General features: G+C 68.3%; 48 protein-coding genes. 39 read left to right on the forward strand and 9 right to left on the reverse strand.

The window, feature by feature from the left end; genetic code table 11:
- The 4 genes from AC1D2E_RS18445 to AC1D2E_RS18460 all read right to left on the reverse strand — a co-directional run.
- The coding region (locus tag AC1D2E_RS18445) for a zinc-binding dehydrogenase (protein WP_478198729.1) at window positions 1-683 on the reverse strand (683 nt) is incomplete at its 3' end.
- Entirely contained in the window at window positions 680-1,567 is an 888-nt protein-coding gene (locus AC1D2E_RS18450; protein WP_478198730.1) for a beta-keto acid cleavage family enzyme, read from the reverse strand. The genes AC1D2E_RS18445 and AC1D2E_RS18450, both read right to left, overlap by 4 nt.
- A gap of 79 nt (window positions 1,568-1,646) precedes the next feature.
- Window positions 1,647-2,411 carry an SDR family NAD(P)-dependent oxidoreductase gene (locus AC1D2E_RS18455; protein ID WP_478198731.1) on the reverse strand — a complete coding sequence of 255 codons (765 nt, stop codon included), beginning with the start codon at window positions 2,409-2,411 and terminating at the stop codon, window positions 1,647-1,649.
- A 37-nt stretch (window positions 2,412-2,448) separates the two neighbouring features.
- On the reverse strand, window positions 2,449-3,315 hold the full coding sequence (locus AC1D2E_RS18460; RefSeq protein ID WP_478198732.1) for a dioxygenase family protein: 867 nt from the start codon (window positions 3,313-3,315) through the stop codon (window positions 2,449-2,451).
- A 135-nt stretch (window positions 3,316-3,450) separates the two neighbouring features.
- Here AC1D2E_RS18460 and AC1D2E_RS18465 point away from each other — a divergent pair, with 135 nt between their 5' ends.
- The 19 genes from AC1D2E_RS18465 (at window position 3,451) to AC1D2E_RS18555 (ending at window position 23,882) form a co-directional block, all read left to right on the forward strand.
- Window positions 3,451-4,482 (forward strand): LacI family DNA-binding transcriptional regulator, encoded by a 1,032-nt coding sequence (locus AC1D2E_RS18465; RefSeq protein WP_478198733.1) that lies wholly within the window; start codon window positions 3,451-3,453, stop codon window positions 4,480-4,482.
- A 120-nt stretch (window positions 4,483-4,602) separates the two neighbouring features.
- A complete protein-coding gene (locus tag AC1D2E_RS18470; RefSeq protein ID WP_478198772.1) occupies window positions 4,603-5,385 on the forward strand; it encodes a GntR family transcriptional regulator in 783 nt (260 codons plus the stop codon).
- Window positions 5,386-5,401: 16 nt separating this feature from the next.
- The gene (locus AC1D2E_RS18475) at window positions 5,402-6,622 is read left to right on the forward strand and encodes an ABC transporter substrate-binding protein (protein WP_478198734.1); all 1,221 of its coding nucleotides are present in this window, start codon (window positions 5,402-5,404) and stop codon (window positions 6,620-6,622) included.
- A 64-nt stretch (window positions 6,623-6,686) separates the two neighbouring features.
- Window positions 6,687-7,559 (forward strand): branched-chain amino acid ABC transporter permease, encoded by an 873-nt coding sequence (locus tag AC1D2E_RS18480; RefSeq protein ID WP_478198735.1) that lies wholly within the window; start codon window positions 6,687-6,689, stop codon window positions 7,557-7,559.
- A complete protein-coding gene (locus AC1D2E_RS18485) occupies window positions 7,556-8,536 on the forward strand; it encodes a branched-chain amino acid ABC transporter permease (protein WP_478198736.1) in 981 nt (326 codons plus the stop codon). The genes AC1D2E_RS18480 and AC1D2E_RS18485 overlap by 4 nt, the downstream gene beginning before the upstream one ends.
- The gene (locus tag AC1D2E_RS18490) at window positions 8,529-9,296 is read left to right on the forward strand and encodes an ABC transporter ATP-binding protein (RefSeq protein WP_478171055.1); all 768 of its coding nucleotides are present in this window, start codon (window positions 8,529-8,531) and stop codon (window positions 9,294-9,296) included. Before AC1D2E_RS18485 ends, AC1D2E_RS18490 begins: the two co-directional genes overlap by 8 nt.
- Before the next feature lie 29 nt (window positions 9,297-9,325).
- The gene (locus AC1D2E_RS18495) at window positions 9,326-10,036 is read left to right on the forward strand and encodes an ABC transporter ATP-binding protein (protein WP_478198737.1); all 711 of its coding nucleotides are present in this window, start codon (window positions 9,326-9,328) and stop codon (window positions 10,034-10,036) included.
- Between the two features lie 40 nt (window positions 10,037-10,076).
- Window positions 10,077-11,030, forward strand: coding sequence for a tripartite tricarboxylate transporter substrate binding protein (locus AC1D2E_RS18500; RefSeq protein ID WP_478198738.1), 954 nt, complete (start codon window positions 10,077-10,079; stop codon window positions 11,028-11,030).
- Window positions 11,027-12,319, forward strand: coding sequence for a 3-isopropylmalate dehydratase large subunit (locus AC1D2E_RS18505; protein WP_478198739.1), 1,293 nt, complete (start codon window positions 11,027-11,029; stop codon window positions 12,317-12,319). The genes AC1D2E_RS18500 and AC1D2E_RS18505 overlap by 4 nt, the downstream gene beginning before the upstream one ends.
- Window positions 12,316-12,825, forward strand: a complete 510-nt coding sequence (locus tag AC1D2E_RS18510; RefSeq protein ID WP_478198740.1) for a LeuD/DmdB family oxidoreductase small subunit — start codon at window positions 12,316-12,318, stop codon at window positions 12,823-12,825. Before AC1D2E_RS18505 ends, AC1D2E_RS18510 begins: the two co-directional genes overlap by 4 nt.
- A gap of 16 nt (window positions 12,826-12,841) precedes the next feature.
- Entirely contained in the window at window positions 12,842-14,206 is a 1,365-nt protein-coding gene (locus AC1D2E_RS18515; protein WP_478198741.1) for an MmgE/PrpD family protein, read from the forward strand.
- Window positions 14,203-15,171, forward strand: coding sequence for a Bug family tripartite tricarboxylate transporter substrate binding protein (locus AC1D2E_RS18520; RefSeq protein WP_478198742.1), 969 nt, complete (start codon window positions 14,203-14,205; stop codon window positions 15,169-15,171). The genes AC1D2E_RS18515 and AC1D2E_RS18520 overlap by 4 nt, the downstream gene beginning before the upstream one ends.
- Before the next feature lie 2 nt (window positions 15,172-15,173).
- On the forward strand, window positions 15,174-16,868 hold the full coding sequence (locus tag AC1D2E_RS18525) for a hydantoinase B/oxoprolinase family protein (RefSeq protein ID WP_478198743.1): 1,695 nt from the start codon (window positions 15,174-15,176) through the stop codon (window positions 16,866-16,868).
- Window positions 16,865-18,931: a hydantoinase/oxoprolinase family protein gene (locus AC1D2E_RS18530; RefSeq protein ID WP_478198744.1), complete on the forward strand. Its 2,067-nt coding sequence runs from the start codon at window positions 16,865-16,867 to the stop codon at window positions 18,929-18,931. Before AC1D2E_RS18525 ends, AC1D2E_RS18530 begins: the two co-directional genes overlap by 4 nt.
- Before the next feature lie 83 nt (window positions 18,932-19,014).
- The gene (locus AC1D2E_RS18535) at window positions 19,015-19,629 is read left to right on the forward strand and encodes a cysteine hydrolase family protein (protein WP_478198745.1); all 615 of its coding nucleotides are present in this window, start codon (window positions 19,015-19,017) and stop codon (window positions 19,627-19,629) included.
- On the forward strand, window positions 19,626-21,056 hold the full coding sequence (locus AC1D2E_RS18540) for an FAD-dependent oxidoreductase (protein ID WP_478198746.1): 1,431 nt from the start codon (window positions 19,626-19,628) through the stop codon (window positions 21,054-21,056). Before AC1D2E_RS18535 ends, AC1D2E_RS18540 begins: the two co-directional genes overlap by 4 nt.
- Window positions 21,046-21,909, forward strand: a complete 864-nt coding sequence (locus AC1D2E_RS18545; RefSeq protein ID WP_478198747.1) for an isocitrate lyase/PEP mutase family protein — start codon at window positions 21,046-21,048, stop codon at window positions 21,907-21,909. Before AC1D2E_RS18540 ends, AC1D2E_RS18545 begins: the two co-directional genes overlap by 11 nt.
- Before the next feature lie 68 nt (window positions 21,910-21,977).
- On the forward strand, window positions 21,978-22,961 hold the full coding sequence (locus AC1D2E_RS18550) for a Bug family tripartite tricarboxylate transporter substrate binding protein (protein WP_478198748.1): 984 nt from the start codon (window positions 21,978-21,980) through the stop codon (window positions 22,959-22,961).
- A gap of 21 nt (window positions 22,962-22,982) precedes the next feature.
- A complete protein-coding gene (locus AC1D2E_RS18555) occupies window positions 22,983-23,882 on the forward strand; it encodes a DUF1932 domain-containing protein (RefSeq protein ID WP_478198749.1) in 900 nt (299 codons plus the stop codon).
- Window positions 23,883-23,969: 87 nt separating this feature from the next.
- Here AC1D2E_RS18555 and AC1D2E_RS18560 read toward each other — a convergent pair whose 3' ends face one another.
- Complete coding sequence (locus tag AC1D2E_RS18560) at window positions 23,970-24,878, reverse strand: LysR substrate-binding domain-containing protein (RefSeq protein ID WP_478198750.1); 909 nt, start codon at window positions 24,876-24,878, stop codon at window positions 23,970-23,972.
- A gap of 143 nt (window positions 24,879-25,021) precedes the next feature.
- Here AC1D2E_RS18560 and AC1D2E_RS18565 point away from each other — a divergent pair, with 143 nt between their 5' ends.
- Genes AC1D2E_RS18565 through AC1D2E_RS18610 form a run of 10 tightly spaced genes read left to right on the forward strand, consistent with a single transcriptional unit; the run spans window position 25,022 to window position 33,531 of the window.
- Window positions 25,022-25,714, forward strand: a complete 693-nt coding sequence (locus AC1D2E_RS18565; RefSeq protein WP_478198751.1) for a substrate-binding domain-containing protein — start codon at window positions 25,022-25,024, stop codon at window positions 25,712-25,714.
- A gap of 28 nt (window positions 25,715-25,742) precedes the next feature.
- Window positions 25,743-26,771: an amidohydrolase family protein gene (locus AC1D2E_RS18570; protein WP_478198752.1), complete on the forward strand. Its 1,029-nt coding sequence runs from the start codon at window positions 25,743-25,745 to the stop codon at window positions 26,769-26,771.
- Between the two features lie 21 nt (window positions 26,772-26,792).
- The gene (gene ligK / locus AC1D2E_RS18575) at window positions 26,793-27,476 is read left to right on the forward strand and encodes a 4-carboxy-4-hydroxy-2-oxoadipate aldolase/oxaloacetate decarboxylase (RefSeq protein ID WP_478198753.1); all 684 of its coding nucleotides are present in this window, start codon (window positions 26,793-26,795) and stop codon (window positions 27,474-27,476) included.
- A gap of 25 nt (window positions 27,477-27,501) precedes the next feature.
- A complete protein-coding gene (locus AC1D2E_RS18580) occupies window positions 27,502-28,500 on the forward strand; it encodes a Bug family tripartite tricarboxylate transporter substrate binding protein (RefSeq protein WP_478198754.1) in 999 nt (332 codons plus the stop codon).
- Window positions 28,501-28,504: 4 nt separating this feature from the next.
- Window positions 28,505-29,422 (forward strand): amidohydrolase family protein, encoded by a 918-nt coding sequence (locus AC1D2E_RS18585; RefSeq protein WP_478198755.1) that lies wholly within the window; start codon window positions 28,505-28,507, stop codon window positions 29,420-29,422.
- Window positions 29,422-29,862: a protocatechuate 4,5-dioxygenase subunit alpha gene (gene ligA / locus AC1D2E_RS18590; protein ID WP_478198756.1), complete on the forward strand. Its 441-nt coding sequence runs from the start codon at window positions 29,422-29,424 to the stop codon at window positions 29,860-29,862. The genes AC1D2E_RS18585 and ligA overlap by 1 nt, the downstream gene beginning before the upstream one ends.
- A 1-nt stretch (window position 29,863) precedes the next feature.
- A complete protein-coding gene (locus AC1D2E_RS18595) occupies window positions 29,864-30,730 on the forward strand; it encodes a class III extradiol dioxygenase subunit beta (RefSeq protein ID WP_478198757.1) in 867 nt (288 codons plus the stop codon).
- Window positions 30,727-31,683 carry a Gfo/Idh/MocA family oxidoreductase gene (locus tag AC1D2E_RS18600; protein ID WP_478198758.1) on the forward strand — a complete coding sequence of 319 codons (957 nt, stop codon included), beginning with the start codon at window positions 30,727-30,729 and terminating at the stop codon, window positions 31,681-31,683. The genes AC1D2E_RS18595 and AC1D2E_RS18600 overlap by 4 nt, the downstream gene beginning before the upstream one ends.
- Before the next feature lie 8 nt (window positions 31,684-31,691).
- The gene (locus AC1D2E_RS18605; protein WP_478198759.1) at window positions 31,692-32,699 is read left to right on the forward strand and encodes an aldo/keto reductase; all 1,008 of its coding nucleotides are present in this window, start codon (window positions 31,692-31,694) and stop codon (window positions 32,697-32,699) included.
- Between the two features lie 31 nt (window positions 32,700-32,730).
- On the forward strand, window positions 32,731-33,531 hold the full coding sequence (locus tag AC1D2E_RS18610) for a crotonase/enoyl-CoA hydratase family protein (protein ID WP_478198760.1): 801 nt from the start codon (window positions 32,731-32,733) through the stop codon (window positions 33,529-33,531).
- A 42-nt stretch (window positions 33,532-33,573) separates the two neighbouring features.
- Here AC1D2E_RS18610 and AC1D2E_RS18615 read toward each other — a convergent pair whose 3' ends face one another.
- On the reverse strand, window positions 33,574-34,467 hold the full coding sequence (locus AC1D2E_RS18615) for a hypothetical protein (protein ID WP_478198761.1): 894 nt from the start codon (window positions 34,465-34,467) through the stop codon (window positions 33,574-33,576).
- Between the two features lie 162 nt (window positions 34,468-34,629).
- Between AC1D2E_RS18615 and AC1D2E_RS18620 the strand changes: the two genes are divergently transcribed.
- The 9 genes from AC1D2E_RS18620 to AC1D2E_RS18660 all read left to right on the forward strand — a co-directional run bounded on the left by AC1D2E_RS18620 (window position 34,630) and on the right by AC1D2E_RS18660 (window position 41,070).
- Window positions 34,630-34,956, forward strand: a complete 327-nt coding sequence (locus AC1D2E_RS18620; protein ID WP_478171087.1) for an ArsR/SmtB family transcription factor — start codon at window positions 34,630-34,632, stop codon at window positions 34,954-34,956.
- Between the two features lie 24 nt (window positions 34,957-34,980).
- The gene (locus tag AC1D2E_RS18625) at window positions 34,981-35,457 is read left to right on the forward strand and encodes an ArsI/CadI family heavy metal resistance metalloenzyme (protein WP_478198762.1); all 477 of its coding nucleotides are present in this window, start codon (window positions 34,981-34,983) and stop codon (window positions 35,455-35,457) included.
- An 8-nt stretch (window positions 35,458-35,465) separates the two neighbouring features.
- Window positions 35,466-35,963, forward strand: a complete 498-nt coding sequence (locus AC1D2E_RS18630; protein ID WP_478198773.1) for an arsenate reductase ArsC — start codon at window positions 35,466-35,468, stop codon at window positions 35,961-35,963.
- 3 nt (window positions 35,964-35,966) lie between these two features.
- Window positions 35,967-36,455, forward strand: a complete 489-nt coding sequence (locus AC1D2E_RS18635; protein ID WP_478198763.1) for an arsenate reductase ArsC — start codon at window positions 35,967-35,969, stop codon at window positions 36,453-36,455.
- A 7-nt stretch (window positions 36,456-36,462) separates the two neighbouring features.
- The gene (gene arsB, locus AC1D2E_RS18640; RefSeq protein ID WP_478198764.1) at window positions 36,463-37,539 is read left to right on the forward strand and encodes an ACR3 family arsenite efflux transporter; all 1,077 of its coding nucleotides are present in this window, start codon (window positions 36,463-36,465) and stop codon (window positions 37,537-37,539) included.
- Between the two features lie 11 nt (window positions 37,540-37,550).
- Window positions 37,551-38,288: an arsenical resistance protein ArsH gene (arsH, locus tag AC1D2E_RS18645; RefSeq protein ID WP_478198765.1), complete on the forward strand. Its 738-nt coding sequence runs from the start codon at window positions 37,551-37,553 to the stop codon at window positions 38,286-38,288.
- 361 nt (window positions 38,289-38,649) lie between these two features.
- A complete protein-coding gene (locus tag AC1D2E_RS18650) occupies window positions 38,650-39,006 on the forward strand; it encodes a hypothetical protein (RefSeq protein ID WP_478198766.1) in 357 nt (118 codons plus the stop codon).
- A gap of 222 nt (window positions 39,007-39,228) precedes the next feature.
- Entirely contained in the window at window positions 39,229-39,537 is a 309-nt protein-coding gene (locus tag AC1D2E_RS18655) for a hypothetical protein (protein WP_478198767.1), read from the forward strand.
- Between the two features lie 630 nt (window positions 39,538-40,167).
- The gene (locus AC1D2E_RS18660; RefSeq protein WP_478198768.1) at window positions 40,168-41,070 is read left to right on the forward strand and encodes an MOSC domain-containing protein; all 903 of its coding nucleotides are present in this window, start codon (window positions 40,168-40,170) and stop codon (window positions 41,068-41,070) included.
- Window positions 41,071-41,379: 309 nt separating this feature from the next.
- Here AC1D2E_RS18660 and AC1D2E_RS18665 read toward each other — a convergent pair whose 3' ends face one another.
- The 3 genes from AC1D2E_RS18665 to AC1D2E_RS18675 all read right to left on the reverse strand — a co-directional run bounded on the left by AC1D2E_RS18665 (window position 41,380) and on the right by AC1D2E_RS18675 (window position 43,584).
- A complete protein-coding gene (locus AC1D2E_RS18665; protein ID WP_478198769.1) occupies window positions 41,380-42,138 on the reverse strand; it encodes a sensor histidine kinase in 759 nt (252 codons plus the stop codon).
- A gap of 94 nt (window positions 42,139-42,232) precedes the next feature.
- Window positions 42,233-42,391: a DUF3309 family protein gene (locus AC1D2E_RS18670; RefSeq protein ID WP_478173752.1), complete on the reverse strand. Its 159-nt coding sequence runs from the start codon at window positions 42,389-42,391 to the stop codon at window positions 42,233-42,235.
- A 473-nt stretch (window positions 42,392-42,864) separates the two neighbouring features.
- On the reverse strand, window positions 42,865-43,584 hold the full coding sequence (locus AC1D2E_RS18675) for a Crp/Fnr family transcriptional regulator (RefSeq protein ID WP_478198770.1): 720 nt from the start codon (window positions 43,582-43,584) through the stop codon (window positions 42,865-42,867).
- Between the two features lie 276 nt (window positions 43,585-43,860).
- On the opposite strand from AC1D2E_RS18675, the gene AC1D2E_RS18680 reads away from it, so the two are divergent.
- The coding region (locus AC1D2E_RS18680; RefSeq protein ID WP_478198771.1) for a BON domain-containing protein at window positions 43,861-44,135 on the forward strand (275 nt) is incomplete at its 3' end.

Below are 44,135 nucleotides of genomic sequence, written 5' to 3' on the forward strand. Positions count from 1 at the left end.
ACCGTGTTGTAGGCGATGTCGACGCCGCGCCCGTCCGTCAGCTCGCGCACCCGGGCCGCGATGTCGCCCTGGGTGGCATCGACGGYCTCGACCGGTGCGCTCGCGAAGCCCTCGAAGGGGCCCGGGCGCCGTTGCACCGCGATCACGCGCGCGCCGGCCTGGGCCGCCAGCTGCACCGCCGCCTGGCCGACCTTGCCGTTGGCGCCGAGCACCAGCACGGTCTGTCCGGGCTGCGGCATGCCGCTGCGGCGGAAGCCTTCGTAGGCCGTGACGAAGGGCACGCCGACCGCGCCCGATTCGTCCATCGAGATGCTGCGCGGCCGGTCGCGCAGGGCGGCCACCGGCAGCAGCAGGAAGCGCGCATGCGAGCCGTCGCGCGTGATGCCGATGTCGCCGCCGGAGCCGTAGACCTCGCGGCCGATCCAGTCGTTCGGGCCGTCGACCACCACGCCGGCGAAGTCGCGCCCGGGCGTGCGCGGCCACGCGGCCTGGGGCATCAGGCCCAGGGCGGCCTTGACGTCGCTCGGGTTGACCGCCGCGGCGCCGACCCGGACCACCGCGAAGCCGGGCTTGGCAACGGGTTCGGGCTGCGCCGCGGCTTCGAGCTGCAGTCCGGCAAGGTCCGCGGCCTTTTGGGCGAGTCTCAAGGCGCGGGCGCTCTCGTTGACAGTCACCGCGTTCATGCCCGGCCTCCTTCCAGTCCCAGCATCGCGCGCGCCTCGCGCGCCGAAGCCACCTCGCCGCCGAGGCTCTCGATGATGTCCCGGGCCTTCGCCACCAGCTGCGCATTGCTCTGTGCCAGCACGCCCTTCTCGAGGTAGATGTTGTCTTCCATGCCGACGCGCACGTGGCCGCCCAGCAGCCAGGCCTGGGCGACGATCGGGAACTCCATGCGGCCGATGCCGAAGGCGCTCCAGAAGGCGCCGCGCGGCAGCATGTTGCGGGCATAGAGCAGCGTCTCGGGCGTCGGCGCGAAGCCGTACTTCACGCCGAGGACGAAGGTCCACATCGCCGGCCCCTCGAGCGTGCCGTCGGCGATCAGGTCGAGCGCCAGGTTGACGTCGCCGGAGTCGAAGATCTCGAGCTCGGGCTTGACGCCCGCTTCGCGGATCACCCGGGCCATGCGGCGCACGTTCTTCGGCGTGTTGATGACCACGTCGGGCCCCGAGTTCATCGTGTTGAGGTCCAGCGAGCAGACGTCGGGCCGGATCAGCGCGATGTGCTCGACCCGCTTCTCGGGCGCCAGCAGCGTGCTTCCCGGCGCGGCGATCTTCGGGTCGTCCTCGCTCGGAACGAAGCGGCCGCCGGGGCCGGTGGTCAGGTTGATGACGAGCTCGCGGTTCCGGCGCCGGATGCGGTCGACGACGTCGCGGTAGAGCTCGACCTCCATCGACGGCTTGCCGGTCTCGGGGTCGCGCACATGGATGTGGACCTGGCCGGCGCCGGCCTCGGCCGCGGCCAGGCACTCGTCGGCGATCTGCGCCGGCGTGATCGGCAGGTGCGGCGTTTGCTCGGGCTTCACGAGGTTGCCCGTGACGGCACAGGTGATCAGTGTTTTGATGTTCATAGAGCCCCCACGCTTGCCACTGCGTGTGCTGCGCTGCCCCCCGAGGGGGCCTTCGCGCCTTTGGGCGGCCATGCGGCGCTCACAGGTGCCGCCCCCCATCGACCACGATGCGGGTGCCGGTCACGAAGCGCAGCGTGGTGGCCAGCGCTTCGACCGTGGCGGCGACGTCCTCGGGCAGGCCGATGCGGCCCAGCGGGGTGGTGGCGGCCATCTTGTCGGCGAACTCGGCGCCGCGACCGGGAACGAATCCCGATTCGACGGCGCCGGGCGACACCGAGACCACGCGCACCGCGGGTGCCAGGGCCTTGGCGAGCGCATCGCCGACGACGTCGAGGCCGGCCTTGGCGGCGACGTAGGCCAGGTTGCTGCCGACGCCGGTGAAGCCGGCGATCGACGAGACATTGACCACCAGTCCGTCGCCGCTGGCCTTGAGCATCGGCGCGAAGGCGCGGATGGTGGCGAACACGCCGCGGAAATTGGCGCGCAGCAGTTCGTCGATCAGCTCGTCGGTCAGCGCGTCGAGGTCGGCGGCGGGTACCGGCCGCGTGTGGCCGGCGCTGTTGACCAGGATGTCGCAGCGGCCGTAGGCGGCCTGCACGTCGGAGGCGGCCTGCTGCAGGCTGGGCGTGTCGACGATGTCGGCACGCAGGGCCGCATGGCGCTGGCCGGCGCCGCCGGGCAAGGCCGCGGCACGCGCGTCGGCGTCCTCGGCCTTGCGATGCAGCAGCACGCAGCTCGCGCCGAGCGCGGCGAGCCGGCGCGCAGTTGCGTAGCCGATGGCGCCGAGGCCACCGGTGATGACGGCGACCTTGCCGTCCAGTCGGGGTGTGGGATCAAAACTCATGGGCTTTCCAGGGGTGAGGACTTGTCGAGCGGTGTGTTCAGGGAATCGGTGCGCGCGGGAACTTCATCTCGCCGGGCTCCAGCACGAAGTCGTATTGCAGCGTCGCGCTCTGCCCGCCGTGCTGCGGCTCGAAGCGGCCGATGAGCCGGCGGGTCACGCCGAAGACCGGATCGCTTTCGAGGTTCTCGTCGTCGTCGGCGAAGACCTGCGTGACGAGCACCTTGTGGCCCGGCTTGCTGACCATGAAGTGCAGGTGCGCGGGACGATTGGGATGCCGCAGCTGGGCGCGCAGCAGGTCGCCGCAGGGGCCGTCGGTCGGCACCGGATAGCCGGCCGGACGCACGCTGCGGAAGTGGAAGCGGCCCTCGGCATCGGTCTGGAAGCGGCCGCGCAGGTTCATGTCCTCCTGCGCGGGGTCCTGGTTCTCGTAGAGGCCGACCGGCGAGGCCTGCCAGACGTCGATGGTCGCGTCCGCCACCGGCCGGCCCTTGTCGTCGCGCACCGTGCCGGCGACCTCGAGCGGAACGCCCGGCGTGTCGGAGCGCGCGATGGTCTCGCCGCAGTCGCAGGTCGGCGCATTCGCGCGCCAGAACGGACCCAGCAGCGCGGCCGGCGACTCGCCCTGCGGGTCCTGGTTGTTGAGCAGGGCGACCAGGGTCGACACGCCCAGCAGGTCGGCGGCCAGCACCACCTCGTTCTTCTTCTCGCCGCTGGCCTGGCCGATGGCGACCAGGAACTCGAGCGCGCGCTCGAATTCGTCCTCGGTCAGTTCGACCTCCCGCACGAAGGCGTGCAGGTGGCGAGTCAGGGCGGCCATCACGCTGCGAAGGCGCGGGTCGGGCGTGCGCTCCATCGCCTGGATGGCGATCTGCAGTACGGATTCGGGTGTGGTGACGAGGTTCATGATGGTCATCGGCCTTTATGCAATCGTTTGCAGATTATTCCTCGATTGCGCGGGAAAGTAAAATCAGGGTATCCACGCTCCCATCGTGGAAAATCCCAGATTCGGCAGATTTGAAGTATTCAATCGTTTGCACCAATGAATCCCCAACCCTCGTCCACCGTCACCATCCGCGATGTCGCGCAGGCCGCCGGCGTGCACGTGTCCACGGTTTCGCGCGCGCTCAATCCCGACAAGCGGAGCCTGATCAGCGCCGAGGTGCTCAAGGTGGTCGAGGAGGCGGCGCGCAAGCTCGGCTACCGGCCCAATCGCGCGGCCTCGGCGCTGCGCACCGGACGCACCCACACCATCGGCGTGCTGGTGCCCGACATCACCAACCCGGTTTTCCCGCCGATCCTCCAGGGCATCGAGGCCAGCGCGGCGGCGCGCGGCTACTTCGTCTTCGTCACCAACGTCGTCGACCCGGCGCTGGCGCGCCCGATCGTCGAGCGCATGCTGGCGCAGCGGGTCGACGGGCTGGTGCTCGCGATCGCCACGCGCGACGACCCGCTGGTCGACTACATCGCCAAGGCCGGCATGCAGGCGGTGCTGGTCAACCGCGCCGACGAATCCGGTCGATTGCCCGCCGTGGTCAGCGACGACCGGCTGGCGATGAAGCTCGCGGTCGACCACCTGGTGTCGCTTGGCCACCGCCGCATCGCGCACCTGGCCGGCCCGCAGAACGTGCCCACCGGCGTCGGCCGTCGCCAGGGGGTCGAGCAGGCGCTGCGCGACCGCGGACTCGAACTGGCCTGCGTGGAGGAGTGCGAGGGCTACAGCCGCGAGGCGGGCCGGGTCGCGATGGAGAAGCTGCTCGAAGGCCACGAGCGTCCGCAGGCCGTGGTCTGCTGCAACGACCTCGTGGCCCTCGGCGCCTACGACGTGCTGCGCGCGCGTGGCATCCGGGTGCCGCAGGACATCTCGATCACCGGCCACAACGACATGCCGCTGGTCGACATGGTCAACCCGCCGCTCACCACGATCCGCCTGCCGCACCGCGAGCTCGGTTGGCGCGCGGCCGAGATGCTGTTCGACGGCATCGAGGGCCGGGCGCTGTCGAGCTTCACCGTGGTGCTGCGGCCCGAGCTGGTGGTGCGCGAATCGACGCGGGATGTGGCCGGCGAGCACTGACACGCTCCGACGAACTCGCGGGTGGCGCCGGGCAGCGCCGATGGGACAAGCTTCAACCCGCCTTCAAATGTCCCATTGACAGAACAATGGAAGTGCCCAACCATCGCGGGCATGTCGCAGATGCCCTTGCCGAAATACCACCAGATCTATCTGGTGCTGCGCGAGCAACTCGAAGAAGGGCGCTTCGCCGATGGCGTGCCGGGCGAGCTGGCGCTGATGGCGCAGTTCGGCGTGGCGCGCGTCACCATCCGGCGCGCGCTCGGCCAGCTGTCTGCCGAAGGCCTGATCTCACGCAACCCCGGCCGGCGCACGCGCCCCGTTCCACCGGCACCGAGCGCCGAGCCACGCGCGGGTGACGGCATGGCGCGCGCCAACCTGCGCGGCCTGCTCGAGAACCTGGTGACCATGGGCCTGCACACCTCGGTCAAGGTGATCGAGGTGGCGACGATCTCCGCCTCGCCCCAGGTCGCCGAGGCGCTGCAGCTGAAGCTCGGCGATGCGGTGCAGAAGGCGGTGCGCGTGCGCTCGACCCGCGAAGGGCCGCTGTCGCACATCACGACCTACGTGCCGAATGACATCGCGCGCAAGTTCGGCCGCCGCGAACTCGCGAAGAAGCCGATCCTGGTGCTGCTCGAAGAGTCGGGCGTCAAGGTCGGCCGCGCGCACCAGACCCTCTCGGCGCGCCTGGCCGACAACGTGCTCGCGGAGCACCTCGAAGTCTCGGTCGGCTCGGCCCTGCTGGCCGTGCGCCGCCTCATCTACGACGAAGCCGAACGCCCGGTGCAGTGGCTGCACGGCTTCTACCGGCCCGACCGCTACACCTACGAGATGCAACTGTCGCGCGTCGGCAGCATCGACGCCAAGGTGTGGGTCAGCAAAGACGTGTCAGCCCAGTTCAACTGAAGAAAAGGAAAGCACCATGCCCCATCGCTTCGATCGCCCGGACCGCCGCCGCTTCATGTCGCAATCCGCCGCCGTGGCTTCGGCCATTGCCTTCCCGCTGGTGGCCGGTGCCCAGCCCAAGCCGATCAAGGTCGGCGTGCTGCATCCGGTGACCGGCGCACTGGCCTACTCGGGCCAGCAGTGCCGGCTCGGAGCGCTGATGGCGATCGAGGACATCAACAAGGCCGGCGGCATCCAGTCGCTGGGCGGCGCAAAGATCGAAGCGCTGCTCGGCGATGCGCAGTCGCAGCCGCAGGCCGGCGCCGCCGAAGTCGAGAAGATGAACGAGGCCGGCGTCTCGGCCATCGTCGGTGCCTACGCCTCGGCGATCTGCCTGGCCACCACGCAGGCCGCGGCCAAGTACAACCTGCCGCACGTGGTCGATGTCGGCGTGGCCGACCAGATCGTCGAGCGCGGCCTCAAGAACACCTTCCGCTTCGGTCCCGGCTACAAGAAGTCGACCGAGGTCGCGATGGCCAACCTGCTGGTGCTCAACAAGGCGGCGGGCAACCCGGCCAAGACCGTGATGATCATCCACGAGGATTCGCTGTTCGGCTCCGGCACCGCGGCGCTGCTGTCGCGCGAGCTGCCGGGCTACGGCTTCGAGGTCAAGGAGGTGGTGAAGCACGCCAATCCGACGCGCGACTTCAACAACATCGTGCTGCGCATGAAGTCGATCAACCCCGACATCGTGATCCCGGCCAACTACTACAACGAGTACGCGCTGCTGGTGCGCACCATGCAGCAGCAGAAGGTCAAGCCGAAGGCGATCTTCTCGGTGCTGGGCGGCGCGGCGTCGAGCTACAAGTTCGTCAAGGAGTTTCCGGAAGCGGCGAACGGCATCATCGACTGCAACCATTGGTTCAACCCCAAGGACAAGCGCTCGCAGGAGCTGCGCCGCCGGGTCGAGGCGCAGGGCCAGTTCTTCAGCTACGAGGTCTTCATGACCTACACCGCGATGTGGCTGCTGGCCGATGCGCTGGAGCGCGCCGGGTCGAGCGAGCGCGCCGCCATCATCGATGCGCTGGAGAAGAGCACTTACTCGAATCACATCATGCCGTACGGCCCGACGAAGTTCGTCAACGGCCAGAACGAAGGCGCCCAGCCACTGATGACGCAGGTCGTGAAGAACGACATCAAGGTGATCGTCCCGCGCGAGTTCCGCGAGGTCGAACCGCAGTTTCCTTTGAACGTCTGATCCGCCAGGCAAGACGCCCCGCCGCGCCCCGCGGTGCGGGTGGGTCTCACACCGACACCGCACCATGTTCGACCCCAGCATCCTTTTCTCGTCCGTCCTGAACGGCCTGACGACCGGCGCGGTCTATGCCCTGATCGCACTCGGCCTGACGCTGATCTACGGCGTGCTGCACATCATCAACTTCGCGCACGGCGCCTCGCTGATGCTGGCCTTGTATGCGGTGTACTTCCTCAAGGAGCGCTGGGGCATCGATCCCTACCTGGCGCTGCCGATCGTGATTCCGGCCATGTTCGCGCTCGGCTACGGGCTGCAGCGCATCGTGGTCAACCGCGCAGGCCACGGCAAGGACGAGAACATCCTGCTGGTCACGCTCGGCATCGCGATCGTGATGGAGAACCTGGCGCTGCTGTTCTTCAAGTCGGACACGCGCAACATCGACACCGCCTATTCGCTCAGCACGGTCGCGATCGGTCCCGCCATGATCGCAGTGCCCAAGCTGGTGGCCTTTGCCGGGGCGCTGGTGGTGTCGGCGCTGCTGTTCTGGGTCATGGGCCGCACCGACCTGGGCCGCGCGATCCGCGCCGTGGCAAGAGAGAAGGAGGGCGCCAAGCTCATGGGCATCGATGTCGACCATGTCTACGCGATGAGCTTCGGTATCGGCCTGGCCTGCCTCGGCGCGGCCGCCTGCTTCCTGCTGCCGGCCTACTACGTGAACCCGCAGGTGGGCGGCGGCTTCGTGCTGGTGGCCTTCACGATCGTGGTTCTGGGCGGCATGGGYAGCTTCGTCGGCGCGCTGATCGGCGGCTTCCTGGTCGGCGTCGTCGAGTCGCTCGGCGGCCTGTACCTCGGCGAGTCGCTGGGGCAGATCGGCATCTTCGCGATCTTCATCGGGGTCGTGCTGTTCCGACCGCAAGGCATGTTTGGAGCCAAAGCATGAACGGCGCTCGTCAACTGGGCGGCATCGCGCTGTTCGCATTGCTGGTGGCCTGCGTGCCGCTGGCCACCGCATCCGGCGCGACCCTCAACTTCGTGATGATGGCGCTCTACGCGACCTTGATCGCGCAGGCCTGGAACATCCTCGGCGGCTTCGGCGGCCAGTTCTCCTTCGGCCATGCGCTGTTCTTCGGCACCGGCGCCTACATCCAGGCCATCGCGCAGCTGCAGGGCGGCATCAATGCCTGGGTCGCGCTCGGGCTGGCGGTCGCCGGTGCCGCTTGCGTCGGCCTGTTCATCGGCGCGCTGACCTTCCGCTACGGGCTCAAGGGCTCCTACTTCGCGCTGGTCACGCTGGCTTTCGCCGAGGTCTTCCGCATCGTCGCGCTGTCGGTGCCCTTCACCGGCGGCGGCGTCGGCCTGATGCTGCCCCTGCGCGAGGCGCCATCGAACCTGCAGTTCGCCTCGCGCGCCGGCTACCTGTGGGTGGTGCTGGCCTTCGTCACGGCCGCGCTGCTGGTCAGCTGGTGGCTGCGCAACGGACGCTTCGGCGCCTGGCTGCAGGCGGTGCGCGACAACGAGGACGCGGCGCGCGCGGTGGGCGTGAACCCGTTCCGCGTCAAGCTCGGCGCCATCGGCATCTCGGCCGCCTTCATGGGCGCGGCCGGGGCCTTCTACGTGCAGGTGTTCCAGTACCTCGATCCGGGCATCGCCTACGGATCGGGGACCTCTGTCGAGGCGCTGGTCGCGGCCATCGTCGGCGGCGTCGGCACCCTGTGGGGGCCGGTGCTGGGCGCGGTGGTGCTGCATCTGCTGGCCGACCTGACGCGCAACCTGTTCGGCGAGCTGCCCGGCATCAACATGGTGATCTACGGCACGGTGCTGGTGCTGATCGTGATCTTCCTGCCGCGCGGCATCGCCGGCATGGGGCTCTCGGTGCGGCAGCTCTGGGCGCAGGCGTTGGGAGGTCCCCGTGGCTGAGCCGCTGCTCGTCCTCGATGGCATCTCGCGCTCCTTCGGCGGCCTGAAGGCGGTGCAGGGCGTGAGCCTCTCGGTGGCCGAAGGCAGCCTCACGGCGCTGATCGGCCCGAACGGCGCCGGCAAGACCACGCTGTTCGCGCTGATGTCGGGCTTTCTCAAGCCCGATACCGGCAGGGTTCGTTTCGCCGGCCAGGACATCACGGGCCGCGAGCCGCATCGCAACGCCTCGCTCGGCATGACGCGCACCTTCCAGATCGTCAAGCCCTTCGCGGCCCAGACCGTGCGCGAGAACATCGCGGTCGGCGCGCACCTGCACGAGCGCGGCCGGGGCGCGGCGCTGCGGCAGGCCGACGAGGTGGCGCAGCGCGTCGGCCTCGCGGCGCAGCTCGACAAGCCGGCCTCCGACCTCACGGTCGCCGGCCGCAAGCGGCTCGAGCTGGCCCGCGCGCTCGCCACGCAGCCGCGCCTGCTGCTGCTCGACGAAGTGCTCGCCGGCCTGAACCCGCAGGAAATCGCCGAGATGATGCCGGTGGTGCGCGGCATCGCCGACGGCGGCGTCACGGTGCTGATGATCGAGCACGTGATGCAGGCCGTGATGAACCTGGCCGAGCATGTCTGGGTGCTGGCGCAGGGCCGGCTGATCGCCGAGGGCAGCCCGGCCCAGGTGACGTCGAACGACAAGGTGGTCGAGGCCTACCTGGGCCACGGCACCGCGGCGCGGCTGCGCAAGGCGGCCGCTGCGAAGGGGGCGGACGCATGACCGCAGTGCGAAGCACGGAGGTATTCGAAATGACCGCGTTGCTGGAAATCCAGGGCCTGCGCGGCGGATACGGCCGCGTCGAGGTGCTGCGCGGCGTCGACCTGCAGGTGAATGCCGGCGAGATGGTCGCGCTGCTGGGCAGCAATGGCGCCGGCAAGTCGACCTTGAACAAGATGGTCTGCGGCCTCTGCCCGGCCTGGAGCGGCAGCGTGCGCTTCGATGGCAGGGACCTGAGCGGCGCGCACTACCGGGAGGTCGTCAAGGCCGGCCTGATCCAGGTGCCCGAAGGCCGCAAGGTGTTCCCGAACCTCAGCGTGCTCGAGAACCTCGAACTCGGCTCCTTCACGCGGGCCCGCGAGCGCCGGGCGACGAATCTGGAGAAGGTGTTCGACATCTTTCCGCGCCTGCGCGAGCGCATCCGCCAGAACGCCGGCACCATGAGCGGCGGCGAGCAGCAGATGCTGGCCATCGGCCGCGGCCTGATGGCCGAGCCCGTGCTGCTGATCCTCGACGAGCCTTCGCTGGGCCTGTCGCCGTTGCTGGTCGAGGAGATGTTCACGCTGATCCGGCAACTGCGCGATGGCGGCCTGGCGGTGCTGCTGGTCGAGCAGAACGTCGGCCAGTCGCTGGAGATCGCGGACCGCGCCTACGTGCTGGAGAACGGCAGCGTGCGCTTCTCGGGCGCGCCGGACGAACTGCTCGCGAGCGACGAACTGCGCCGCGCCTACCTCGGCCTGTGAGCCGCGGGACGCCGGCCGGGAACACCCACAGGAGACACCCATGAAACGCAGAGACATCCTGATCGCGTCGGCCGCGGCGCTGGCCGGCGCCGCCCGGGCCCAGGTCGGCAACGCGCCCGTGCGCGTCCTGGTCGGTGCGCCGGCCGGCGGTTCGACCGACACCATCGCCCGCACGCTCGCGGCCGGCATGGGCCCGGTGCTGGGCCGCACGGTGATCGTCGAGAACCGGCCCGGCGCCGGCGGCAACATCGCCGCCGATGCGGTCGCCAAGGCGGCGCCCGACGGCAACACGCTGCTGATGAGCTTCACCAGTCATGCGATCAACGCGACGCTCTACCCCACGCTGCCCTTCGACCCGGTGAAGGACTTCACGGCGCTGACCTGTGTCGCGACCTCGCCGTCGATCCTGGTCGCCCATCCGTCGGTGCCGGCCAGCAACGTGCGCGAGCTGATCGCGCTGGCCAAGGCGCAGCCGGGGCAGCTCAACTTCGCGATCGGCGCGCTGGGCTCGTCGCTGCACATGGCGGGCGAGGCCTTCAAGATGCAATCGGGCGTCTACATCGTCAACATCCCGTACCGCGGCACCGCACCGGCGGTGCAGGACGTGCTCGCGGGCCAGGTGCAGCTGATGTTCGCGGCGGTCGGCAACGTGCAGCAGCACATCTTGGCCGGCAAGCTCAAGGCGCTGGGCGTCACTTCGGCCAAGCGCCTGCCCGAGTTCCCGGACCTGCCGGCCATCGCCGAGACCTTGCCCGGCTACGAGTCGAGCGCCTGGTTCGGGCTGTTCGGGCCGGCGCACATGCCGGCCGAGCTCACGCGCCGCATCGCCGACGCGGCGCGGCAGGCCATCGGCGAGCCGGCGATGCGCAAGCGCTTCGACAGCGAGGGCGTGATTCCGGTCGGCAATACGCCGGAACAGTTCGGCCCCTTCGTCCAGAGCGAGATCAAGCGCTGGGCCCAGGTGGTCAAGTACTCGGGAGCCAAGCCGGAATGAACGCCTCGGCCTCCGCCCTCACCCCTGCGCAGCCGCAAACGCTGGCGCAGAAGCTCATCGCGCGCGCCTGCGGCCGGGAGACCGTCGCGGTGGGCGAGATCGTCACCTGCGCGGTCGACATGGCGATGTTCCACGACTCCTCGGGACCGCGCCGGTTGCAGCCGATGCTCGAAGAACTCGGGGCGCAGATCTGGGACCGCTCGCGCATCGTGCTGGTGATGGACCACTACGTGCCCGAGCGCGACGAGGACTCGCGCCGCATCGTGCGCATCGCGCGCGACTGGGCACGCGACCAGCAGCTGCCGCATGTGTACGACAGCCAGGGCATCTGCCACGTGGTGGTGCCGCAACATGGCCACATCCGCCCGGGCATGCTGTGCGTCGGCGGCGACTCGCATTCGCCCACCGGCGGCGCCTTCGGCGCCTACATGTTCGGCGTCGGCAGCACCGAGATGCTCGGGGTGGTGGTCACCGGCGAGATCTGGCTGCGCGTGCCCGAGACGATCCGGATGAGGTGGGACGGCGCGCTGCCCGCCGGCGTGACCGCCAAGGACATGATGCTGCACATGCTGTCGCGCTTCGGCATGAACGGCGGGCGTTACCAGGCGGTCGAGTTCTGCGGACCGGCGGTCGCGGCGCTGTCGATGCAGGAGCGCATGACGCTGTCGAACATGAGCGCCGAGCTGGGCGCGCAGGTCGGCCTGATCGCGCCGGACGCGACCACCTCCGCGTTCCTCGCCGAGGCCGGTGCGCCACCGGTGGATACCGCGCCCTGGTTCACCGATGCCGACGCGGCGTTCACGCGCCACCGCTTCGACGCTGCCACGCTGGAGCCCTACGTCGCGGCGCCGCACAGCCCGGCCAACGCCCATGGCGTGAGCCGCTATGCGGGCACGCCCATCGACGTCGCCTACATCGGCGCCTGCACCGGCGCCAAGCTCGACGACCTGCGCGCCGCGGCGCGCGTGCTGCGCGGCCACAAGGTCGCCGGCGGCGTGCGGCTCATGGTCGCGCCGGCCAGCCTGCGCGACCAGGAACAGGCGCGCGAGGAGGGCGTGCTGCAGGTGCTGCTCGACGCCGGTGCCGAACTCTTCCCGACCGCCTGCGGCGCCTGCTCCGGCTACGGAGATCCGATGGGAGACGATGTGACGGTCATCTCCACCACCGCGCGCAATTTCAAGGGCCGGATGGGCTCGCCGACGGCGCAGGTGTACCTGGGCTCGCCCTACACCGTCGCGGCGTCGGCGTTGCACGGCCGCATCACGGACCCGCGCGAGGTGCTGGCATGAGTGGCACGACGACCCATCGCGTCTGGCGCCTCGGCGCCGACGTCGACACCGGCGCACTGGCGCCGGGCCATGCGATGAAGCACGGCATCGACATCATCGCCCGGCATTGCCTCGAAGCCGTGCGCCCCGAGTTCGCCCGCGAGGTGCGCGCCGGCGACGTGATCGTGGCCGGGCCGAATTTCGGCATCGGGTCGTCGCGCGAGCAGGCGGCGGCCGTGCTGGTCCAGCTCGGCGTGGCTGCGGTGATCGCGCCCTCTTACAGCGGGCTCTATTTCCGCAATGCATTCAACGTGGGCCTGCTGCTGCTCACCTGCGCCGAGGCCGAGTCGCTGCCCGACGGCGCGCCGGTATCGCTGGACGTGGAACGCCCCGCGATCCTGGACGCTGCAGGCCGGGCGCTCGCGTGCGAGCCCGTGCCTTCGTTCCTGATGGACATGGTGCGCGCGGGCGGATTGCTGAAGCAACTGCGCCTGCGCCAAGCCGCAAAGAACGCCCATGCCGACTGACCACCCACCCGCCGCCGTGGACGCACGTCGCTGGGACGCGCATCTGGCGGTGCTTCACGCCACCGTGGCCCTGCACGCCAGCGGCACATCGTCGCCCGCGGCCTCGCAGCAGGCGCGACGCCTGCTGCTCGACACCATCGGCTGCGCGATCGCCGGCCGCCACGCCGACGAGGTGCAGCGCCTCGAATCCATGCTCGCGGAGATCGAGCCCGGCGACTTCCGCTTCCCCGGCGGCCCGGCGATCGGCCTGCACGGCGCTGCGCAGGTGCTGGCCATGGCCGCGACCTGGGACGAGGCCTGCGAGGGCCACGCGCTCGCGCACGGCCGGCCCGGTGTGGCGCTGATCGCGGCGCTGCTGCCGCTGGCCGTGCAACGCGGCGCGACGCTGGGCGGCTTGGTCGACGCCTTCGTGCTCGGCTACGAAGTGGGGGCCCGCGCGGGCGCGTGGCTGCGCATCCGTCCCGGCATGCACGTCGACGCCAACTGGCCCGCGCTCGGCGTTGCCGCCGGTGTCGCCCGCCTGCTCGGCCTGCCGCCGGCGGGCATCGTGCAGGCGATCGACATCGCGGCCTGCCAGCTCGCGACCAGCCTCTACCTGCCGGTCGCATCCGGCCGCACGGCGCGCAACACCTACCTCGCGCACAGCGCGATGCTCGGGCTCCAATCGGCCTTCGCGAGCGCGGCCGGCATCGATGCGCCTGCCGATGCGCTCGCGCACTACGCGAGCGAGCATGCGGCCGCCGCGCCGCAAGCGCTGCCCGCCGCGGACACCACGCTGCTGCTCGACGCCTACCTGAAGCCCTTCGCGGCCGTGCGCCATGTGCACTACGGCGCCGTCGCGGCGCGGCGCATCCGCGCGCTGCTGACCACCGGCACGCAGTCGGTCCGCGCCATCGTGCTCACGGTCTACGAAGAGGCCACGGTGTACTGTGGCAACCGCGCGCCGCGCACGCCGATCCAGGCGCAGTTCAGCCTGTCCTTCGGCGTCGCGGCGATGCTGCGCTTCGGCGACATCGACCCCTCGGTCTATGAGCCTGCGCGCTTCGACGACCCGGAGCTGCGCCGCCTCGAAGCGCTCGTCGAACTGCACGTCGACACCGACCTGACCGAGCGCCGCCAGCGCGGCGCGACGCTCGAAGTCACGCAGGAAGCCGACGGCGCCACCACCCGCCTGCGCCAGGCGGTCGACACCATCCCCGGCGACGCGTCCCAGCCGCTCGACCGCGCTGCGCTGTGCGCCAAGTTCGGGCACTACGCCGCGCGCAGCATCGCGGCCGATCGTGCGGCTGCGTTCTGCGACACCGTGCTCGACGTCCCCGACATCGCCCTGCGCCTCCTGTGGCAGCAGCTGACCGAATCCTCATCCACCGCACAGCCATGAAACTCCTGCGCCAACTCGCGACCGCCGTCCTCGTCTGCGTGCCGCTCCTCGCCGCCGCACAGGCCGACGACTTCCCCAGCAAGCCGATCCGCATCGTCGTGCCGTTCCCGCCCGGTGGCGCCACCGATGCCGCCGCGCGCCTGGTGGCCACCAAGATGAGCGAGAAATGGGGCCAGCCGGTCGTGGTCGACAACCGCGCGGGCGCGGGCGGCAACGTTGGCTCCGACCTGGTCGCCAAATCCGCGCCCGACGGCTACACGCTCGTGATGGGCGTCACCGGCTCGCACGCGATCAACACCTCGCTCTACAGCAAGATGCCCTACGACCCGGTCGCGGACTTCGTGCCGATCAGCCAGGTCGCCGTGGTGCCCAACGTGCTCGTGGTCCATCCGTCCGTGCCCGCCAGGAACCTGGCCGAGCTGGTGGYGCTCGCCAAGCGTGAACCCGGCAAGCTCAACTACGCGTCGCTCGGCAACGGCACCGCCGCGCACCTGGGCATGGAGATGCTCAAGTCGGCCGCCGGCATCGACATCGCGCACGTGCCCTACAAGGGCAGCGCACCCGCCGTATCCGACCTGCTGGGCGGCCAGGTGCAGATGATGGTCGACGGCCTGCCGTCCGCGCTGCCGCACGTGAAGGCCGGCCAGTTGCGCGCCATCGCGCTGACCAGCCTGCACCGTGCGCCCGCGCTGCCCGACCTGCCGACCATCGCCGAAACCTACCCGGGCTTCTACGCCGATGCCTGGTCCGGCCTGTTCGCGCCCAAGGGCACGCCGCAGCCGATCGTCGACAAGCTCTCCAACGAAGTGCAGCGCATCCTGCGACTGCCCGAGGTGCGAGACAAGCTCGCCGCGCTCGGCGCCGAGCCGGTCGGCTCGACGCAGGCCGAATTCGCCGCGCACCTGAAGCGCGAGATCGACAAGTGGGCCAAGGTGGTGAAGAGCAGCGGCGCGAGGGTGGATTGACCATGAACGAATCACACACGATGGACCCGGTCACGTTGGCCGTGCTGCGCGGCCGCCTCGAGCAGGTGGCCGACGAGATGGACGCGACGCTGTACCGCAGCGCGTTCAATCCGATCATTGCCGAGGCCCACGATGCCTGCCACGGCCTCTACGACGCGACGAGCGGCGACACGCTGGTGCAGGGCAAGTCGGGCCTGCCGGTGTTCGTCGGCGCGATGGCCTTCGCGGTGCGCGCCACCGCGGCCGCCGCGGCGCCGCGCGGCGGTATGCTGGACGGCGACATCTGGATCAGCAACGACCCCTACGACGGCGGCACCCACGCCAACGACTTCAAGCTGGTGCGGCCCTTCTTCCGCGACGGCAAGCTCTATTGCTACATGGCTTCGGCCGCGCACTGGCACGACGTCGGCGGCGCGGTGCCCGGCAACTACAACCCGGCCGCCACCGAGTGCTGGCAGGAGGCGGTGCAGATCCCGCCGGTGCGCATCGTGCGCGACGGCGTGCTCGACGCCGACGTGCTGGCGATCCTGCGCGCCAACACACGGCTGCCCGAAAGCCTCTGGGGCGACCTCAACGGCCAGCTCGCCGCGCTCGAACTCGGCGCGAAGCGGTTGCACGGCCTGCTCGACGAATACGGCGACACGCTGGTGCTGCAGGCGATGGGCGAACTGCGCAGCCGCGCGCTGCGCCTGATGCGCTCGCATATCGCCTCGCTGCCAGACGGCCGCTACAGCTTCGAGGACGTGCTCGACAACGACGGCATCGTCAACGCGCCGCTGACCATCGCGCTCGACATGACGGTGGCGGGCGACCGCCTGCTGCTCGACTTCTCGCGCACCTCGCCGCAATGCGCGGGGCCGGTGAACATCTCGCGCGCCACCGCGATCGCGGCCTGCTACGTGGCGCTCAAGCATGTCTTCCCCGACGTGCCGGCCAATGCCGGCGTGCTCGACGCGGTCGACTTCCTGATCCCCGACAAGCTCGTGATCAGCGCCGAGCGCCCGAGGCCGGTCGGCGGCTACACCGAGACCATCCTGCGTATGATCGACGTGATCTTCAGCGCCACCGCGCAGGCCGATCCGAACCGTGCCGTGGCGCAGGCCTACGGCACCATCAACGCGCTGTCGATCGCGGGCCACCGCAGCGACGGACCCCGCAAGGGCCAGCGCTGGGTGATGTTCAGCTTCTTCGGCGGCGGCCACGGCGGCCATTCGGGCGGCGACGGGCTCTCGCATGCCAACGCGCCGATCTCGACCGCGACCATCCCGCCGCTCGAGATCCTCGAGGCCGCCTATCCGGTGCGCTTCACCGAATGGTCGTTGCGCCCGAACTCGGGCGGCGACGGCCAGTTCCGCGGCGGCCTCGGCGCCATCTACGAGATCGAGCTGCTCGAGAAGGATGCCGAGGTCTATGTCTTCGGCGAGCGCGGCAGCTCGCCGCCCAAGGGCATCGCGGGCGGCGGCCCGGGCGCCGTCAACGTCTTCAGCTACGAGAACGACGGTGCCTGGCACACGCCGCCGATGGTGTCGAAGATGCACGGCATCCGGCTCGCACGCGGCGAACGCGTGCGGCTCGAGACGCCAGGCGGCGGCGGCTGGGGCGCGCCTGACAAGCGCAGCAGCGAGAAGCGTGCACAGGATCGGGCCATGGGCTATGTGGACAACGGCGAAGCAACCGACAAGAAGGCCGCGCAATGACAGCAGAGAACACAAGCAAGGCGGCGGGCCGCCTGGTCGTCGGCGTGGACGTCGGCGGCACCTTCACCGACCTCTTCGTGCTCGACGAGAGCGAGGGAACGGCGCGCATCGTCAAGGTGCCTTCAACGCGCGGCGAAGAAGCGCGCGGCTTCATGAACGGCGTGGCGCGCGTGGCCGATTCCGCAGCGGCCATCGCGACCATCGTGCACGGCACCACGGTCGGCACCAACGCGCTGCTCGAGCGCAAGGTGGCGCGCACCGGCATCATCACGACGCGCGGCTTTCGCGATGTGCTCGAGATGCGCCGGCGCGACCGGCCCGAGACCTGGGGGCTGCGCGGCAGCTTCGTGCCGGTGGTGCCGCGCGACCTGCGGCGCGAGGTCGACGAGCGCGTGCTGGCCGACGGCGCGCTGCACACGCCGGTCGATCTCGAGCAGGTGCGGGCTGAGGCGCGGGCGCTGCTCGAGGCCGGCTGCGAGGCGGTCTGCGTGTTCTTCATCAACACCTATGCCAACCCGGAGAACGAGCGGCTTGCCGTTGAGGCCGTGCGCGCGCTCTGGCCGAATGTCCATGTCACTTCCGCTGCCGAGGTGCTGCCCGAGATCCGCGAGTTCGAGCGCTGCTCGACCGCCACGCTCAACGCGGCGCTGCAGCCGGTGGTCGGCAGCTACCTCGAACGCCTGGAATCGGACCTGCGCGGCCAGGGCTTCGACGGCGAACTGCTGGTGGTGCAGAGCAACGGCGGCGTGATGTCGCGCCAGACCGCGAGCGACCTGCCGGTGCGCACCGCGCTGTCGGGCCCGGCGGCCGGCGTGATCGCCTGCGCCGCCATCGCGCGCGCGGCAGGCTTCCCGAACGCAATCACCGGCGACATGGGCGGCACCTCCTTCGATGTCTCGCTGGTCGCCAACGGCGAGGCGGCGCTGGCGGCGCAGACCGCGATCGAGTTCGGCATGGTGATCCGCTCGCCGATGATCCAGATCGAGACCATCGGCGCCGGCGGCGGCTCGATCGCCTCGGTCGACGCCAGCGGCATGCTGCAGGTCGGCCCCGAATCGGCCGGCAGCATTCCCGGCCCGGCCTGCTATGGCCGCGGCAACATGCGCCCGACCGTGACCGACGCCAACGTGCTGCTCGGCCGCATCGCCGCCGACCGGCCGCTCGGCGGCGGCCTGCTGGCGGCGCTCGATGCCGAGAAGTCCTTCCAGGCCATCGAAGCGCATGTCGCGAAGCCGCTGGGCCTGGACGTGTACCAGGCGGCGGAGGCGATCCTCACGGTGGCCAACGCGCGCATGGCCGGCGCGATCCGGCTGGTGTCGATCGAGCGCGGCCACGACCCGCGGCGCTTCGCCTACATGCCCTTCGGCGGCGGCGGTGCGCTGCATGTGTGCGCGATGATGCGCGAGGTCGGCGTCGCCATCGGCATCGTGCCGCGCTACCCCGGCGTGACCTCGGCGCTGGGCTGCGTGATCGCCGACATGCGGCACGACGCGGTCCAGACCCTCAACCGGCCGCTCGACGAACTCGATGTCGCGCAGCTGCGGCAGCGCATCGCCGAACTCGCCGAGGCCTGCCAGCAGCGGCTCGATTCGTCGGGCGTGCGCTTCGAGGAGGTGCGCGAGGTGATCGCGCTCGACATGCTCTATGCGGGCCAGACCCACACGCTGCCGGTGGTGCTGCCGGCAGCCACGGCGCAGGCCCTGACGCGTGAGGCCATCCGCACCGCCTTCGAAGCCAGCTACAGCGCCGCCTTCGGCCGCGTGCTCGACGGCATCGGCATCCGCGTGATGAACCTGCGCTATGCCCGCATCGGCGTGCGGCCCAAGTTCGATCTGGCTGTGCTGGCACTCGAAGGCGAGGGCAGCGTCGCGCCGCTGGGCACGCAGCGCGTGTTTCACGACGGGCAATGGCGCGAGGCGCTGCGTTATGCGCGGCTCGACCTGCCGGTCGGCTCGCGCGTCGACGGTCCGGCGATCCTCGAGCAGGCCGACACCACCGTGTGGCTCGAGCCCGGCTTCCATGCCGAAGTCGATGCGCATGGCAACCTGCTGGTGAGGCTGTGAGCGCAGCGCCGGGCCGCCCCAAGCAAGCTCGCGCCCCCTCGGGGGGGCAGCGAGGACACGAAGTGCCGAGAGTGGGGGCCGACATGAGCGGCACGGCGCCAATCCGCGGATCGACGACGGCGCTGGTCGTGATCGACCTGCAGAACGACTTCCTCGATCCGAAGGGCGCCTACGCTCGCGGCGGCGACAGCAACCCGCCCGCGCTGCTGCTGCCGGATCGCGTGGCGACCGTCGCGAGAATCGTCAAGGCCGCGGGCGGGCTGGTCGCCGCGAGCCAGTTCACGCTGTGGCCCGATGCGTCCGGCGAGCCGATGGTCTCGCCGCACCTGAAGGCGCTGCGCCCTTACCTCAGGAAGGGCGACTTCGCGCCCGGCAGCTGGGGCCAGGCGAACGTCGAGGCGCTGGCCGGCCTGGTCGACGTCGCGGTCAGCAAGGTCGCCTACTCGGCGTTCTTCAACACCCAGCTCGACTGGGTGCTGCGCCGCGCCGGCATCGACACCGTGGCCGTGTGCGGCATCGTCACCAATGGCGGCGTGGCGAGCACGGTGCGCGACGCCCACATGCGCGACTACCGCACGCTGGTGCTGGCCGACGGCTGCGCGGCTTTCGGCGAGGAGCGGCACCAGACCTCGCTGGCCGACATGCGCAACGTGGCCGAGGTGGTGGACTGTGCGGCCTTCGTGGAGTTGCTGGCATGACGGTTCAGGCCGAAGGCCCGGTGCGCCGCATTCGCCGTGCCGCGCACATCGAGGCCGAGATGCACGTGGCGGTGGTGATCGTCGGCGCCGGCGCCTGCGGCCTCACGGCGGCGCTGATGCTGCACGACGCGGGCATCGAATGCGTGCTGCTCGAGCGCGATGCCGTGCCGAGCGGATCGACCGCGCTGTCCTCCGGCTTCATCCCCGCGGCCGGCACACGCGCGCAGCGCGAGCAAGGAATCCAGGGCGACAGTCCCGCGCGCTTCGCGGCCGACATCCAGGCCAAGGCCCGGGGTCGCGCGGCACCCGCATTGGTGCGGGCGTATGCCGAGGCCGTCGGCCCGGCGCTGGATGCGCTGCAAGCGAGGCACGGCCTCGACTGGATCGTGCTCGACGGATTCCTCTATCCGGGCCACAGCGTTCATCGGATGCACGCCTTGCCGCAAAGAACCGGTGCGGCCTTGATGGCCGGACTGCAGGCCGCCGTGGAAGCCGCAGGCATCCCGGTGCTGACCCAGGCGCTGGTCGACACGCTGTGGCTCGACGACACCGGCCGCGCGCTCGGCATCGGCTACCGCCGTCCCGATGGCCGCGAGGAAACACTGGCCTGCGATGCGCTGCTGCTGGCCTGCAATGGCTTCGGCGGCAATGCGGCGATGGTGCGCACGCTGCTGCCGGAAATGGCCGCTGCAGCCTTTGGTGGACATACAGGTAACGACGGCAGCGCGATCCTCTGGGGCGAGGCGATCGGCGCGCGCCTGCGCGATCTCGGCGGCTATCAAGGACACGGCTCCTGGGTCACGCCGCAGGGCGCGCTGATGTCCTGGGCCGTGATGATGGAAGGCGGCGTGCAGATCAACCGCGAGGGCCGGCGCTTCCATGACGAGACGCAGGGCTACTCCGAGGCCGCGGTGCATGTGCTGGAGCAGCCGGGCGCGATCGCGTGGAATGTGTTCGATGCGCCGCTGCTTGAACTGGCGCGCGGCTTTCCCGATTTCTGCGAAGCGGAGGCCGCGGGCGCGCTCAGGCGCTGCGACACCGTGGCCGATCTCGCGGCCTGTATCGGCTGCGATGCGGCAACTCTGCAGTCGACCCTCGACGGGCTGCAAGCCGGCGCGCCGCAGTCCGATGGCCGCGTCTCCAAGCGCGCACTGGCCGCGCCGTATTTCGCGGTCAAGGTCACGGGCGCGCTGTTCCACACGCAAGGCGGCCTCGACATCGCCGCCGATGCGCGCGTGCTTCGGCAGGACGGCTCGCCGCTGCCCAACCTGCTGGCGGCCGGCGGCGCCGCGGGTGGCGTGTCGGGCGACGAGGTCTGGGGTTATCTCTCGGGCAACGGGCTGCTGAGCGCAGTCGCCGGCGGCTACATCGCGGCGCGCACCGCCGCTGCGCTGGTCAATGAAAGGAAGCCATCCCATGGCCGATGAATCATTCAGGTCGCGCCTCGCGCGAAACGACATCGTGCTGGCCCCGGGCGTCTACGACGCACTCAGCGCCCTGGTGGCCGAGCAGGCCGGCTTCGAGGCGCTCTACCTGTCGGGCGCCTCGATCGCCTACACCCGGCTCGCGCGCTCCGACGTCGGGCTCACCACCTTCACCGAGGTCGAGGACACGCTGGCGCGCATCACCGAGCGCGTCGGCCTGCCGGTGATCGTCGATGCCGACACCGGCTTCGGCAATGCGCTCAACACGCAGCGCACGGTGCGCGGCTTCGAGCGCGGGGGCGCGGCGATGATCCAGATCGAGGACCAGGGCTTTCCCAAGCGCTGCGGCCACCTCGACGGCAAGACCGTGGTGCCCGCGCGCGAGATGGCCGGCAAGCTCAATGCGGCGCTCGATGCACGGGCCTCGGCCGATACGCTGATCCTCGCGCGCACCGATGCGGTCGCGGTCGAAGGGCTGGCTGCCGCACTCGACCGCGCGGAGGCCTACCTGGAGACCGGCGTCGATGCGCTGTTCATCGAGGCGCTGCGCTCGCCCGAGCAAATGGATGCGGCGTGCAAGCGCTTTGGCCGCCGCGTGCCGTTGCTCGCGAACATGGTCGAGGGCGGCAAGACGCCGGTGCAGGACGCGGATGCGCTGCAGGCGCACGGCTTCCGCATCGCGATCTTCCCGGGCGGCACGGCGCGCGCGGTGGTGCACACGCTGCAGGGCTACTACGCGAGCCTGCATGCCCACCGCACGACGCTGCCCTGGCGCGACCGGATGCTGGACTTCGACGGGCTCAACGAGGTGATCGGTACGCCGGAGCTGATGGCGGCGGGGCAGCGCTACGAGTGAGCGAGCGCCCGCGCGGCGACCCTCTTGGGCCTACACTGGGCGCCACTTTTTCAGCCAGTGCGCCTGCCATGAGATCCACCCGCCGTTCGTTCCTGTTGTTTCCCGCCGCACTCGGCGTGGCCGCCGCCTGGCCCTTCGCCGCCGACGCCGACAGCCGCGACACCCAGCCGATCCGCCTCGTCGTGCCCTTCGGCGCCGGCGGTGTCGCCGACCTTACGGCACGCGTGGTCGGCAAGGCCATGGCCAGCCAGCTGAACCAGCCCGTGATCGTCGACAACCGCCCCGGTGCCGGCGGCGTGGTGGCCGGCACGACGGTGGCCAGTGCGGCGCCGGACGGCCTCACGCTGCTGCTGATGAGCAACGGCACGGCGGTCAGCGAGGGCCTTTTTCAGCGCCTGCCTTTCGATACCCGCAAGGACTTCGCGCCGATCTCGCTGCTGGGCTATTTCGACCTCGCGATCTTGGTGCCCGAGGGCTCGGCGCTGCGCAGCCTGGCGGACCTGGTGGCGGCCGCCAAGGCGCGTCCCGGTGCGCTGAACATCGGCACGGTCAACGTCGGCAGCACCCAGAACCTGGCGGCGGAACTGTTCAAGAGCCGGGCCGGCATCGACGCCCAGGTGGTGCCTTTCAACGGCACGCCGGCCGTGGTGACGGCGCTTCGCAGCGGCCAGGTCGACGCCGGCGTCGAGATCCTGTCGCCGGTGATGCCGCAGATCTCAGGCAAGGCGCTGCGTGCGCTCGCCGTGATGGGCGAGGGCCGCAACCCGGCCCTGCCGGCCGTGCCCACCGTGGCCGAGGGGGCTGGACTCAAGGGCTTCGACGTGCGCTCGTGGAACGCCCTGGCCGCGCCCTCGAAGACGCCGCGCGAGCGGATCGACCGGCTCAACCGCGCGGTTCGCGCCGCGCTGGCATCGGCCGAGGTCCAGCAGCAGTTGGCGACGCTGAACGTGCAGCCGCGCGCCGGCAGTCCCGAGGAGCTGGCCGCGCTGCTCGACAGCGAGATCCGGCGCTGGAGCGGCGTGATCGCCGCCGCCGGCATTCCGCGCCAGTAGATCGTTCAGACGGGGACGGACATGCAACTCGAACACATCGGCCTGATCGGCTATGGCGAGGTGGGCAAGACCTTCGCGCTCGGCCTCAAGGACAAGCCCGGCGTCCGGACGGTCGGCGCCTGGGACCTGAAGTTCATCGACCCGGCGCGCCAGGCGAGCGAGCAGGCGCACGCGGCGCAGGCCGGGGTGGCGGCGCACCCGTCCATGGGCGCGCTGTGCCAGGCCAGCACCCTGGTGATCTCCGCTGTCACCGCCTCGAACACGCTGGGGGTGGCGCAGGAGGCGGCGCCGCAGCTGCGCCCGGGCACCGTCTTTCTCGACCTCAACTCGGCCTCGCCCGGCACCAAGCAGCAGTGCGCGGCGCTGGTCGAAGCCGTCGGCGCGCACTACGTCGAAGCCGGTGTGATGACCTCGGTGCCACCTTACGGCATCCGCGTGCCGATGCTGCTGGGCGGCGAGCGCGCGGCCGCGCTGGCCGAGGCGCTGTCCGCCTGGGGCCTGGACACCCAGGCCGTGAGCGAGCGCCTGGGCGTGGCCAGCGCGATCAAGATGAGCCGCAGCGTGATGATCAAGGGCCTCGAGGCGCTGGTGATCGAAAGCTACGCCACCGCGCGCGCCTACGGGGTCGAGGACCATGTGCTGCCGACCCTGCAGGAGACCTTTCCGAGCATCGACTGGAGCCGGCAGGGCGCCTACTTCTTCAGCCGCGTGGTGCAGCACGGCCAGCGCCGGGCCGAGGAAATGCGCGAGGCGGCCAACACCGTGCGCGAGGCCGGCTTCGCGCCGCTCATGGCCTCGGCGATCGCCGACAAGCAGCAGTGGGTGGCCGACCAGGCCAAGGCCGGCGTGTTCGACGGGCTCGACAAGCAGGCGACGTGGCAGGACTACGCCGACCGGCTGCTGGCCGCGCGCAAGGACTGAGCCCCCACGCTCGTCACTTCGTGTACTCGCTGCCCCCCGAGGGGGCGCAGTCCGCCTTGGGGCGGCCCGGCGGCGGACTGAGGCCTTTCAGCCCTGTAGCAGCGTCTCGGCGGTCTTGCGGATCAGGTCCAGCGTCGCCTGCTGCGTCAGCGTGGCCCGCCGCAGCGCGCTGACCGCGGTGAAGACCGGGATCCGCAGCGGCGGCGACTCGATCTCGCGCAGGGTGTAGGCCGAGGGGTTGATCGAGCGGATCACCGCGTTGCGCGACAGGATCGCGAAGCCGGCGCCGTCGGCGACCAGGTCGAGCATCGCCGAGACGCCGTCGATCTCGAGCGCCACCCGCGGCGTGCAGCCGATGCCGGCCATCTCCGATTCCACGTACATCCGGATCGCGTTCGGCCGGCTCGGAATCACCAGCGGCAGCCGGGCCACCTCGGCCAGCGTCAGCGGCGCCGGCGGCGGGTCTTCCTGCAGGCCCGGCGGGCGGCGGCCGACCAGCAGCAGGGACTGGTCCAGCAGCCGCTGCACATCGAGCCCGGGCATCGGCCGGGCGTCGTAGAGCACGGCGATGTCCAGGCCGCCGTGCAGCAGCTGGTCCTGCATGGCGGTCGAGAGGTTCTCGCTGATCGACAGCTGGGCCTGCGGCATCTGCTCGCGGAAGGCGCGGGTCAGCGGCACCGTCAGCACCCGCGCGATGCTGGGCGGCAGGCCGACCGCCACGCGGCCGGCCAGCGAGCCGCGCACCCGGTCGAGCTCCTCGCGGGCGCGCTCCACCTGGTGCAGGATTCCGCGCCCATGGGCCAGCAGCACCTGGCCGGCCTCGGTCGGCGTGGCACCGCGGCCGTTGCGCACCAGCAGGTTCTGCCGCAGTTCCACCTCGAGCAGGCGCACCTGCCGGCTCAGCGCGGGCTGCGCCACCTTCAGCGCCACGGCGGCGCGGGTGAAGCTGCCCAACTCGGCGACGCGAACGAAATACGCCAGCTGTTTCAGGTCCAAGGGGCTTCTCCAGGCTCAGCCGCTGATGATATGCCGTTTTGTTCTAGCTGCTAGTGGCCTATGGCGAATCTGGCAGGGTCATACCGCCGCAAAATTCGCTCCATCGAGCCGGCCGCACCGGCATTGGAGACAAGGCGAAAAGCATGCAGAAGACCGCGATCAAGGGGATTTCGTCGATGGCCACCCGCCAGGTGCTGGCCGATCTGGTAGCTGCTTTCGAGCAGCGCTCGGGGGGCTCGGTCGCGATCGAATCGGTCGGCGGCGTCGATGCCGCCAAGCGTGTGCAGGCCGGCGAGGCCTTCGACGTGGTGGTGCTGGCCTCCGACGCCATCGACAAGCTGATTGCCGCCGGCCGCATCGAGGCCGGCAGCAAGACCGACCTGGTGCGCTCGGGTGTCGCGGTGGCCGTCAAGGCGGGTGCGCCGCATCCCGACATCGGCTCCGAGGAAGCGCTGCGCAATGCGGTACTGGCCGCGCGCAGCCTCAGCTATTCCACCGGCCCGAGCGGCGTCGCCCTGGCGGCCCTGTTCGAGCGCTGGGGCATCGCCGACGAGATCAAGCCGCGCATCGTGCAAGCCCCGCCCGGCGTGCCGGTCGGCACGCTGGTGGCCCGCGGGGAGGTCGAGCTCGGCTTCCAGCAGTTGGCCGAACTGATCCATGTCCAGGGCATCGACCTGCTGGGGCCGCTGCCGTCGGAGATCCAGATCGTCACCACTTTTTCCGCCGGCGTCGGCACCGGTTCGGCCGAGGCCGAGGCCGTGCGCCGGATGCTGGCCTTCATGTCCTCGCCCCAAGCGGAAGCCGCCAAGCGCGCCCAGGGCATGGACCCCGCCTGAGACCAACTGATTAAAAGGAGCACACGACATGATCATCGACGTCCACGGTCACTACACGACCGCCCCCGCCGCGCTCGGCGCCTGGCGCGACCTGCAGATCGCCGGCCTCAAGGACCCCTCCAAGGCGCCCAAGGCCAGCGAGCTGAAGATCAGCGACGACGACATCCGCGAGACCATCGAGAACAACCAGCTCAAGCTGATGAAGGAGCGCGGCTCCGACCTGACCATCTTCAGCCCGCGCGCCAGCTTCATGGCCCACCACATCGGCGACTTCAACACCTCGTCGACCTGGGCCGCGATCTGCAACGAGCTTTGCTATCGCGTCAGCCAGTTGTTCCCCGACCACTTCATTCCGGCCGCGATGCTGCCGCAGTCGCCGGGCGTCGACCCCAAGACCTGCATCCCCGAGCTCGAGCGCTGCGTCAAGGAATACGGCAACGTCGGCATCAACCTGAACCCCGACCCGAGCGGCGGCCACTGGACCAGCCCGCCGCTGAGCGACCGCCAGTGGTATCCGATCTACGAGAAGATGGTCGAGTACGACATCCCCGCGATGATCCACGTCAGCACCAGCTGCAACCCGGCCTTCCACACCACCGGCTCGCACTACCTCAACGCCGACACCACGGCTTTCATGCAGTGCCTGACCTCGGACCTGTTCAAGGACTTCCCGACCCTGCGCTTCCTGATCCCGCACGGCGGCGGCGCGGTGCCGTATCACTGGGGCCGGTTCCGAGGTCTCGCGCAAGAGCTCAAGAAGCCGCTGCTCGACGAGCACCTGCTCAACAACATCTACTTCGACACCTGCGTCTACCACCAGCCGGGCATCGACTTGCTGAACACGGTGATCCCGGTCAAGAACGTGCTGTTCGCCTCGGAAATGATCGGCGCGGTACGCGGCATCGACCCGACCACCGGTCACTACTACGACGACACCAAGCGCTACATCGCGTCGAGCAAGATCCTGAGCGACGCCGACCGCCACCAGATCTACGAAGGCAATGCGCGCCGCGTGTTCCCGCGGCTCGACGCCGCACTCAAGGCCAAAAACCTCTGACCCCCTCAAGGAGATATGAGCATGTATGAACTCGGAGTCGTCTATCGCAACATCGAGCGCGCCGACCGCGCCACGGCCGACGCCCTGGCCAAGCTCGGCTCGGCTACGGTGCACGAGGCCATGGGCCGCGTCGGCCTGCTGAAGCCCTACATGCGCCCGATCTATCCCGGCGTGCAGGTGTCGGGCACCGCGGTCACCGTGCTGCTGCAGCCCGGCGACAACTGGATGATGCACGTGGCGGCGGAGCAGATCCAGCCCGGCGACGTGGTGGTGGCGGCCGTTACCGCCGAATGCACCGACGGCTACTTCGGCGACCTGCTGGCCACCAGCTTCCAGGCCCGCGGCGCCCGTGCGCTGATCATCGATGCCGGCGTGCGCGACGTGAAGACGCTGCAGGAGATGAACTTCCCGGTCTGGAGCCGCGCGATCTCGTCCAAGGGCACCATCAAGGCGACGCTCGGCTCGGTCAACATCCCGGTGGTCTGCGCCGGCATGCTGGTGACGCCCGGCGACGTGATCGTGGCCGACGACGACGGCGTGGTCTGCGTGCCCAAGGCGATGGCGGCCAAGGCGCTCGAAGCCGCCGTGGCGCGCGAAGCCAACGAAGGCGCCAAGCGCGAGAAGCTCGCCTCCGGCGTGCTCGGCCTCGACATGTACAAGATGCGCGAGCCCCTCGAGAAGGCCGGGCTGCGCTACATCGACTGATTTTTCCTTACCCGAGTCTTCTCACATGCAAGTCACACGACGTTTCCTCGCCAACCGCACCCTCGCCCTGGCCGCCGGCGCACTGGCCGCCGCGGCGCTGCCGATGGGCGCCTTCGCGCAGCAGTTCCCGACCAAGCCGGTGCGCATCATCACGCCGTTCCCGGTCGGCGGCGGTCCCGACGGCGTTGCGCGCCTGGTGGCCGACAAGCTGTCGCGCACCTGGGGCCAGCCGGTGGTGGTGGAGAACCGCCCGGGCGGCAACGGCTTCATCGCGATCGACGCCTTCAAGCGCGGCGCCAAGGACGGCCACGACATGATCGTGCTCGACAACGTGCACCTGGCCGCCTACCCGGCCTTGTTCAAGAAGCTGCCCTACGACCCGGTGAAGGACTTCGACACGCTGCTGCCGCTGTTCAAGACCTACTTCTTCTTCACGGTCGCGACCAACAGCAAGTACAAGACCGTCGGCGACATCATTGCGGATGCGAAGGCCAATCCGGGCAAGCTCAACTTCGGCTCGTGGTCGATCGGCAACCCGGTGCACCTGGGTTCCGAGCTGTTCGCCTCCGCCACCGGCATCCAGATGGAGCACGTGCTCTACAAGGAGACCACGCAGCTCTACACCTCGGTGTCGACCGGTGAATTGGCCTTCGCGCTGGGCAGCGCCGCCACCGCCGGCCCGCTGCAGCGCGCCGGCAAGCTGCGCTTCCTGGCAGTGACGGCGCCGCAGCGCAACGCCAGCTTCCCGGACGTGCCCACGGTGGGCGAATCGGGCGGACCCAAGGGCTTCGAGGTCACGGGCTGGAACGCGATCGCGGTGCCGCCGGGCCTGCCGCCGGCAGTCACCGAAAAAATCAAGAAGGACATCGAGGCCGCGCTCGCCAGCCCCGACGTGCTCGAGAAGTTCAAGAGCTTCGGCTACGAGCCCTTCCCGCAGACGCGCGACCAGTTCAACCAGTTCGTCAAGGCCGAGACGCAACGCTTCGGCGACGTGATCCGCAAGGCCAACATCACCCTGGACTGAGACCATGACGCAATTCACCAAGACCCCCGGCTGGCTCGACTGGTACGCCGGCCCCTCGAAGCCGCGCTTCAAGGTGCCGCCCGGCAGCGTCGATGCGCATTGCCACGTGTTCGGCCCGGGCGACCAGTTCCCCTTCGCCCCCGAGCGCAAGTACACGCCCTGCGACGCCTCGAAGGACCAGCTGTTCGCGCTGCGCGACCACCTCGGCTTCGACAAGAACGTGGTCGTGCAGGCCACCTGCCACGGCGCCGACAACCGGGCCATGGTCGATGCGCTGAAGGCGTCGGGCGGACGCGCCAAGGGCATCGCCACGGTCAAGCGCAGCATCAGCGACGCCGAATTGAAGGAACTGCACGAGGCCGGCGTGCGCGGCGTGCGCTTCAACTTCGTCAAGCGGCTGGTCGACTTCACGCCCAAGGACGAGCTGCTCGAAATCGCCAACCGCATCGCGCCGCTCGGCTGGCACGTGGTGATCTACTTCGAGGCGGTCGACCTGCCCGAGCTGTGGGACTTCTTCACCGCCCTGCCGACCACGGTGGTGGTCGACCACATGGGCCGCCCCGACGTCGGCAAGCCCATCGACGGCCCCGAGTTCGAGCTGTTCCTGAAGTTCATGCGCGAGCACACCAACGTGTGGAGCAAGGTGAGCTGCCCCGAGCGTTTGTCGCTGACCGGCCCCAAGGCCCTGAACGGCGAGCAGGCGGCCTATCAGGACGTCGTGCCCTTCGCCCGCAAGGTGGTCGAGAGCTTTCCCGACCGCGTGCTGTGGGGCACCGACTGGCCGCACCCGAACCTCAAGGACCACATGCCCGACGACGGCCTGCTGGTCGATTTCATTCCGCAGATCGCGATCACGGCCGAACTGCAGCGCAAGCTGCTGGTCGACAACCCGACGCGGCTGTACTGGCCGGAGCTGAAGTAATGTCGCTCGAGAAGCCCTACAAGGACGTGCCCGGCACGACCATCTTCGACGCCGAGCAATCGCGCCTCGGCTACCACCTGAACCAGTTCTGCATGTCGCTCATGAAGGCCGCCAACCGCGAGCGCTTCAAGGCCGACGAGCGGGCCTACCTCGACGAGTGGCCGATGACCGAGGCGCAGAAGCAGGCCGTGCTGGCGCGCGACCTCAACCGCTGCATCGCGCTCGGCGGCAACATCTACTTCCTGGCCAAGATCGGCGCCACCGACGGCAAGAGCTTCCAGCAGATGGCCGGCAGCATGACCGGCATGACCGAAGAGGAATACCGCGACATGATGATCAAGGGCGGCCGCTCGGCCGAAGGCAACCGCTACGTCGGCGAAGACGGCGACGCGCAGGCACAGCATCAGCCGCAGGGCGCGGCCGGCCGCAAGGGACACTGACATGGCACGCATCACCGCATCCGTCTACACCTCGCACGTGCCTGCCATCGGCGCGGCGCTCGACCTCGGCAAGTCGAACGAGCCCTATTGGCAGCCGCTGTTCGCGGGCTACGACTTCTCCAAGCAATGGATGAAGGAGCACAAGCCCGACGTCATCTTCCTGGTCTACAACGACCATGCGACGGCCTTCAGCCTGGACATGATCCCGACCTTCGCGATCGGCACCGCCGACTCCTACCAGCCGGCCGACGAAGGCTGGGGCCCGCGCCCCGTGCCCACCGTCATGGGCCACGCGCCGCTCGCGGCGCACATCGCGCAGAGCGTGATCCAGCAGGACTTCGACCTCACCATCGTCAACAAGATGGACGTCGACCACGGCCTCACGGTGCCGCTGTCGCTGATGTGCGGCCAGCCCCCACAGTCCGATTTCCGCTGGCCGTGCCCCGTGATCCCGTTCGCGGTCAACGTGGTGCAGTACCCGGTGCCGAGCGGCCGCCGCTGCTTCATGCTGGGCCAGGCGATCCGCCGCGCGATCGAGTCCTACGACGAGGACCTCAACGTGCACATCTGGGGCACCGGCGGCATGAGCCACCAGCTGCAGGGCCCGCGCGCCGGCCTGATCAACGCCGAATGGGACAACAAGTTCCTCGACCGCCTGATCGCCGACCCCGACGGGCTCTCGAAGGTGCCGCACATCGACTACGTGCGCGAGGCCGGCTCCGAGGGCATCGAGCTCGTGATGTGGCTGATCGCCCGCGGCGCGATGGCCGACGTCGCCGGCGGCAAGCCGCCGAAGGTCGCGCACCGCTTCTTCCACGTCCCCGCGTCCAACACGGCCGTGGGCCACCTCATCCTGGAGAACCAATGACCAAGACCATCAAAGTCGCCCTCGCCGGTGCCGGCGCCTTCGGCATCAAGCACCTCGACGGCATCCGGAACATCGACGGCGTCGAAGTCGTCTCGCTGGTCAGCCGCGAGCTCGACAAGACGCGCGAAGTGGCGGCCAAGTACGGCATCGGCCACGTCACGACCGAGCTCGCCGATTCGCTGGCGCTGAAGGAAGTCGACGCCGTGATCCTCTGCACGCCGACGCAGATGCATGCCTCGCAGAGCATCGCCGCGCTGAAGGCCGGCAAGCACGTGCAGGTCGAGATCCCGCTGGCCGACTCGCTGAAGGACGCCGAAGCAGTCGTCGCCCTGCAGAAGGAGACCGGCCTGGTCGCGATGTGCGGCCACACGCGCCGCTTCAATCCCAGCCACCAGTGGGTGCACAAGAAGATCGTGGCCGGCGAGTTCAACATCCAGCAGATGGATGTGCAGACCTATTTCTTCCGCCGCACCAACATGAACGCGCTGGGCCAGCCGCGCAGCTGGACCGACCACCTGCTGTGGCACCACGCGGCCCACACGGTCGACCTGTTCGCCTACCAGGCCGGCAGCCCGATCGTGAAGGCCCATGCGGTGCAGGGCCCGATCCATCCGACGCTGGGCATCGCGATGGACATGTCGATCCAGCTGCAGGCCGCCAACGGCGCCATCTGCACGCTGTCGCTGTCCTTCAACAACGAAGGGCCGCTGGGCACCTTCTTCCGCTACATCGGCGACACCGGCACCTACATCGCGCGCTACGACGATCTCTTCAACGGCAAGGAAGAGGCGATCGACGTCTCGAAGGTCGACGTGTCGATGAACGGCATCGAGCTGCAGGACCGCGAGTTCTTCGCCGCCATCCGCGAGGGCCGCGAGCCGAATTCGAGCGTGGCGCAGGTGCTGCCCTGCTACCAGGTGCTGCAGAAGCTGGAACAGCAACTGCAGCGCTGAGCGACGCCATGAACGAGCGTCAACTCGGCCCCTTCTCGGTCAGCGCCATCGGCCTCGGCTGCATGAACCTGAGCCACGCCTACGGCCTGCCGCCGTCGGCGGAGCAGGGCGAGCGCCTGCTGCTGGCGGCGCTCGATGCCGGCGTGACCTTGTTCGACACGGCGGCGCTGTACGGCTTCGGCGCCAACGAGGAGCTGGTCGGGCGGGTGCTGAAGCCGCACCGCAGCGCCTTCACCTTGGCCAGCAAGGGCGGCATGGCCGGCGTGCGCGGCGACGACGGCACGGTGCGCCGGGTGATCGACGGCAAGCCCGCCACCTTGCGCCGCAACTGCGAGGACAGCCTGCGCCGGCTGCAGACCGAGGTCATCGATCTCTACTACCTGCACCGCTGGGACAAGTCGGTGCCGATCGAGGAGTCGGTCGGCGAGATGTCGCGGCTGGTCGAAGAAGGCAAGGTGCGGGCGCTGGGCCTGTCGGAGGTCTCGGCCGCCACGCTGCGCCGCGCGCATGCGGTGCACCGAATCGCCGCGGTGCAGAACGAGTATTCGCTCTGGAGCCGCAACACCGAGATCGCCGTGCTGCAGGCCTGCCGCGAGCTGGGCGCGGCGCTGGTGGCCTTCAGCCCGCTGGCGCGCGGCTTCCTGTGCGACGTGCTGCACGACGTGTCGACGCTCGACGCCAAGGACATCCGGCGCGCGATGCCGCGCTTCTCGCCCGAGAACTATGCGCGCAACCTCGAACTGCTGCCGGCCTACACCGCGCTGGCGAAAGAGGCCGGCTGCACGCCGGCGCAGCTGGCGCTGGCCTGGCTGCTGGCGCGCGGCGACGACATCATCCCGATTCCCGGGACGACCCGCCTCGACCACCTGCAGGAAGACCTGCAGGCCGAGCAGGTGCAACTGGCGCCCGAGCTGTTCGCGCGGGTCGATGCGCTGATCAACCAGCGCACCGTGAGCGGGGCGCGCTACGGCGTCCAGAGCAGCGCCGAGGTGGATACCGAAGTCTTCGAGGATTGACGGCGGCGGCCAGGCCGCAAGGAGTCATGCCATGTCGAGTTCATTCGTCAGGACCGAGATCGACGGACCCGTCTGCACGATCGTCCTGGATCGCCCCTCCGTGCGCAACGCGGTCGACGGCCCGATGGCGGCGGCGCTGCGGCGCGCCTTCGAGGACTTCGAGGCCGACGACGCGTTGCAGGCGGCGGTGCTGTGGGGAGCCGGCGGCCACTTCTGCGCCGGTGCCGACCTCCGTGCGCTGGCCGATCCCGCGCGCCGCCACGAACTCGATCCCGAGGGCGGCGGCAGCGGGCCGATGGGCCCGAGCCGCATGGCGCTGTCCAAGCCGCTGATCGCCGCGGTCAGCGGCTATGCCGTGGCGGGCGGGCTCGAACTCGCCCTGCTGGCCGACCTGCGGGTGATGGAGCGCGACGCCGTGTTCGGCGTCTTCTGCCGCCGCTGGGGCGTGCCGCTGATCGACGGCGGCACGGTGCGGCTGCCGCGCATCGTCGGCATGGGCCGCGCGCTCGACATGATCCTCACCGGTCGCCCGGTCGGCGCCGATGAAGCATCGGCGATGGGCCTTGCCAACCGCCTGGTTGAGCCCGGCAGCGCCCGCCAGGCGGCCGAGGCGCTGGCGCGCGAGATCGCGGCCTTCCCGCAGCGATGCATGCTGACCGATCGCGCATCCGCCTACGGCCAGTGGGACCTGCCATTGGCCCAGGCGCTGCGCGCCGAAGGCGCCCAGGGCGTGCCGGTGGCGCTCGCGGAAGCCGTGGCGGGGGCTGCGCGTTTCGTCGGCGGGGAGGGGCGCCATGGCAGCTTCACGAACTTGCCCGACGCGCCCGTTTGACGGTGCCGCGCTGCGCCGGAGTGCGGCGCTGCGCGGGCCGCGCTACCGGGCGGCGGCCGCGCGTGCCGAATAGTCGAACTGCGGGCCCGGCCCCGCCGCCAGGGGCGGACCCGGATCGTTGCCGCTCGGACCGCTCGGACCGAAAGGCGCCCGCACCGGCGCGCGCGAGAAGTTGTACAGCGGCCCGGGCCCCGGCACGACCGGGGGGCCGGAATCGGCGAATCGCCGCAACGACGACGCCTGCCCTCGGTCGTACAGGGGACCGGGACCGGGAGCGATCGGTGGGCCGGGATCCGGCGTGGCGCGGGCGATGGGGCTCTCGGCGGCGGCCGGTGGCAGCGCATCGCGCAGGTTCCTGCGTGACGAGGCGAGCGCCTTCCTGGCGGGGGCGATCGGCCGGGGCGCCGCCGCCAGCGGCGGGATCGGGCGCGCCACCTGCGGCTCGGCCGCCATGGCCGCGCTCTGCACGGTCGGAGTGATCCGAAGCGCGGCGGGCCGGGCCTCCTTCGCCTCGTCGGCCGACGCGCCTGCGGCCGACGCGCCTGCGGTCGACGGCACCGTGGCTGCCGGGAGGGCCCTGGGTTTCAGGGACTCCGGCATCATCAGGGCCAGGATCTGCTCTTTCAGCGGCGGCGCGCCGGGCTTGTGCGTGACATGGAAGCACCACGCCGCGAAGCCCAGGATCATGGCGAGACCGACGCAGCCGGCCTTCAGCCAGAAGGCGGCCGTTTCCACCGGGAGCACTGGAACGGCGGCGCCGGCGCGCGCGCCGACAGCACCGCGTGGCGTCGCGTCGGGGGCCGGGCGGATCGCCATGACGGCATCGAACGCGGCGGGCCCCGAGGGCGTGAAGCCGGGCAGTGGATGCGCGCAGCCCACGCAGTACTTCGCCTTCGGGCGATTGGCGCTTCCGCAGACATTGCAAACGACCGACATGGCCTCTTGCTCCCCTGGACGACAGACACAAGCGGCTACTTTGCACGACTGCGCGGCGCTGTATGTCGGACGAGTCCTACGGGCGGTGCTGCCGCCCCGGTTTGTTCGTTCCGACTAGAAACACCTCTTGACCGAGAAATATAGTTCTACTATTCTCGAATCATGGAATCGAAAGAAGTCGTTCAAGGATTGGCGGCCCTTGCTCACCCGTTGCGCCTCGAAGTGTTTCGGGCGTTGGTAGTGGCCGGGCAAAGCGGTCTCACGCCTGGCGTCATCCAGGAAGCATTGGGTGTCGCTCCCGCCACGCTCTCTTTTCATCTGAAGGAGCTGGCGAACTCAGGGCTGGTGACGCAAGAGCGCGCCAGTCGCCACCTCATCTATCGAGCCGCGTACGACAACATGAACGCGCTGCTCGGCTATCTCACCGAGAACTGCTGCCAAGGTGCCGCCTGCGCGGTAGAGACGGCCGGCGATGCCTGCAAGTGCTGACACCCTCATCCACAGGAGCTCCACATGAAGCGATTTCACGTCCACGCACACGTCACTGACCTGAAGGCGAGCGTTGCCTTCTACTCGAAGCTATTTGCCGCCGAGCCGGCCCGGGTTGAGGCCGACTACGCGAAGTGGATGCTTGAGGACCCTCGCATCAATTTCGCCATCTCCACGCGCGGCAACGGCGTTGGGGTGGACCATCTCGGCTTCCAAACAGACGATGCGGACGAACTCGCCGAGTTGAAGGCACGCGCCAAGGATGCTGACATGGCGCTTCTCGACCAAGGCGAGACAAGCTGCTGCTACGCACGCAGCGAGAAGCACTGGGTCACCGATCCGCAAGGCATTGCCTGGGAACAGTTCCACACGCTCGACGACATCCCGGTGTTTGGTGAAGGCACTCGGGAGTCCGAAACCCAGGCTTCTGCCTGCTGTGCTCCGACCACTCGCGGCGAGCCTGTCGGTGTTGCCGTCAAACCTGCCTCCCGTTGCTGTTGAAGGAAGTCATCTTGGCCGAGAAAACTTACAACGTGCTGTTCATCTGCACGGGAAACTCCGCGCGCTCCATCCTTGCCGAAGGGCTCATGAACGAGCTGGGCAAGGGGCGCTTCCACGCGTACTCCGCAGGCAGCCACCCCGACGGGAAGGTGAACCCGTTTGCCCTCGACACGCTCGAATCGTTCCGCATTCCGACGCAGGGGTTTCGCAGCAAGAACTGGGATGAGTTCGCCAAGCCCGATGCCCCGCAGATGGACTTCATCCTGACCGTCTGCGACAAGGCCGCGGGCGAGGTCTGCCCTGTCTGGCCGGGGCAGCCGATGACCGCGCACTGGGGCGTTGCGGACCCTGCGGCGTTCGAAGGCACGGACGACGCGAAGCGTCAGCAGTTCCGCGACGCAGGCATCACGCTCAAGCGGCGCATCGAACTCATGCTTGCCCTGCCCTTGGACCGCCTGGACGCCCTGGCCATCCACCGGGAAGTCAAGGACATCGGGACACGCTGAGCCATGACCATCAACGTACTCATCCTCTGCACCCACAACTCCGCGCGCAGCGTGCTGTCCGAGGGGATGCTCAACCACTGGGCCAAGCTTCTCGGGAAAGACGTGCGGGCGTTCAGCGCGGGCAGCGCCCCGAGCGGCCGCATCAATCCTCAGGCCCTCGTGGCGCTCCAGACCGCCGGGATAGACGTCCAGGGCTATCGAAGCAAAAGCTGGGACGAGTTCACCGGGGAATCTGCACCGGAAATGCACATCGTCATCACCGTGTGCGACAGCGCGGCGTCCGAGCAGTGCCCCTATTGGCCAGGCAGTCCGGTGAAGGTCCATTGGGGATACCCGGACCCTTCGAACGCGCCCGAAACCGAGAAGGCCACCGCGTTTGAACTCACGCGCCAAGCCATCGGGTACCGCATGTTGCAGCTCCTGGCGCTCCCCCTGGCTGACCTCAGCCACGCCGAACTGCAGGCCGCACTCACCCGCATTTCAAAGAACTAGTTTCCTGATGACCACATCCACCCTCGCCGCGGCGGCGCCCGCCAAGCCCACCATCGGTTTCTTCGAGCGCTACCTGACTGTGTGGGTGGCCCTGTGCATCGTCGTCGGCATTGCCCTGGGCCAGGTACTGCCGGGCTTCTCCAAGGCGGTCGCCAGCCTCGAAGTGGCCAAGGTCAACGTCCCGGTGGGCTTCCTCATCTGGGTGATGATCATTCCCATGCTGCTGAAGATTGACTTCGGTGCCCTCGACCAGGTCGCTTCACACTGGCGCGGCATCGGCGTCACGCTGTTCATCAACTGGGCGGTCAAGCCGTTCTCGATGGCCCTGCTGGGCTGGATCTTCATCCGCCACGTCTTCGCGCCCTACCTTCCTGCGGAACAACTCGACAGCTACGTGGCCGGGCTCATCCTGCTCGCCGCCGCACCATGCACGGCCATGGTTTTCGTGTGGAGCCAGCTCTGCAAGGGGGACCCGTACTTCACGCTGTCGCAGGTCGCCCTGAACGACGCCATCATGGTGGTCGCCTTCGCGCCCATCGTCGCACTGCTGCTCGGTCTTTCCTCCATCACCGTTCCATGGGACACGCTGCTCGTTTCGGTGGGCCTCTACATCGTGGTGCCAGTCATCATCTCGCAGCTTTGGCGCAAAGCGCTTCTGCGCCGCGGCGTAGGCCACTTCCAGGCCGTAGCCGCCAAGTTGGGCCCGCTGTCCATCTCGGCCCTGTTGCTGACCCTGGTCTTGCTGTTCGCATTCCAGGGAGAGGCCATCCTGGACCAGCCATTGGTCATCGCGCTGTTGGCCGTGCCCATCCTCATCCAGGTGGTTTTCAACTCAGGTCTTGCCTACCTGCTCAACCGCGAGCTCGGGGTGAAGCACTGCGTGGCCGGCCCCTCGGCGCTGATCGGCGCGAGCAACTTCTTCGAATTGGCCGTTGCCACGGCCATCAGCCTCTTCGGCTTCCAGTCCGGCGCAGCGCTGGCCACCGTGGTCGGCGTCCTCATCGAGGTGCCCGTGATGCTCGCGGTCGTCGCGGTCGTGAATCGTACCCAGGGCTGGTACGAAGCCGGGCAGCCTGCACCCTGAAACACAAAGATATGTCCGACGTCGGCCCCCTCAGATCTCTTGCTTCCTTCCCGGCACTCGATGCCGAACTGTTTGACCCGCCGACGCCCGAGCGTCTGCATGTGCACGAACCCTCGCGCCACAAGCCGCGCTTCCTGATGCTCTATGGCTCCTTGCGCGAACGCTCTTACAGCCGCCTGGTCAGCTTCGAGGCGGCCCGGCTTCTGGAGGCCATGGGCGGTGAGGTCAGGATTTTCGACCCGGCCGGCTTGCCCCTGTCGGACAGCGAGCCAGACAGTCACCCCAAGGTCCAGGAGCTGCGCGAGCTCGCCCGGTGGGCCGAGGGAATGGTCTGGACGTCGCCGGAGCGGCACGGCGCGATGACCGGCATCATGAAGGCACAGATCGACTGGATTCCATTGGCCCTGGGCGCAGTGCGCCCCACGCAGGGCAAGACGCTGGCCGTGATGCAGGTCTCGGGGGGCTCGCAATCCTTCAACGCGGTGAATCAGATGCGCGTGCTTGGGCGCTGGATGCGCATGGTGACCATCCCCAACCAGTCGTCTGTCGCCAAGGCCTTCCTGGAATTCGACGAGGCTGGCCGGATGAAGCCGTCGAGCTACTACGACCGAATCGTGGACGTGATGGAAGAGCTTTTCAAGTTCACGCTGTTGACTCGCGATGTCAGCGGTTATCTGGTCGATCGCTACAGCGAGCGCAAAGAGAGTGCGGTGGCGCTTTCTTCTCGTGTCAACCAGCGGTCGATCTGAGGCTCAGGGGGAGTCTGCTTGGCGGGCGCGCTGAAGATTCGGGCTATTGATCGGACTTTGCCTGCCCTCGATGGCGTGCGTCCGAGCCAACAGCGCTGGCATACTGCGGGGGTCGCGTCGGCAACGGCGTGATCGGGTTTGGAAGCCCGAAATTCAATCTCTCGGCTGAAGCCGCATTTGCCTCTACGGCATGCGGCTTCTTCGTTCGTGCCTTCATTTTTGGCGGCTCGAACGGGAGGACGAAAGTCCTGCCGGTTTCTTGCGAGAGATTGCCCGGTCTTCCAACCTGTTCGAGCTGCCGCCCTCGTTTGGAAGCGAGTGCGGCAGTTTTAGCAAACTGCAATCTCTAGGGAGACCCAAAATGGCCAAGACCGTTCGCACGGCGGGGACGACATCCGCCAAGTCAAGAACCACCAAGCGCAAGGTTGCTGGTGAAGCACCGGCAACAAAGTCCGAGACCAAGAAGCAAGCCAAGAAGAAGGCCGTCAGCTCGGCGGCGCTGCTCGTCGAGGACGAGTTCAACAACTTGCGCTGGGCGCATCGCGCCTACGACTGCGTACAGAATTTCCTGGCGCCGCTCAACACGCGGAACGTCGAGGAGTTTCTTGTCGAGCCCCGTGGATTGACGGCCCTGATGGAGCTGATCAATGCAGAGATGGGACGGCGCATCCAGACGGTAGAGAAGGCGATTCACGCGGCGCGGAAGGTGATGCACTGACGTGTGGTGAGGGCTTGGGCGCTTGTCGCGGCCGCCTCGGCCGCATCAAGTCGTCCAGCCCGTTCGAGCCGCCGCCTCTGTTTGATCGCGGATGCGGCGGGTGAGGCAAGTTGCATTCACTGGGAGGCCGAAAAAATGGCTAAGTCTGCTCGCGCGCTCGCGCATTCCTCAAGAGTTTCAAAGTCCGTCAAGCCCGCAACAGTCGCTGCGAAGCGGCGTCGCGTGCCAGTCGCCAAGAAGGCGGCGCCAACGGCGCCACAGGCTTCAGATCCGAATCAGTCGGCACTCACGCATTTCTCGGAGGTCGAGGATGCGTTCTTCAATCTGGCTGATTCGCACCGGGCGTACGAATGCCTGCAGAGCTTTCGGTCGCCTCGCTTTCCTCCGTTAGACGGGGTCGAGGAGTTTCACATCGAGCCGGATGAACTGCGGGGGCTGGTGACTGTGCTCAATGCGGATATGCAGCGGCAGTTGCAGGCGTTGAGGGGGATGATCATGGGGATGCGGGAGAGGATGAAGGCGAGTCGATAGATCGGTCGCGAAGTGGGCGGGGCCGCGGGGAGGGCGGCTGCGATTCGCTGGTGAAGACTGCGGTCCTTCAGCCCTACCTGGACGAGTGACGCGTTTGCTTCGGGGCCAGAGGCCCAAGCCGGCGACCGGCTACAGTCGGCCACTTCCGGTCGTTCAAGAATCAACAAGATCGCACGGCCAACGACCGGTCTCAAGGCCACTGCAGTACGTAGCTCGAAGTCCGTGCACAGTGACGAAATCTCGAAAGCGGTCGCACAGGGACTCCCGATGCCTGCTGGCATCAAGAGCTGATCGAATGTCCGCTGCACAAGCGATCGAAGTGACGCTCCCGACCATATGTGGATAGTCCATGTCAGTTGGCGCGATGTGTACGAGTTATCCACGGCGGTGCCCGCTGCACCCAATCAGGCAAGGGCGGGTGCCGCGGCGAGTACAAACCCTAAGCGCGCTTGCGCTACGTCGCACATCACCGGAAACTCATCGCGAGGGTGAGCGTGGCTGCACCTTCTGGAGGCACGGCGTTATCAGCCTGCCGAATTGGCGAAGCCATTCTTGCCACTGCAGGCCTATCATTTCGATGAATGAAGCCCACCCGCGCCGCCCGGCAGTCGGGCTTCTTGGAGAATGAACATGAGCAGCAACACCACCGGCAGCGCGGTCGGCAGCATCACGGGGCTCTGGCGCTTTCCTGTCAAGTCGATGCAGGGCGAGCGATTGGAGGAGGTCGAATTAGCGGCCCACGGCGTGCTCGGCGACCGGGCCTATGCGCTGATCGACATCGATACCGGCAGGGTGGTCAGCRCCAAGAGCGTCAAGCTGTTCCCGGACATCCTGGCCTGCCGGGCAACGTTCGTCTCGCCGCCTCGGGCAGGCGACGCGATGCCGCCGGTCAGCATCACGTTGCCCGACGGTACGACAGTGCGAAGCGATGCGCCCGACGCCGACCGGCAACTCTCTGCCCATTTCAAGCGCAACGTAGAACTGTCGCGTGCGGCGCCCGAGGACTTCACGATCGACCAGTACCACCCGGACGTGGAGGGGGCGGATCCAGGCGGCAATCGCGACAAGGTCGTGCCGCAGCCGCTGGGCTCGGCCCTCTTCGCCGCGATCGGCCAGGCATCCCCGGTGCCGCGGGGTGCCTTTCTGGACGTGTTTCCAATATCGGTGCTGACCACTGGCACTCTGGACCGGCTGAACGAACTGCAACCGCAGAGCCGCTTCGACGAACGACGCTTTCGAATGAACGTGATCATCGAGACAGAGCGGTCCGGCTTCGTCGAGAACGACTGGGTGGGCAGCGAACTGGCCGTGGGCGAGGCTGCGAGGCTGGGCGTGACCTGGCCCGATCCGCGCTGCGTGATGACGACGCTCGCGCAGGAAGATCTGCCCAAGGACACGGACGTGCTGCGGGCGCTGGTGCAGCATAACAAGCAGCAGGTCAGCACCCTGGCCGAATTTCCTTGCGCCGGCGTCTACGCGGTGGTGACCGCGCCCGGTAGGCTGCGTGTCGGCGACCGCGTCGAACTGCGCTGACGCCCATCCGCCGGTCTTCTCAACGGGCACGGCCTACCAGCTCGCCCTCGCGTCGTGGGCAGTGACCGATATTGAGGTCGGTTGGTGGCGTCCCGTCAACGACCTTGTATGTCCGGAATTGGCCGGAAGTCTGAGTCCAGCCGGCAACACCGACCGACCGCTGCATTGCAGACGATCACCCGCCACACGCCCAATGCCCGGAATGGGCCTGGCCCATTCCCGTCACTCGACCTTCCCGATACCGGTAGCTCGAACTTCGACATGAGGCGCGCTATGCCGAAGATCCCGTTCCGCCGCTTGGCGCCCAGCCTATTGCATGACTGCCGGATTCGCTGTGGATTGTCGAGTCGTCGAGGTCGTGTCGAATTCGAAAGCTTTGACTTCGGTTCCAGCGAGTCCCCCGGGCAGCATTGCCTCGACACGAGTTCCCTTCCCTGGGGCCGAAGTCACCGACAATCGGCCGCCGCAGGCCTCAACGCGATGCTGAATCCCCCTCAGTCCGTGGCGAGTGTCAGACACATGCTCGACATCGAACCCCATGCCGTTGTCGCGCACGACGACCATCACGTCCCGTTGGCGGTTCGCCAGAACGATCTGTGCCTTGGTGGCGCCCGCGTACTTGGCGACATTGGTGAGGCACTCTTGAACGAGCCGGTACACGGCGAGTTGGGCCCATTCGTCGAGCATCACCGCTTCGAGATCACTCCTAATCTCGATCCCGGAGGTCAAGCCAAAATCGCGCGCCAGGCTTTCCAGAGAGGCTACCAGTCCCAAGTGAGCGAGCGTCGAAGGACATAGCCCTTCGACGATCCTGTTTTTCAGCGCAATGCCTCCATTGAGGATTTCGACCAGGTGCCCAAGGCGTCGCACGATTTCTGGAGACACAGAGCCCAATTTCACTTTTAGGCAGGCCACATCAAGCTTGGCTGCTATCAGCAGTGCACCGAGTTCATCATGAAGTTCGCGGGCGAGGTGCGCACGTTCCTGCTCCCTAGCCCGCTGCAGATAGGTCGCGAGGTCTTCCAAGCGCGGCTCGCGCGTTTGGATCGAATTCAGGTCAGGTGGCATGGGGCCTCCTCTTCGCCGATTCGGGGCGTTCCAATTTTATCAACGTCTCAGCGCAAAGTCGGCCAACTGACCGGCTACAGGTTGGATCGATCTGTCATAGCCGTCCCAGTAATACCAACACGAGGACGATGAGCAAGACGAGACCCAAACCGCCAACGGGTGCATAACCCCAGCTTCTGCTGTGCGGCCAGGTGGGTATGACGCCGATCAGCATCAGGATCAGAACGATCAAAAGAATGGTGCCTAGACTCATGGTGCTTCTCCTTGAAATTGCAGGAAAGTGAAGTTCCGTGACACGTCCGGGTAGCGCGTTTGGGCTTCCTTGAGGCAGCCTTGGCGTCCCTTTGTCGTCGGCCTTCGACATGGTCACGGCAAGCGCACCGGCGCTCAGCGATGGACAAGATGCAGCTGCGAGCGCAGCCAGAATTTCTCACGATCTTTCCTCACTGCCAGCTCCTCGGATCCGAGAGGGTCGCGAAACGGCCAGCAAGGCCACGGTATCCCCGTGCGTTGCGTGGGTCTGTACGCTACCGAACAAAACTTTGATTCGTTGGTGCTTTAGGCTACCAGGCGTGCCAGGGCCCCTTGGTAGCATGGCGAGATTCGGCTCAGCGTGCGAAAGTCGGGTTGCACTATCGGTGGACGAGAACCCGATGTGCTGCGCAGGAACCAGCGATGCCTTGAACTTGCCGTCCTCGCTTATTGCCCAGTTGCTGCGTCAACGGCCTAGGTCGCGACGCGCTTCGGAAGGAGCCTGTTGTATTCCTTCATGACCACCGCGTAGCACTCGCAGGAGCGCTGTTCGAGCCCTGGCCGGTTCAGCACGGTAATGTGACCGCGCGCGTAGTTGATCAGGCCGGCCCTTTGGAGCTTGAGGGCGCCTTCGGTCACGCCTTCGCGACGCACGCCGAGCATGTTGGCGATCAGCTCCTGTGTCATCACCAGTTCGTTGCCTTGCAGCCGGTCCAGGCTCAGAAGCAGCCAACGGCACAGCTGCTGATCGAGCGAATGGTGCCGGTTGCAGACCGCCGTTTGCGCCATCTGTGTGATCAGCGCCTGGGTGTATCGCAGGAGCAGGTGCAGGACCGGTCCAGCCCGGTTGAACTCCTCCTTGAGCACCTGAGACTTGAGCCGGAAGCCGTGACCGGCGCTTTGAACGACCGCTCGACTGGGGGTGGACTCGCCGCCCATGAAGAGCGAGATACCCACAATGCCTTCATTGCCGACGACGGCGATTTCCGCGGACGCGCCGTCTTCCATCACGTACAGCAGGGAGACGATGGCGGTGGTCGGAAAGAAGACGTGGCTTAACGTGCTGCCAGACTCATACAGCACCTGCCCCAGCGGCATCTCGACCGCTTCCAGCTGCGTGAGCCAGCGCTGCCACTCGGCTTCGGGCAGGGCAGCAAGGAGGCGATTCGACCTGGGGTCTGAAAGCACGGCCATTTCCACGTCCGTTTACGGCGGCCCGCCCAGTCTACCGTTTGATCCATATCAAATCAAAAGCCAACCTATGTTCGGTAATGCACAGACGGCAGCTTGAGCGATCGCAACACTGGGTTGATCTAGGCGCTTCGCCCTTGATAGACAAGGGGACACGTCGGTGTGCCGGAGTCCCTGTCAAGGGGAACCAACGATGAGTGGGCTTCAAAGTGCTTGGTGTGAGGCCCTGCTCCGGCCGATCGGGGCGGTTGGCAGATCAAAGTTCGCAGGAGATTCAAAATGACTATTCGCACCACCATTTCCGCCACGCTCACAGCCGTGGCGTTGCTTGCCATGTCGGGCTGTGCTGTCACCAGGGGGCAGGAGTCCACCGGGGCTTATATTGACGATGCAGGTATCACCACGACGGTCAAGGGCCGATTTGTTGAGAACAAGCTCGTCGACGCATCCAGCATCTCGGTCGAAACGCTCAACGGGACGGTCATGCTCGCTGGATTCGCCAAGAACGCCGCCGAGAAGTCCACGGCGGAAAGCATTGCGCGCAGTGTGAAAGG

The sequence above is a fragment of the Variovorax sp. P1_H2 genome (genome assembly GCF_056405295.1).

Excerpts from the sequence above, each read along its gene's own strand:
- AC1D2E_RS18525 (WP_478198743.1), top strand. The coding sequence starts at position 15,174 with ATGAACGAATCACACACGATGGACCCGGTCACGTTGGCCGTGCTGCGC.
- AC1D2E_RS18465 (WP_478198733.1), top strand. The coding sequence starts at position 3,451 with ATGAATCCCCAACCCTCGTCCACCGTCACCATCCGCGATGTCGCGCAG.
- AC1D2E_RS18565 (WP_478198751.1), top strand. The coding sequence starts at position 25,022 with ATGCAGAAGACCGCGATCAAGGGGATTTCGTCGATGGCCACCCGCCAG.
- AC1D2E_RS18550 (WP_478198748.1), top strand. The coding sequence starts at position 21,978 with ATGAGATCCACCCGCCGTTCGTTCCTGTTGTTTCCCGCCGCACTCGGC.
- ligK (WP_478198753.1), top strand. The coding sequence starts at position 26,793 with ATGTATGAACTCGGAGTCGTCTATCGCAACATCGAGCGCGCCGACCGC.
- AC1D2E_RS18570 (WP_478198752.1), top strand. The coding sequence starts at position 25,743 with ATGATCATCGACGTCCACGGTCACTACACGACCGCCCCCGCCGCGCTC.
- AC1D2E_RS18585 (WP_478198755.1), top strand. The coding sequence starts at position 28,505 with ATGACGCAATTCACCAAGACCCCCGGCTGGCTCGACTGGTACGCCGGC.
- AC1D2E_RS18615 (WP_478198761.1), bottom strand. The coding sequence starts at position 34,467 with ATGTCGGTCGTTTGCAATGTCTGCGGAAGCGCCAATCGCCCGAAGGCG.
- AC1D2E_RS18580 (WP_478198754.1), top strand. The coding sequence starts at position 27,502 with ATGCAAGTCACACGACGTTTCCTCGCCAACCGCACCCTCGCCCTGGCC.
- AC1D2E_RS18635 (WP_478198763.1), top strand. The coding sequence starts at position 35,967 with ATGACCATCAACGTACTCATCCTCTGCACCCACAACTCCGCGCGCAGC.
- arsH (WP_478198765.1), top strand. The coding sequence starts at position 37,551 with ATGTCCGACGTCGGCCCCCTCAGATCTCTTGCTTCCTTCCCGGCACTC.
- AC1D2E_RS18600 (WP_478198758.1), top strand. The coding sequence starts at position 30,727 with ATGACCAAGACCATCAAAGTCGCCCTCGCCGGTGCCGGCGCCTTCGGC.
- AC1D2E_RS18605 (WP_478198759.1), top strand. The coding sequence starts at position 31,692 with ATGAACGAGCGTCAACTCGGCCCCTTCTCGGTCAGCGCCATCGGCCTC.
- AC1D2E_RS18675 (WP_478198770.1), bottom strand. The coding sequence starts at position 43,584 with ATGGCCGTGCTTTCAGACCCCAGGTCGAATCGCCTCCTTGCTGCCCTG.
- AC1D2E_RS18510 (WP_478198740.1), top strand. The coding sequence starts at position 12,316 with ATGAGTGGCACGACGACCCATCGCGTCTGGCGCCTCGGCGCCGACGTC.
- arsB (WP_478198764.1), top strand. The coding sequence starts at position 36,463 with ATGACCACATCCACCCTCGCCGCGGCGGCGCCCGCCAAGCCCACCATC.
- AC1D2E_RS18540 (WP_478198746.1), top strand. The coding sequence starts at position 19,626 with ATGACGGTTCAGGCCGAAGGCCCGGTGCGCCGCATTCGCCGTGCCGCG.
- AC1D2E_RS18505 (WP_478198739.1), top strand. The coding sequence starts at position 11,027 with ATGAACGCCTCGGCCTCCGCCCTCACCCCTGCGCAGCCGCAAACGCTG.
- AC1D2E_RS18530 (WP_478198744.1), top strand. The coding sequence starts at position 16,865 with ATGACAGCAGAGAACACAAGCAAGGCGGCGGGCCGCCTGGTCGTCGGC.
- AC1D2E_RS18450 (WP_478198730.1), bottom strand. The coding sequence starts at position 1,567 with ATGAACATCAAAACACTGATCACCTGTGCCGTCACGGGCAACCTCGTG.
- AC1D2E_RS18485 (WP_478198736.1), top strand. The coding sequence starts at position 7,556 with ATGAACGGCGCTCGTCAACTGGGCGGCATCGCGCTGTTCGCATTGCTG.
- AC1D2E_RS18500 (WP_478198738.1), top strand. The coding sequence starts at position 10,077 with ATGAAACGCAGAGACATCCTGATCGCGTCGGCCGCGGCGCTGGCCGGC.
- AC1D2E_RS18460 (WP_478198732.1), bottom strand. The coding sequence starts at position 3,315 with ATGAACCTCGTCACCACACCCGAATCCGTACTGCAGATCGCCATCCAG.
- ligA (WP_478198756.1), top strand. The coding sequence starts at position 29,422 with ATGTCGCTCGAGAAGCCCTACAAGGACGTGCCCGGCACGACCATCTTC.
- AC1D2E_RS18620 (WP_478171087.1), top strand. The coding sequence starts at position 34,630 with ATGGAATCGAAAGAAGTCGTTCAAGGATTGGCGGCCCTTGCTCACCCG.
- AC1D2E_RS18610 (WP_478198760.1), top strand. The coding sequence starts at position 32,731 with ATGTCGAGTTCATTCGTCAGGACCGAGATCGACGGACCCGTCTGCACG.
- AC1D2E_RS18455 (WP_478198731.1), bottom strand. The coding sequence starts at position 2,411 with ATGAGTTTTGATCCCACACCCCGACTGGACGGCAAGGTCGCCGTCATC.
- AC1D2E_RS18650 (WP_478198766.1), top strand. The coding sequence starts at position 38,650 with ATGGCCAAGACCGTTCGCACGGCGGGGACGACATCCGCCAAGTCAAGA.
- AC1D2E_RS18595 (WP_478198757.1), top strand. The coding sequence starts at position 29,864 with ATGGCACGCATCACCGCATCCGTCTACACCTCGCACGTGCCTGCCATC.
- AC1D2E_RS18625 (WP_478198762.1), top strand. The coding sequence starts at position 34,981 with ATGAAGCGATTTCACGTCCACGCACACGTCACTGACCTGAAGGCGAGC.
- AC1D2E_RS18665 (WP_478198769.1), bottom strand. The coding sequence starts at position 42,138 with ATGCCACCTGACCTGAATTCGATCCAAACGCGCGAGCCGCGCTTGGAA.
- AC1D2E_RS18670 (WP_478173752.1), bottom strand. The coding sequence starts at position 42,391 with ATGAGTCTAGGCACCATTCTTTTGATCGTTCTGATCCTGATGCTGATC.
- AC1D2E_RS18470 (WP_478198772.1), top strand. The coding sequence starts at position 4,603 with ATGCCCTTGCCGAAATACCACCAGATCTATCTGGTGCTGCGCGAGCAA.
- AC1D2E_RS18545 (WP_478198747.1), top strand. The coding sequence starts at position 21,046 with ATGGCCGATGAATCATTCAGGTCGCGCCTCGCGCGAAACGACATCGTG.
- AC1D2E_RS18495 (WP_478198737.1), top strand. The coding sequence starts at position 9,326 with ATGACCGCGTTGCTGGAAATCCAGGGCCTGCGCGGCGGATACGGCCGC.
- AC1D2E_RS18475 (WP_478198734.1), top strand. The coding sequence starts at position 5,402 with ATGCCCCATCGCTTCGATCGCCCGGACCGCCGCCGCTTCATGTCGCAA.
- AC1D2E_RS18535 (WP_478198745.1), top strand. The coding sequence starts at position 19,015 with ATGAGCGGCACGGCGCCAATCCGCGGATCGACGACGGCGCTGGTCGTG.
- AC1D2E_RS18555 (WP_478198749.1), top strand. The coding sequence starts at position 22,983 with ATGCAACTCGAACACATCGGCCTGATCGGCTATGGCGAGGTGGGCAAG.